Genomic DNA, 57,671 nt, shown 5'->3' with positions numbered 1-57,671 from the left:
CGTGTCGGCGGGGAACGTGTCCCTCGCGGACGCCGAGGTAGCGTGCACCGACGAGCGGCTCGGCCTGCACGCCGCGTTCGAGGCGATCTCGGGGCTCGTCGACAAGTCGCTCCTGCGGCGAACCGAACCCGGCGGACGGACCCGGCTGCACATGCTGGAGACGGTCCGCCTGTACGGGCAGGAGCGGCTGGTCGCCTCGGGGCGTGAGCCGCACGCGCGACGCCTGCACCTCGACCACTATCTCGGCCTCGCCCGGCACGCGGAGGAGGCGTACGCCACGCCGGGGCAACAGGCCTGGCTCGAACGGCTCGGGGAGGAACACGCCAATCTCCGGCAGGCGTTCACGCACGCGCTGGCCGAGGAGCAGGCGTCCAGCGTCCTCTTCGAGGGGGCGTACGCGCTGTGGATGTACTGGATCGCGCGCGGGAAGGTCGGGGAGGCAGTCCACTGGATGCGCCGGATAACCGGCCTTCACCCCGAACCACCCGATGACGGTCTGGCCTCCGCCTGGTGCCGGACACTGTGGAGCGCCGCGTTCGTCCTGCTCCTGCACGGTGACGGTGACGGCGCCGAGGGCCTGCTCAATCGTGTCGAGCCCGTCATCCGGAACGAGAGCGAGGGCTTGCACGACATCCGCGCTGCCGTCCACCAGCTACGCGGACTGTCCAGACTGTTCATCGGTGACATCGACAGCTCGCAGGAGCAGTCGTGGGCGGCGCTGAGAACCGCCGGGCACCGCGCCGGCATGCTGACGGGCCAGCAGGCGCTGGCCCAGCTCGGGCTGGCGGCCTCGATACAAGGCGCCCATGAGGAGGCTGCCGGCTTCTTCCAGCAGGCGCTGGAGCTGTCGGAGTCCTGCGGCGAGATCTGGCATCGCTCCTATCTGTTCTGGACGCTGGCCATGGAGCATGCCCAGATCGGCCGGTCAGAGGAAGCCGTCGCTCTGCTGCGGCGCAGCCTGGAGCTCAAGCGGCGGCTCGGTGACCGGCTCGGGGTGGCCACCGTGAGCGAGACGCTCGCCTCGGTCCTGGCAGAGCTCGGAGAACCCCGGCCGGCGGCGCAGTTGCTCGGCGCCGCGCACAGCGTCTGGCAGCCGGCCGGAGCCCCCCAGCTGTGGGGGTTCTCGGCCCTGGTGCACAGCCGCGACCGCAGCATCGGCCGGATCCGGCAACTGCTCGGAGAGAAGGCCTTCCGTCAGGAGTACGCCGCCGGCGAGCGTCTGGGACTGACGCATGCCCTGGACACGCTGGTCGAGCACCGGCCGTAGCCACCACCGGTTCCGCATTTCCGCAGCGATTCCGCGGACTACACGGATTTCCCTGGCATCGGACCTCCCCTGCCTCGACACTGAATGGACCTGCGGACGAGAGCGCGACGATGGATGGTGGCCCGGTGTCCCCCGAAGACATGACACGAAGGACATTCGCGTTCTGGGGTGCCGTTTCACTGTGTTCCGTCATGGGACTCGCTGGCTGTCAGGCCGGCAATGGTTCAGACAAAGGCGATGAAGAATCTCACCGTTGCCCGTCTTTGCCGGATGCGGGCATAGCGGCCGGAAAGCCGGTCTGGCCGGTGCCGTTCTCGGGTTTGCGTGAATCACTGTCCCTCACCGGACCATGGCTGTTCGGAACCGGACCAGATCACGTCATCTGGTTGCGGGACGCGCGTAGCGGCCTCCTCAGGTGGCGTACTTCCACAGGAAGTGCCCCTAATTGGGACAATGGCGGGCAACCGCACTATCCGCAACTGCTCACGGCCGACGGCCTGGTTCTGTTCGGCGGCGGAAACGGTGATACGACGAGCGAGGTCCTGGCGCTCTGCGCCTCCGACGGGAAGACCATGTGGCGCCGAAAGGTTCCCGGGGGCCCGGTTTTCGAGATCGCCGGTTCCGGCGATCTCGTCGCAGCGGCCACTCAGAGCCACATATTCGGCCTGTCCATCACCACTGGGGAGATTCTCTGGAAGGCTGGGGCACAGCAGGGTCGGTGGATGAAGACGTGTGACGATACGCTGATCCTCGTCAATCAGCTCGGCAGGAAATTCGGAGCGACGGGACTCGATCGAAGAACCGGCGAAACCCTGTGGTCCGAAACCATCTCGGACACGAGCCACCTGGACTTCAGAGTGGACGGCGATCTGGTCCATGTGATCGGCTATCGAACAACCGAGCAGAAACAGGACGACGGCACCACGGTCATGGTCGGCATCCCCGGGAAAGTGCGCACGGTGTCCACCACGACGAACCAGGTCGTCTGGGCCCGGACATTGCCACCCCTGGCCGGGACGTCGCCCCTCGCGAGCAACGGGCTGCTCCACCTCACCGCCGGGGAACGACTGCTCGCCCTGCATGGCCGGAGCGGCAAGGAGGTCTGGTCCTTCCCTCTGCCTGTACCGGAGACGAACCCGCAGATGCTGCTTCACGACGATCTCCTGATCGCGAACTTCTCCGCCTTCGACGGCAGCAGCAGCTCCGTGCGCGGAATCGACCCGAAAACCGGAAAGGAGCATTGGAGGCAGGAGCTCGGCGGAATTTCAGGGATGCTCGCCGGGCCTTCGGGACTGGCGTTGATCAACACCGACGCGCGGAAGGTGACCGCCATCGACACCGCCGGAGGCGAGATCATCTGGTCGACCCCCATGAAGGGTTCGGTGCAGATAGTCGCCGGTGATCTGATATATGCCCACGACGGAGAAGAGATCTCCGTGTACGACGTCTCTACCGGCAATACTCTCTGAGAGATACTGCCGCGTCCCATTCTCACTCGACGATTTCCTGAAAAGGGAGTGACATTCCGTGCCATCGCAGGGAGTGAAACCGCCGGCACCGCCACCGTCGCCGCGAAGAGTTAACTCATCCGCCGACCGGACAGACGGGTGGCGCGCTCCCGGCACGGTGATCGCCATCGCAGCCGCGGCGATTTCTCTTGTGGCCCTCGCCGCCAGTTTGATCGCGCTGGTTCCCGCCTTCGACTCCGCGCGCAGCGGCGCAAGCCAAGCGGAAACCGCGAAGAAGGAGTCCGAGCGAAAAGGGCTCCTGGAAGTCACTGCGGTAAGCGCCCGCTTCACCAGCGAACTGAACGGGGTGGAGACAACCGACGGAACCACGAAGAAGGCGACGGGGCTCAACGGTCCGGCGGTCGACATCTCCGTCCGTAATCGCGGCAGCGGCTCCGCCGTCATCACGAAGGTGACCGCGTACGTGACACGATCCGAGCTTCTGGAGACCTGCGGGGGCACGGGCGGAGATCTGGGCATCGCAGCGCATTACGCCATCGAGATTCCCCTGTCCAGCAAGCCGCCCTTCACCAGAGCGACGACCGATGAAGTGCGATTCGATGTTAAATCAGGCGAGAACGACCGATTTTCGGTGACAATCGGCCCCGACCCCAAGGAAGCCGGGAAGGCGCCCTGGGTCGGAGTAGTCACGATTCGCCTTCACGACGCGGACGGCAGCGACATCGACATCGGCCCTATCGCGCTCGTGAGCGCGGGCGACGACGAATTCTTCTATCCGAGTCGATTCTCGTGGAAGATCGAGCCCGAGAGCTCAGGCTGCATGAAGGGCAACGCCACCTTGGTAAGCGAGGTCATGAGGATCCCCGGCATCACGGCTTCCAAGGAGTTCTCCGCCCTGCATCGGGCATTGCGCCCCTACCGCTGATCACACCGGTGACAGTCCACCGTGCGCGCGGCCACCCCGACCGGCGGGACGACCGCGAAGGAGAGGTGGCCGAACACCGCCGCCGCCCTCACGCCGACGGCTGCTCGCGCATGAGCCGCTGTGGATCAGTCGCGTGCTTTCGCGCGGCACGTAGGCGAAGGTGAGGCCGGCGGTGCGGGTCTGGTCCGGCCGAGGCAGGCCTCCCACCCGGACCAGCCCGTGTTGCCCCCGCACCGTCGTCAGCTTTGGCCGAAATGTCCGGGCCGCCAGCCATGACGCCGCGGTTACGCTCACCTTGCGCGAAGGCTCAAAGGGCGCCATGAGCTGCCAGTCCGTTTTCGTGTGCGTGTGCCCGGCCGGGCACCGCATCACTCGCACCGGCGACGGCACCACAACCGCGATAGCGTCCATGCCACCCTGTCTTGCTCGAAAGTACGGTCTCGTGCTGTGAACTGCGGTTTTGCTGCGCGTCCAGGGCAGCGACTGCGACCATCGCCAAGTGTTGTTGTCGCTGGTCTATCAATTGCTGAGGAACCTCTTCGGCGCTGACGATCCTGGTTCGCGCTGATCTGTCTAAGGACGTTGAGCTGCTGGTTCTTCGTCACGAAAACCAGGTGCTCCGCCGCCAACTCGACGGCCGGCCACAGTGGGACCACGCCGACCAGCTCTGGCTTGCAGCGCTATCGCAGCTGGTCTGCCGCCACCAGTGGACGAAAATCTTCCCGGTCACTCCAGCGACGATCCTGCGTTGGCATCGTCACCTGGTAGCCCGTACGTGGACCTTCACCGACAGGCGGTGCCCGGGACGGCCCCGCACCCGTCAACCCGTCAACCCGTCAACCCGTCAACCCGTCAACCCGTCAACCCGTCAAGAGACTGATCGTTCGGATGGCGCGGGAGAACCCGACCTGGGGGCACCGGAGAATCCAAGGCGAGTTGGCGCGCCTGGGCTATCCGATCGCGACCTCCACGGTGTGGGAGATCCTGCACACAGCCGGTATAGATCCGGCACCCCGCCGGGCCGGGCCGACCTGGCGACAGTTCCTGACCGCACAAGCCCACGCGATCGTTGCCTGCGACTTCCTCGTGGTCGAGACGATGATGGTCAAACGCCTGTACGTGCTGGTCTTCATCGAGCACGGCACCCGGAGACTGCACCTGGCCGGAGTAGCCGCGCACCCAACCGGGGCATGGACAGTGCAGCAGGCCCGCCATCTCATGATGGATCTTGGTGATCGCATCTCAGGGCTGCGGTTCGTGATCCACGATCGAGAGCCGCTCTTCACCTCCGCCTTCCGGGAGGTCTTCACATCTGAAGGGCTGCGGGACATCACCACGCTGCCGCGGACGCCGAGAATGAACGCCATCTGCGAGCGCGTCATCGGCACCCTGAGCCGCGAACTCCTCGACCGGATCCTGATCCTCAACGAACGCCACCTGACCCTTGTGCTTCAGGAGTACCTGATCCACTACAACGGGCACCGGCCGCACCAGTCCAGGCACCAACGTCCCCCGGACATCGCAACCCAACCCGCCCGCGACGTAACCGACCTCAACGACCAGGGATCGTCCGCCGAAAACCCGTCGCCACAGGCACGATCAACGAATACCACGCTGCATGACCTACAGGCACGGCAGGACCCCGGGACATCTCGGGGTCCTTTCGTCGTTTCCGAGCCTCGAAACCACCGCACCACCTGGGAAAACGGGCCTGCGAGCATTCCGCGTATGTTCCGCGACCAGTGGCACAGGGCTGCTCTCGGCCGCCTCACCCTGCCTACGAGCCAAGACCACCGATCATGCAAAAGACCAGGTCAACCCTCAGATTGCCTGGTCTCGGTTGCGCGCCCTGCAGGATTCGAACCTGCGACCGTCGGATTAGAAGCAAGATCTTTTAGTGCCGCCCCGTGCCAGCTGGTGACGGTTACTCCCATTTCAACCCGTTCTGCGTGTCACGCAGTGTCGGGTCCTGACGATGCGTGACGGGGCGTACGAGCACGCGCCGAGCACGGCAGCCATCCTGTTGGGTCATTGCATCCTGGCTCCCAGGAATGGATCCCGCTCTCCAGCCGTGCCAACACCATCGATAGAGGTCAGTCGCAGTGCTCGGCACGTGCTCTAACCCGTGGACGCCACCCGGCCCGGATATCCGGGAGCGGTGCGACTATTCGGTCCGGCGCAGGTCCATGCCGTCGGATCCGTCCCACCGGTTGTTCGCGGCCGCCTGGCGGGCTCGCTCTGCCAGTTCACCTGTCAGGCCGGTGCATTCGATGCACCATTCGACCCACTGTGGCAGCGGATCGAGGACGGCCTCGGCGTACTTCTCGACGTATCCGTCTGCGACTAAGATCACGGCGTGCTCGATCCGATACGGGGAGCAGGCATAGTAGCCGGGTCCGGAGAGGTGGGACCAGGTGTCGGCGAGCGTGGCGATGTCTTCTCGTTCGGGCCGGCGGCCATCTCGATCGCGTAGCCACGTGACGAAGTCCTCGATGATCGGGTTCAGGTCCTGCTGGGGCCTGGGCTCAGGAGCGACGGTGAACGACTCGCAGAGGGCACGGGCGCGCTGGCGTAGGCGGAAATGCTCGGCAAGGCCTTCGGGCAGGTTGCGCAAGCAGCCGAAGTCCACCAGCAAGGTGTAGCCGTCGCCGGTGCCGAGCTCGTGCAGGCGGATGACGTCGCCGTGGATGAAACATGGGGTCACGCCTGCGGCGGTGGCGTTACGGCGGGCGGTGGCCAGGGCCTTGGCCACCATGTCGATGGCAGTGACGTCCCAACCGTGGGTGGCCAGGTAGATGGTGCCGGTGCCGGTGCTGGTGCCGCAGCCGAGGTCCAGGGCCACGTCCGGGCGGCAGCAGCGAGGGCCCTTCGACGAGCGTGACCAGGTCGGCGGGCGGGGCGGGCCGCTGCCACACGGCCAGGCCCAGGTGGTAGGCGAGCCGGTAGACGACGCGGTACCAGCGCAGGCCGGCCGCGTTGCGGCGATGCCACAGCAGGCTGATGATCACGGTTCCCCCTCCTTGATGGGGAACCTGCGCCTGGCCAGATGATGAAACTGGACGATGCGGGCTGCCGGGCGCACTCCCAGATCCATGATCGGGAGGGGAAATCCCGGCGCTCATGAACGAGACCCTCGCCGAAGCCGACATCAAGACGGTACCCATCGGCATCCGAATGCCGCACATGAACTCGATCATGGAACGGTGGGTGCAGTCATGCCGTCACGAGCTTCTCGACCGCTGCCTGCTCTGGAACGAACGCCACCTGCGATATGCCCTGCGCGAGTACGAACACTTCTACAACCAGCGCCGCGCCTACCAGGGTCTGAACCAAGCCGCCCCGCTGCGCCCGTCCCGGACCCGATCAAAGACCTTGACCGCATCACCGACCTAAACATACGCCGGCAAAGACCAGCTCGACGGCGTCCTCCATGAGTACTCACATGCCTCTTGACCTGCATGGATGAAATTATGGGTAGGCGCAATTTCGAACAAGTCGATCCCGTCCGCCGAGGTTTCGCGCCACTGGCCGTGTTGGTCGGTGAAACGTCGGCGGACGTTCTTCCACATCCAGCGGTGCAGCACCATCAGCCTGAGCCAGCGACCGGACGGCCACCTGATAGGGGCCGTCGCCAATCCTCACATGCGTATCAGGACTTTCAGCGCCACGCGACTGTCCATCGCGGCATAGCCCTCGTGAATATCGGCCAGCGCGATTTCCTTGTCGAAGACGGCGGAGGGGTCCAGCCGTCGCTCTAGGACCTCCGGCAGCAGTTCAGGGATGTATTTGCGGGCCGGTGCCACGCCCCCGGCGAGGGTGATGTTGCGGTCGAACATCTGCCCAAGGTCGACGGCGTCGCCGCCGTAGGGCATGCCGACGAAGCCGACGGTCCCGCCGTCGCGGGTCAGGGCGAGCGCGGTACGCATGGACTCGGCCGTTCCCGCAGCCTCAAGGACGGCGTCGGCCATGTGGCCAGCGCTGATCTCCCGGACGGCCGTCACCGCCTGCGGGCCCCGCTCACTTACCACGTGCGTTGCGCCGAATCGCCGGGCGATCGTTGTACGCGCCGCATGTCTGCCCAGAATGATGATCTCTTCTGCGCCCAGCCGCCGGGCGGCGAGTACGGCGCACAGCCCGACCGCGCCGTCGCCGACCACGGCCACCCTCGATCCCGGTTTGACCCCGGCGGTGATGGCCGCGTGATGGCCGGTACTCATAACGTCGGACAAGGTGAGCAGGGCAGGCATCATCGCCTCGGGCACATTGCCTGGCAGTGGAACCAGGGTGGCATCGGCGAATGGCACCCGAACGAGCTCTCCCTGGGCGCCGTCCGCACCCGGCAGTCCCCAGACTCCTCCGTTGACGCACGAGGTCGGCAATCCGCTCAGGCAGAACTCGCAGGCGCCGTCCGCCCACGTGAACGGCGCCAAGACCCGCTGCCCCAGCCGTAGGCGTGACACATCGGCGCCGGTGTCTTCGACAAGCCCGATGAATTCGTGCCCCATGCGCTGGCCCGACCGGCGCTTGGACACGCCTTTGTAGGCCCACAGGTCGCTGCCGCAGATGCACGTATGTGTTACGCGGACGAGGGCATCGTGCCCGGCTTGGATATGGCTGTCCGGCACCTCCTCCACTTTCACGTCTTTGATGCCGCGAATCACTGTGGCCCACATCAGTTATGCCCTTCTTCAGCGAATCGGCTCATACATAGCCCTCGGCCCGCAGCTCGGAAAGGGACCCAGTCATCAAAACTTTGCCTCTTCTGACAAGCAGGAGTAGATCATTGTCGCAGAGCCGATCACTGTCTTGAGGGATGGCTAAGGCGGTGAGCGAACCCGTGAGCCGGGCCAGGAAGTCTGATGCCAACGACAGGTCAATGGAGAACTTATCGAAGAACCACTCATCTGTATGTCTGCGCCAGGACTCGATCCAGTCCTTGCGCGCGATCACATCGCTGTCGGCGAGCTTGTGTAGTGCCTCCCGGAAGACGGGCAGGGCCGCAGACTCGGAGAACACGTCCGCCAGACGCGCGCCGGTCAGATGCAGGGTCGCGAACCGAAGCCGGTTGTAGATGTACCAAGCCGTGTCGACATAGTACGGCGGGGCATCGCGGAAGTGATGGAGAACGACGACGTCGCTCTGCACGACACATCGATATCCGAAGAGCCACAGCCGCATGCAGAATTCGCTGTCTTCAAAACCGAGTCCCTGCATTCCGGCGTCGAACATGCCAACCTGCCGCCAGAGGTCGTTACGCACCCCGAGGAAGCCGCCGCCCAGCAGCGGAACATCGTATGCGCCCGTTCCCTTCTGCTCCATGAGCTGCGCTTTCAGCGTTGGGCGAGTGAATGTCGCACCGCACGCTGGAGCACGAGCGATGTCGGCGAGGTTTCCGAATCCGGGGCCCACCGCCCCGACTCCGGTGGTCTCCAGGGCTGCCCGGAACCCCTCCCACCAACCTGGCTGCACACGCACGTGCGCGTCGGAAAACACCAGGTAGGTGGCGTCTGTCGCTGATGCGCCGAAGTTGCGGGCCTTGGCGACGCCGAGCGTCGCGTCGGAGCGCATATATCGCACGTCCGCGTACGTGGCTCCGGTGAGGAAGGCACAACTGTCATCTGTCGACGCGTCGTCCACCACGATGATTTCCGAGTTCGTGGGCTGGACCTCGAGCATGCAGTCGACCGTTCTGCGCAGTTCTTCGCCCTCGTTCTTGGAGATGATGACGGTGGCTAGTTCACGCATGCGACCACGTTCTCCTCGGAATTCACGAAGCCGCGCCGAATAAGCTCGCCCATCAGCTTGACAGTGGCATCGTCGGCGGGATGCGGCTGCGGAAGGCCCTGCAGCGGGTCGCGCACGTCGCCGTCGGACTCGAGCCGCTTCCAGAGCAGGCAACCGGCCCGGTCGAGCGGGAAGACCTCTCCGGTCTGCCGCCGGACGAGCACGCCGCTGTCGCTGAACCACTGCTGGGAAAAGCTCACATCCACGCTCGGTATCAGTCGTATCGGCGTGCCTGGCATCAGCGACGGCTGTTCTCGGAGTAGGCCGGGCGCGATCAGCCTCTCGTACAACTTCGCATGCAATCCGCTCGCAGTGGCGCGGACCTCGTTGGGATAGCGGGCGGCCAAGAAAGGCCAGATGCGCTCGTTCAGGAATATCGGCTCGAAGCGCCAGCCGACGTCTTGCATGGTGCGGACCAACAGGGCGGAGATTTCGGGCCGGCCGCGCTCTTCGGTGACGGCCACGATCACGGCGGGACGCTCGGGCGGTGCGAAGACCAGGCAGGTTCCCAGATCGGGATGGGCGTAGCGGATGGAGACTTCCGCATCGGGGGTCAGGCCGAGGTCACGAGCCCATGCCGATTCGCTCAAGGCCTGATTGACGTGCGCATGCTCTGCTGCGGGGTGGACCGGCTGGGCATCTCGGGCGAGCGCCTCGGCGCCTGCTCTGAGCAGCATGCCCAGTGCCGCCGCTCTTCTGGCTGCTCCGCTGGGCAGTCGTAGCAGCGCGCGCTCGAGAGGAGGGCGCTCGCGTGCCTCCCAGTGCATGGAGTGCCCGAGGCTGTGCTGATGCAGGCGTTTGACAGCTGAGATGGTGCCGGTGGAGACGATCGTCGCGCCGCTTTCCAGCATGCGCATCCACAGATCCCAGTCTTCGCCTATGCCGAGGTCTGGCGAATATCCGGCCACCTGATCGAATTGTGTGCGGGAATGCAGGGTGAACGGCCCGGCGAAGTTCGCCAGGGCAAGGATCGCCAATTGATCTTTCGTCGGGACCTGTGGCACTAGCCCTCGCCAGTTGCCGGCGGCGGCTTCGTTCCAGGCCAGCCAGCCGGTCGTCACGAGGTGTCGGTCGTCGCGCCTATGGCGGTTCATCGTTTCCACGTGGTGCGGTAGCCAGTAATCGTCGGCGTCCAGGGACGCGACAAGCTCGGTCTCCAGTGTCTCAATGCCCACGTTGCGTGCCTGTCCAGGCGTCAAGGCATGGTCGATCGACACGACGGAAAGCGGCAACAGCGACCGCCAGCGCCGGGCCATGTCGGCTGTATCGTCCTGGGATCCGTTGTCTACCACTATCACCTGCGCCACGGGGAGCGTCTGCGCGGCGACCGAGGACAGCGCCTGTCCGATCCAGCGGGCCGCGTTCCTGGCCGGGATAACCAGGCCGATACTGGGTTTCTTCATGGGTCCTTACCTCTTGGCTATCCCAATGGATGCGGCAGCGGAGGGATCGTCGTACCGTCACGCCCCCAGGTGTGCAGTAGCTCGTCGACCACGTGATGGTCGAGCCTCCGTCCTTTTCCCGTGAGGGCGAAGGGCAGGGTGTCCCGGCTGAATGCCTGCACGCAGTGAGCGCCGTGTTTGGCCAGTGCCGGGATGTCGTAGGTGACGAGCCACATGTCGATTCCCGCCTCCAGCGCTGCCGAGCAGGCTGTGGGCTGGAGGCTGTCGGGATCGACGGCGGTGGCCGACGTGCCCAGTGCCAGCAGTTTGCTCACCACGGTGTCCGCGCCGGCAGGGGTAAGGAAGCGCACCAGGTCACCTGTAGGTGGGATGCCCGTTCTCTCGGCGAGCCGGAAGCCTTCGAGCGCCTGGACGATTTCCAGGGCGGCCTCTGTTGCGGCGTCCTCCTGATTCGTGGCGGCCTCGCCGCCACTCGCGGTGCCAAGGCCGATAATGCTGGCCATCGGGGCGCCTGCGGCATTGACTCTGGTCGCCACCGCGAGAGCGATCGGGTACGCGCAGAGCGAGGGCAGCAAGTAGGCGTGCAGCCGCCACTTGGCCCGCCGCAGCCACTCGGCGACGTGCTGCCACTCTGGAGTGCGGCAGGTCAGGGGGATGGCAGCCGTGAATCCGTACCACCAGCGCAGGAAGGCGTCGCGTTCCAGAAGTTCGGCGACCGCCCGTTCGGCCGTCGCCTCTTGTGTGCGTCCCACGGCGGCTCCGTTGCTGGTTGGCCGGTAGAAGCCCGCCTCGTGCCAGCCGGGGCGGTGGAGCCATCGTTGCTGGCCGGAGCCGAGTGATCGAGCGGCGAACCAGCCGACTTCGGCGCTGGTGTCGAAAGGGATGGTCTGGGCAGGACGTTCGTCCGGGTAGTCCAGACCGAACTCCATGGGAGAGATCGCTTGTGGCCCCAGCGCCCGCATGGGGCTGTATCTATGCGGCTTGGCCGAGACCAGGGCGAGGCGTTCCAGCCATTCGCCAGCCGCGGAGGCCTTTCTTCGGGACAGGCTGGCCCCTTTGCCTGTGGACTGGATTCCCGCCCCTTGCGCGACGATCACGTCCAGGCGGCGGAAGGTATCCTCCTCTGCGTCTGATTTCAGGCTGAGGAGCCGCATGTCTGTCATGAGTCGGCGCTGAGAACGCCCTGGTGCCAGCTGCTCACCGCCTGGATGGTCCGGGTGAGGCCGTTCAGCGCCTGCGCCAGTTCGTCTGGACTCAGAGATCGTCTGCGGGACAGCACCACTGCGGCCAGATCGCTATGCCCGGCCTCGAGGTTCTCCATCGAGTGCCACCAGAGCGGGCGTACAGAGGTGTGGCGGAAACCGTAATGCGCAACGAGGGCTCCATACAGCGGATCTTGATCGAGCGTGTCAACGGTGGGAGGCAGTTCAGCGAACATGAGAGCAGCGGCATAGGCTGCGATCGAGTTGGCGGCGCATGATCGGAGTGCTTCTATGAAGGCGTGTGTGGCCGGATGGACCGCGCACGCGTCCACGTCCTCGAAGCTCATGCCGAGTTCGCCGAGGATGGGGCGGTAAATTCGCCAGTGCCAGGACTCGTCTTTGAGGAAGCGCGTCCACAGGGCTCGTTCCTCTTCATCCATGGCGTGCCGGAACAGGGGCGAGATGTGGTGCGGGGCGCTCTTGGTGTAGTGGTAGTTCTGCACAATCCAGCGGGCCGCTGCCGATCGCGAGTACCCGCCTTGCGCGAACGAGCCAAAGGGATGGCCGGGCCCGAAGCTGCGGGTGCTCACCTCGTGCATGCGGTCGCGCAGCAGGCGGATGGCGTCGATGGCCGACACGGGGAACTCGGCGGTCACAGCTCGGGTGGCGTCCGACATGAGACCTTGCGCCGCGCATTTCTGCAAGAGCTGCCGCCACACCGGCGCCAGCCGCAAGGATTCGAAGTAGGCGCTGGGATCGGTGGCCCTTGTGATGAAGGCCATCCTCGCCGGGCCGGGAATCGTAATGGTCAGAATGACTTCGTTCCTGCTTATCCGTACGCCGTCGAGTGTTTGCTCGATAAGCGTGTCCGGCGCGAAACGCAGCCGCTCAGGAAGGACTAGCTGGAATCCTGGTTGCTGAGGGAGGGGAAGAGTAGTTCGCATCTCCGGCCTCAGTCGACCAGCGCGGGGGCCTCGGCAGCGGACTGCTTCTCCACCTGGCGCAGCCGCAGCTGATAGGCCTCGCCGAACAGCGCGGATTGGTGCCTCGGGCCGAAAGCAGCGAACATTGGTACCTGCACGGCCGAGCCGATGTAGTGCGGCGCGTTCGACCAGCGGCGCACCGCGGTCTCGTAAACCAGATAAGGCTCCTCCCTGCCATCGATGAGCAGAAGCAGGTCGGACGCCCACACTTCGACTCCCGCCGCGACCTCGTGCCGGATGTTGACATCGGTCACCGCTACGAACCGCAGCCAGCCCTGATCCAGGACGTAGTGGTGCGCGCGATCCCCGTTGAGCAACCGGAGCGCGATGGACGGCACAAGGGTATTGGTCGCGACGGCCGAAAGCTCGAACAGGCCCTTCATGAGTTCGGGGGCATATGCGTTCACCAACCGGCCGAACTTGTTCTCGACGAAACCGAGCACCCTGTTCAGTTCGTCGGCTTCCAAGCTCTTCCTGCGCGACCATGGACTGCCCTGCCTCAGCGGGGCGGTCCTGTCGTATTCGCGATCAACGCTCCGCTTTCTGGTCACGAAGGATGCCGTGAGCCCATCTGGGTCGGCTGGGCCCATCCCCAGCAGAGTTCCCGGCTGCGGCGCCTCCCACCTGATGTCGGGGTACATCTGTTCGAGTATGGGGAGCAGGCGGAGATGGGTGACGTTGAAGAATCGGTTGTTCAGCTCCGAATACTCAACCGGATAGCTCCACCCCTGCCCACTCAGTACCACCCGCCGCGGATGGAGAGTCTCGACGGCGTTGCTCATGTGGCGCACCATGCGGCCGACCGCCAGCGAGTCGACGTCTTTGACGCCCGTGAGTTCCGGAAGCTGCTCCATATAGTTGTTGGTCAGGTTGTCTATCGACCGGCTAGGACAATTCTCTTTGAGCCACCGCACGCTATTGGCGTGCGGTGCGCCGTCGACGCTGGTGAAGAAGCTGGTGCCGTCATCGCCTTGGGCCAGGAAGCCGTAGGCGTCTGGTTCGAGAGGGTCCCAGGCCAGCGGAAGGACAGTCATGTTCAAGCGGGGAAAAGACAGCCTCTGGTACGCACCGTAGCGGGAGACCTCGTAACCCATGGAGGTGAGCAGTTCCTGCACGGCCAAGCTGCTGCGGTCGGAGATGTGAATCGTCCCGCGCCACGGCATGCGATACAGCGTGTCGATGTCGAAGTGATCGGAATGCTCGTGGGAGAGCACGACGCCAGCTACCGGCCCGAGCCTGCCCGGGTCGATTTCGCGATCGGGCCAGATGGGGAGTTGGACTCCGGCGTTCCCGATCGTCCTGAAAACCGGATCCAGGAAGACCTGCCCCGCATGCGAGGCGAACGACCATCCTTGGTGACCGAGATAGGTAGTGATCATCGTGACTCCATCAACTTTTCGCCGACGGCGACCGCCGCCAGTGGCGCGCCGTACTTCTTGATCGTCGTCTTCAACTCCTGCAGGGGCGCGAGCACTGACCACAGCGGTTCGTCGAACACCGACCCCAGCACACACGCCCCGAGACCGGTCTGAGCGCACGACAGCGCGAGGCTATGCAACAGCTCCCCCGCTTCGAGCAGCCCGAGTTCGTAGGCGTTGTCGTAGTGCCTGTAACGTTCCAGATGCAGGCATAGCAGAACAAGAACTGCGGGATCTCGCACGTCGTAGGTGTCGACTGTCCTTGCGGCCTCAGCGAAGGGCATCTTCAGCTCGCAGTTGGCCAGGCGCCGGTCGGCGTCGATGGAGTAAACACCCTCAGGCAGGGATCGCCCGATGTCGTCCACGACCCTGTCGACGAGTAAGAGCGGCTCGACTGCGCGCACTCCGCCTGGCAGCGCATAGGCCGGCCGGCGTGCCGAAGTCATCATGGCCGTCCGCATGACGTGCAGCAATTCACCCAGCAGGACCGGTTGCGCGCCGAACAGCCGGTGCGAGCCACGCGCTGAGATGACTTCGGTGAACCCCGCCATCATCCGGCGTGTCGCGGCGGCCCCCTGGTAAGAGATGGCGGCAGGAGAGCCCGGGCTGAGTATCGGGCCTGCGCGTACCACTCGATGCAGCCGGATCTCCGCTTCCCTCCACCCGCACTCCCGCATGACATCGCGCAGGAACTCTTCGTGTTCCGACCGACCCATCGGATGTCCTCTCCACAGGCGCGAAGGGCCAAGGAGGACTGCGGTCGCCGCCCTTCCTCCTTGGCCCAGTAATACTCGCGGACTAGCTACATGCAGCGAGCGGTGGCGACCCAGAGGGTGACGGCGTCCACAGTGCTCTCGATGGAGACGGACTCAACGTCGAAGTCGAACTCTTCGGCCAGCATCGTGGTCTCAGACATGGTTAATCTCCTGACTTAGAAGGTGAATAGCAGGTGAATGAGCCGGTGCGCGTATGGGATTGCCGGCACGCCCATCGTCGACTCGCGGGAAACGTTCAACGAAATCCCGGCCGCAAAGCGGTCCCCCGAATCGAAGGAGTTCATCAGGCGAACTCTCGAACATGATCAACGTACACATGGTCTCGGCACGACACAAGCCCCATATGTCATCTCTTGACAGGTGTTGTGAGGTTATGAGCATGATTGCGCAGCATCGCCAGGGTGGCTCCTGCTGCGAGCCGCCCGCTGCTTGGCAGCCGGCTGCAGATTCGCACGCTCCTGCAGCTCGACAGAAGTGCACGCAGGAGGTGGAGTAGTGCCCCGTCAACGTGGTCGCGGTGCGTGAAGTCGGACCGGTTGACGACGGCGCACTCGGCATAGATGCCCCATCCGGACCGGGCGGTCTGTCACTGAAAGTGGCCGACCTGACACGCTCGCAACCGTCGACCTGCACAATCGAGGTTCTGCGGGCATGCCGCAACAGTCACGAAAGGAGGCCGTCATCGTCAGCGGCAACGAACTAGGGCAGCGGTTCTACCTGGCGCAGTTCAACATCGCATCGTCACGATGGCCCCTCGGCCATTCACAGATGACCGAGTTCACCGACCTGCTGGAACCGTTGAACCAGGTGGCGGAGGACGCGCCCGGATTCGTCTGGCGCCCCTACACTCTGGTGGATGGCGACATTGACTTCTGGCCTTATGGTCCCGACGTGGTCATCAACTACTCGGTCTGGGAATCTCTCGAACAATTGCGGGATTTCGTCTATCGCGGTCGGCATAGAGAAGTTTTCAAACGACGTGCGGAATGGTTTACCCAGCGCTCTGGGCATTGGTCGGCCCTGTGGTGGGTTAAGGCCGACAGCAAGCTTGGAACTGACGAATGCGTCAATCGGCTCGAACTGCTGAACCGAAACGGCCCCAGCCCGTGTGCCTTTACGTTCGCAAGAAGCTATCCCCGACCCTGCATATGCCATCCGAATTAATGGTCGGAAATCTGTGAGGCGGGCACTCGGATGACCAGTAGTTCCGCGCTCCATCGAGGCCTGGCCTGGGCCGCTGGCGAGCTTCGTTCACGCAACGTTAAATATTCTCATGCCCGGGTTCTTCCCTGGTCGGCCACGGCCCGCTTCACCGTCGGCTCGGACTCCTTCTGGATCAAGATCAGCCCGCTGTCCCAGAGCGCGGCCGAAGCGGCGATTCTCACCCGCGCGGCCACGCTGGGGTTACGATCGATGCCCAGGCTGATTGCGGCCTCGGAGGAACTCGGCGCCTGCGTTCTCGCTCATGTGGAGCAGACGGCGCAGCTGCGCGAGCACCACCAGGCTGAGGAGGCCGCCTCAGCGATTTCCGCCGACCTGGCGATGGCTGGAGCGGGCGCGCTCGCTGTTCCCGCCTTGTCCGTGGACACCTGCCTGGCAGGGATCTTGCGGGCATGCCGGGCAACCCCCTGGTGGCTCACTCCCCCAGTCGCCCGTGCCCTGGCCGAAACGATCAGCACCCGCCAAGACGACGTCACGGAGTTGGATCGGCGCCTGGACGGAACGCACACCGTTGTCCATGGAGATCTGCATCCGGGCAACGTGCTGCCGACCCGCGACGGCTTGGTCATCATCGACTGGGCAGATGCGGCGCTAGGCCATCAGCTCTGGGATCGGGCAACGTATCGCAGCGCAACCGGATATGAAGATCGCGCGGATGCCCTCAGCCCGCTCTACCCGGTTCTCTGCGCGCTCAAAGAGCTGTTCGACTATTCCCGCATGCCTGATCCCTGTCCGGGCGCTGGTTACTCCACCAACCTGCCCACCCTGGTTGCTTACGCCTCACGGCGCGCCTTGAGCCTTTTGCGGTCGCTGGCCGCCCAGCCGACTTGGAAGGAAGCCCTCTCATGACAGACGCCCCCGACGGGCACGTCGCCGTCTCGGATGCTCCGCACCCCGCAGGCCGGCAGGAGTGGTGGCGGCACGGGTACGGCCGATTCCTCACCGCGCACGGCCTTTCCGCGCTTGGCGATCGAGCCAGCATGATCATCGTGCCTTTCTGCCTGCTCGCCGTCGGGGTCTCGGCGGGCGGTGTGGCGGCCGTGCTTGGGGCCAGAGCGGTGGGCTATGCCCTGATGGTCCTGTACGGCGGCACGCTCGGCGACCGGCTGGACAGGCGGCACCTCATGATCGCCTCGGATCTGGTACGGTTCGGCACGCAGTCTGCCCTGGTGGTCTTGGTGCTGAGCAATGGCCAGGGCGTGGCGGTGTTCCTGGTGCTGCAGTTCGTCTACGGGCTCGCGGAGGGACTGTTCAGGCCCGCGGCTAGCGGGGTGATTCCCGCGCTCGTGCCCGACGCCCGACTGGAACGCGCCAATGGACTCTTGAGCGGCGTGGTGAACGGCGGCATGGTTCTCGGACCGGTACTTGGTGGGCTCTTCGTCCAGGCCGGACTCGCGGCCCTAGGTCTGGGGGTCGATGCGTTTACCTTCCTGCTGAGCGCGCTGCTGCTCAGAGGTCTGCCCGAAATGCCGCGCACCTCCAGGCCGCGACGCCGCTTCATCGCCGACCTTGTGGAGGGATGGCAGGTCATCGCCGCCCGAGGGTGGTTGCTGATGCTGATCGTCACCTCATCGTTGTTCCACCTCATCTCACTGTCCGCGGTGTTCAGCCTCGGCCCCGCGTGGGCGGATCAGGCTCTGGGCGGCGCGCAGGCGTGGGGAACCCTGGTGACCGCCTTCGGCGTCGGGGGCATCGTCGGCGGGTTCGCAGCCATCCGATTCGCTCCGACACGGCCTGGAGTGGTGTGCATCCTGCTCCTGACCGTGCTCTCAGCCCAGCCGCTGTTCCTGTCGTCCGGAGCGCCACTAGCGGTCATTGCGTTCTTGCAGTTGCTGGCCGGACTGTCGCTGAGCCTGTACGCCTCGACCTTCACCACGACGTACCAGCGCTTCACCCCTGACGACGCGGTCTCACGTGTGTCGGCTTTCGACTCGCTGGCCTCCACAGCACTGCTTCCCTTGGGGTATCTCCTGGTCGGCTGGCTAGCCGACCTGATGGGGATCGCTGCGGCCATGCGTGTGGTGGCAGCCGTCGGCATCCTCGTGTGCCTGGCCGGGCTGCTCAGTAAAAGCCTGCGCGCGCTGCGCCATGGCAGTGCCGCGGCCTCGGTCTGAGCGCGTCAGTTCCCACAACGTGGGTGACGGCGGACGGGATTGGGGGCGGCTCGTTCTCCGTGACTGGAGTGATCAAGCCACGAGAGCAAATCCGACCTGGTAGCCGGTCTGATGGACACGCTCGTGTTGCCGGACGACGTGGTATCTCCAGTACTCCTCCAGATGACCGTTGGCGATCAACGTATGCACATCCGCCTCTTGTGCGGTGCCAAAACTCGTCTATGGCATCTCGCCTGGCCTTCTATCCTCGGCACTCGTGTTTCTACGCCTGCTGTATCTGCTGATGGTCCAGCTGTTCGGCTGGTTTACGCTATTCTCGCGGGGCGACACCTCCAAGGACATGGAGATCTTGGTGCTACGTCATGAGGTCGCCGTCCTGCCTCGTCGGTCACGTCGTACATGACGACCACCGCGCGAGCCGCCCGATCGCGCAATGCCACCCAGATCACGCAACGCAGCCCGACGGCGACGATGACCAGGCCGAAGCGTCATGTCACCAGCCCCGCGACGAGCAGGGCGGCCAGGGCGAACGGCCAGTACGGCCAGCGTTTGGCAGCCTTCTGCAACTGTCGGACGACGTCGCTCGGCTGAGCCGGAACCAGGCTGACGACACCATGCATGACCACATCACGGTCGGGCGCGGTGGTGCGGTAAGAGATCACGCCGCGTCCCATGCGCACGACGTCGCGGCGAGGGCTCATCCCGGCCCGAAGGCCCGGGATTCCGGCCGAGACTCCCAGCCCGGCCTGGCTGAGCGTGAAGCGGAACGGTCCAGCCCTGAGCCTTGTACGCACATAGAAACCCACGATGAGGAATCCTTTCGACCCGGGCGCCCGTTACCGCGGCCGAAATCCGACCCGATAGCATTCTCGCACGCAGGGGACACAGCTGCGATCGACGACTGGCATACCGAGGTCCTGGAGATTGACCACCACGCCACCACCCGCGCCCGACTAAAGGGGATGCCAGCCCCGCGCGCCCTACGCTTGCCGGAACTTCCTGTGCGGTGCCAAAACTCGTCCATGGCATCTCGCCTGGCCTTCTATCCTCGGCACTCGTGTTTCTACGCCTGCTGTATCTGCTGATGGTCCGATTGTTCGGCTGGTTGACGCTTCTCACGCGGGGCGACACTTCCAAGGACGCAGAGATCTTGGTGCTACGCCATGAGGTCGCCGTCCTGCGTCGTCAGGTCTCCCGGCCACGACCAGACTGGGCCGCACGAGCGCTGCTGGCCGCGCTGGCGCGACTACTGCCCACGCGGCTTCGCCTCCATCGGATCGTGACGCCGGGCACCTTGCTGGCCTGGCACCGCCAGCTGGTCAGCCAACGCTCGACCTACCCGAACGCGACCGGGCGTCCGCCGATCCCGGATGAACTGCGTGATCTGGTGATCCAGCTGGCCAGAGAGAACCCACAATGGGGGCACCGGCGGATCCGGGGCGAACTGCTCGGCCTTGGCCATCAGATCGGGGAAGGCGCCATCCGCCGCATCCTCACCGCGGCTGGCCTCGGCCCAGCGCCACGCCAAATATCGCCAACCTGGCGACAGTTCCTCACCTCGCAAGCCTCCGGCATCCTGGCCTGCGACTTCCTGCACGTCGACACTGTCTTCCTCAAACGCCTGTATGTCCTGTTCGTCATGGAGATCGAGACACGCCGCATCCACCTGCTGGGCGTCACCTCCAACCCAACGGGCGCATGGACCACCCAGCAAGCCCGGAACCTGCTGATGGACCTGGGTGAACGCACCGGCGCCTTCAGGTTTCTCATCCGGGACCGTGACAGCAAGTTCTCCTACTTGTTCGATGAGGTGTTCGCCGCCGCTGGCGTGCGAGTCATCAAGACGCCCGTCCGGTCACCACGAGCGAACGCGTTCGCCGAACGATTCGTGGGAACGCTACGCCGCGAGTGCCTCGATCACCTGCTCATCCATGGTGAGCGGCACCTGCGCAAGGTCCTGACCGAGTACGAACCCCATTTCAACCATCATCGCCCGCATCAAGGCCGTTCCCTCCTCCCTCCCTTGCACGACCCCGGCCAGATGATCGACATGACCTCCCGGATCCAGCGTCGAAGGACCGTCACAGGACTGATCAACGAGTACCGCAGAGCAGCCTGATCGTCCTGAAAACGCCCAGCTCAGCAGCAGTATGCGCGTTTTGGCACCGCACATGCCCGCTGGGCGGCCAAGGGCAGCGAACTGCTGTGGAACGGCTACAAGGTGCACATCAGCGAAACCTGCCACCCCGCCGCCGACACCCGCAGCACCGACCCCGCCATGAGAGCGCCGAACCTGATCACGAACGTGGCCACCACCGACGCCACCGTGCCCGACACGGCGATGACCGAGGTCATTCACCAGCATCTGGCCCGCCGTGGGCTCCTGCCCGCAGAGCACTACCTGGATGCCGGTTACTCCTCCGCCGAACTGATCGCCCAAGCCCGTGAGCTGCATCAGATGGCGCTTATCACCCCGTTGCGCAGCGACAACTCCGTCCAGGCCCGCACCCGCAACGGCTACGACCGCACCGCCTTCACCATCGACTGGGAACGTCGGCAGGTCACCTGCCCGCAAGGACAGACCAGCACCTCCTGGACACCCTGCCGGCAGAAGGAGCAGCCGATGATCGTGGCCGCCTTCCCGCTCAGCACCTGCCGCCCCTGCCCGGTGCGGGCCTTATGCACCAGTGCCCAGCGCAGCGGCCGCCATCTCACCCTGCATCCCCGAGCGATCCAGGAATCCCTCGACGCCGCCCGCGCCGAACAAACCACGCCCGCCTGGCACGACCGATACGCCCTCCGGTGCGGCATTGAAGCGACCATCCACCAAGCCGTCACCGTCACCGGCCTGCGCCGCGCCCGATACCGCGGCATCAAGAAGGTCCGTCTCGAACACATCGTCTGCGCCATTGCGGTCAATCTGATCCGCCTGGACGCCTGGTGGAACGGCCACCCCCTGGAACGGAAACGGACCAGCCACCTGGCCCAACTTGAACCGACCCTGACCGCCTGAAACGAGTTAACCAGCAGAGTCGCACACGGCTGGAAATCGCCGCCAGCATCAATATGCGCGGGCAGCCATTCGTCTACTGTCGGTAAGATCGACGGCGAAGTCAAGCCCCCGGTGAAGGTGATTACGTCCAGCGACCGCTTGGGCGACGGAATGTACCGGCGCAGATTCGGGCGAGACAAAAGCGAGCGGGGTTTGCTTGTGTATCCAAAGACTGGCTGATACGTTGCGACTAGATCGAGAGTTGTGGCCGGGAAAGGGGTCCCGGTCCTCGTCCTCATCTAACGGGGAGAGTTCTTGTTTTTGTAAGCCTAAGTCGGCGGTCGGGCGTGTCACGTTTCAGGTAACTCGTCAAGTGTTCCTGGCGTTCGGCTCGACATTGCCGCAAGCAGAGGGCTAGCGCTTCGATTCGACTGCTGATCGTCGCCTGCCAGAGCGCGATTTTTCGGCCTCGATAGCGCTGTGAACTGCCGTGATTCCATGGATGCTCGATGGCCGCGAGTCCGTGGCGCCATGCTTCGCCGCTCCTTCTCAATCAGTAAAGCGGTGCTCGCGTAATACACGTAGCACTTTCTTTCGCGTGCCGTCAGATCAACTCTTGAAGCCGTGCCTGATTGCCTCGGAAAGTGAGCAATGGACGAAAAATACCTGGTAGTCGTCAACCACGAAGAGCAGTACTCCATTTGGAAATCTGGCTGGCCCTTGCCCGCCGGATGGCGAGGCGAGGGGTTCTCCGGCACGAAGGAGGATTGCCTCGGCCACATCGCCGAGGTGTGGGTGGACATGCGCCCCCTAAGCCTCCGGACAAGCGCCTCATGAAGGCTTCGCCGGCAGAGTCGTGCCTGCATCAGCTCATCGAGGAACAGGCCGTTCGCACGCCGGACGCCATCGCGCTCACCATCGCCGGATCGAATGTCTCCTATCGCGAATTGGTGCGGCGCGCCGACCATCTGGCCCACGAACTCCACCGCCGCGGGGCCGGCCCGGAAACGCTTGTCGGCCTGCCCGCCGACCGTTCGGCCGACACCCTGATCGCGATGCTCGGCGTCCTGAAGGCAGGAGCCGCCTACGTCCCCTTCGCGGCAAATCTGCCCGCGGAACGGATCCGGCGGATCACGTCCGACGCCGGCATCGGCATCTTCGCTGGTTCGGCCCAGGCGCTTGAAGGCGTCCCGTCCGAGACCCTGGTGCCGGTGACCGAGCGGACCGCCGAGGCGCCGCCGCCCTCCGGCATCACCCCGGACCACACGGCCTACGTCATCTACACCTCTGGTTCGACCGGCATGCCCAAGGGCGTCGTTACCCCGCACCGGCAGATCGTCAGCTCGACGCGGGCCCGGTTCACCGTCTTCCCGATGCCGTGCGCCTCCTACGTCATGCTCGCGCCGTTCACCTTCGACGCCGCCGCGGCCGGCGTGTACGTCACCCTCAGCACGGGCGGGCGTCTGGTCGTGCCGACCGACGAGGAGATCCTCGATCCGGCGCTTCTGGCCAAGCTCGTCATCGACGAATGCGCCACGCACGTCGACGGCGTCCCCACCCAGTACGCAACGCTTCTCACCTTTCATCCCGAGGCGTTGCGTGACGTCCACTGCACCGTGCTCGCGGGCGAGGCGCTGCCCGTGCCGCTGGCCCGGCGGCATTTCGCTGTCGCGCCCGGCGCCGCGCTGTTCAACGAGTACGGCCCCACCGAGGGCACCGTATGGAGCACGGTGCACCGGTGCGCCCCCCACGACGACGGCGACACTATGCCCATCGGCCGGCCGATCGACGGCGTACGCGTGCGCCTGCTCGACGAGAACCTTGACGAAGCGCCGCCGGGCACGATCGGCGAGATTCACATCGCCGGAGCCGGAGTGGCCCGGGGATATCTCGGCAGACCCGCCCTGACCGCCGATCGCTTCCTGCCGGACCCGTACGCGCGGAACCCCGGCGAGCGCATGTACCGCACCGGCGACCTGGGCAGGCTAAACAAGCGCGGCGACCTGGTCTTCTGCGGCCGGGCCGACGACCAGGTCAAGGTGCGCGGCTTTCGCGTCGAGCCGGGCGAGGTCGAGTCGCGGCTGCTGGCCCACCCCATGGTCGCCGCTGCGGCCGTCGTCGCCTACAACAGCGAGACGGGCACCCGGCTCGCCGGGTTCGTCGTCCCCGCCGACGACGGACCGCCCTCTGGCGGCGAGCTGACGTCCTTTCTGGCCGCATCGCTGCCTGACTACATGATCCCCGGCCGTTGGGATGTTCTCCGCGGACTGCCGCTTACGCCCCATGGCAAGGTCGACCGCCGGGCCCTCGCGGCCTCGGTGCGCGCGGCCGCGCCGAACCCTCCATGAAAAACCGCCGACGAAACCACCAGCGAAGCCGATGATGCGAAGGGTCTTGACGCCGTTGATCTCGTACGAAGGTCCCAGCCAGCCCATGGATGTCGCGGACAGCCTGACCCGGCACGAGTGGGCCGGCTTGATGAACAGGCACAATCTCGCCGACGGGCACGCCAGGCAAGCTCAGACCGCGAAGATGTCACACCTGCTGACCCGACTGCCTGAGCTGTACGAACTGTCGGAATCGACGCCCCAGCTGGCGGTGCAGCGCCGCTTCGAGGAGGCGTTCTACCGCCGGGCCGGGCAGCCCAGCGTGGCCGCGCGGAAGGTGGCCCCGCTGCACCACTACTCCTCGTCACTATCGATCGAGATCGTCGCCAACTACCTGCGCGAGCAGGGCCTCCAGGTCGGTTTGCTCGACCCGACGTTCGACAATATCCCGGCGATCTTACGCCGGCATGGCGTCCCGCTCCGGCCGGTCGGCGAGGACATCTTCGCCGACCCCGCGGACCCCTCCTTCTACGCCGGCCACGATGCAATCTTCCTGATCACTCCCAACAACCCCACGGGCATCGACCCCTCACCGGACGTGCTCAGGACCATCGCGAAGCAGTGCCGCGACCGCGATCTGCTGCTGATCGTCGACTTCAGCTTCCGCTTCTTCAGCGAGCACCTGGCGACCTGGGACCAGTATGCCTTCTTCGAGTCCATCGGCGTGCGCTACATCGGCATCGAGGACACCGGCAAGACCTGGCCGACGCTGGACCTGAAGATCGGTTCGTTGGTGGCGGACGCCAGGCCGCACGCGCGCCTGCAGGAGATCACCGACGACCTGCTGCTCAACGTCTCCCCCTTCATCTTCACGCTGATCAGCGAGTACGTCGACGCCGACAAGGAGTCGAGCTCCCGGCACGTGGCCCGCGCCAACCGCGCGCACCTGGAGCGCCTCATGGAGGGCGGCCCGGTGACGGTCACGCCGGCCGAGGGCCCGATGAGCGTGGCCTGGTTGCGGCTTCCCGGCGGCTGGCAGGCCGGCGAGCTGTGTGACTGGCTGATCGGCCAGGGCATCTCCGTGCTGCCCGGCTCGCCCTTCCACTGGTCGGACGGCTCTCGCGGAGAGGGTCACGTCCGGATCGCGCTGATGCGGCCGGAGCCGGTCTTCGAGGAGGGGGCCAAAGCGCTGGCCGCCGCGTTCGACCAGTACCAGCGGCTCCAGGAGGGCGTGGCCGTCCAGCCGGCCGACGTTGGCGCGGTGGTGCTGAGGGCGGCGGCCGAACTGCTCGACAGACCGGACGCCACGCTCGCCGACGACTTCTTCGCCTTGGGCGGCGACTCCATGAGCGCGATGCACCTCGTGGGCCGCGTCGCCCAGGAGACCGGCGTGCCTCAGCGGGTCAGGACCTTGTTCGAGGGTCCGGTCCTCGGCGACTTCGCCGCCCGGGTCGCCGAGGCCTGTGAGCGTCACACGGGCGGCGACGCCGAGGAGATCACCGACCCCCTGGCTCTCCTGCGTCGCTCCTTCGGCGCCCAGCAGGCCGCCGGCCAGGAGGCATGACAGGTGCGGTTCTCGGTTGACGACGACACTCGAGCGCTGCTCTCCGAGGTCGACGGCGTGCTGGCCAGCGCGGGCGACGTCGGCTCGCGGGAGCTGTTCGGGCTGCTCGGCGCACGGCGCCTGGTCGCCGCACACTATCCGCGGGAGTACGGCGGACGCGGCCTGACCCTGGCCCACCACGTGTCCGTCTCCGAGCGTCTCGGCCTCGCCGGGCTGCCCGACGAGGTGCACCTCGTGACGGTGCAGGGCGTGGGCTGCTCGCTGCTCGTCTCGGGCCAGGAGAGCCAGCGCCGCCGGTGGCTGCCGGAAATCGCCGCCGGGCGCGCCTTCGCCAGCCTGCTCCTCACCGAGGCGGGTGCGGGAAGCGACCTGACCGCCATCGAGAGCCGGGCCGAGGCGGACGGCGACGGCTACCGGGTGACGGGACAGAAGACCTGGAACCTGTACGCGGACTGGTCCTCCTTCGGCATCTGCTCGGTCCGCACGCGCAGGGGCGAGGACCGCTACGACGGGATCAGCTTCTTGCTCATCCCCTTCGACGCGCCCGGGGTCTCAGTAGAACCGGTCCCCCGGCTGCTCGGCGAGCCCTACTTCACCGTCACCTTCGACGGCGTACGCGTCGGTCAGGACGCGCTCATCGGCCCGGAGCACCGAGGGTGGCCGCTGTTGATCCAGGCCATCGGCTTCGAGCGGGCCGGGTTCGACTACCTCAGCAGGGCGCGGCGCTGGCTGCGCACCGCCGAGGAGGTGGTGTCGGACGTCCGGGGCCCGGACCGGCTGAACCTGCGCGCCGAGTTGCTGCGTCACGAGCGTGCCGTGGCCAACGCTCGCGCGCTGGCCTTCCGCGCGGCCGGGCAGGCCCAGAGGTTCGAGATGGACGAGGTGGCCTCGGCGTACTCGAAGTACGCGTGCGGTGAGGCCGCCCAGCGGCTGGCCCGCTGGATGGGCCTGGAGCTCGGCGCCGCCGTTCGGGAGCGGGGCGCGGAGCGCCGGGCGGAGGCGCTGCGCCGCGCCCTCGCCGAGGCCCCGGAGTTGTCGATCTCCGGCGGCGCCCGCGAGCTACAGCTCGACCTGATTGCCATGGACCAGAACGCCGGGACGGGATGATGGACGTCACCCTCAGTGATGCTCAGCGCGTGCTGAGCCGCTTCATCGGCAACACGGTCGCCGGTGCGACGGCGGCCGACCCGCACGACGTTTGGAAGAGGCTCTCCGCCGCGGGCTTCGACGAGTTCGTCCGGTCCGTGGACGCGGGCGGGCTCGGGCTCGGCCCGCTGGAATTCTGTCTCGTCTTCGAGGAACTCGGCGCGCGGCTGTGCGACCCCCATCACGTCCGCGGCGCGCTGCTTGCCGCCGGGCTCCGAGACGACGGGCGGCCGGGGGAGGCGTCGGAGGTGTTCAGGACGCCGCAGCCCGCGACCGAGCCGGGGACGCCCCTGCCCGTCCTCGTGCCCTCGCCGGGTTTCGAGCTCGGCACGAGCACGGACGAGGTCGCCCGCGCCTTCGACCGGGATCGCCTGATGGTGGCGGCCTACCTCGCGGGCGTCGCCCGCCGGGCCCTCGGCCTCGCCCGGGCGCGGGGGGCGGACCGGCTGCTCGGTGGGCGGCCGCTGCTGGAGCGACAGTCGGTCGCCCACAACGTGGCCAGGGCCGCGGTGACGGCCGAGACCGCCCGGTTGGAGGTGTGGGAGGCGGCCGACCGCGGCGAGGCGTACCTCGTCCTCACGGCGCTTGCGTCGGCGCTGGAGGCGGCGGTCGCCAACGCCCACCTCGCGGTCCAGCTGCACGGAGCGGCCGGCACCTCGTGCCCCCAGGTCATCGACGTTTACGGCACCGCGTACGCCGCCGCCGCGACTTGGGGACCGCCCTCGTCCTTATGGCGCGAGGCTGCACGCCGACGTTATCCAGAGGAAGGGACCGCTTGATGAACGGTCAGACGTGGAAGGTCATCCGCGCCGGCGCCGGACGAACACGGATCAGGGTCTTGCGGGCGGGTGCCGGCGCCGGACCCTATCTGTGGCCGTCGGTGGGCGAGTATCCCGTGTACGACGACTACCTCTACCACGCGATGCTGGAGGACGAGGCGCGCAACCGACTCTTCCGGGACGCGATCGCCCGTGAAGCCGCCCGGAAGACCGTCGTTGAGCTGGGCTGCGGGCCCGACTTGCTGTGGAGCGGCTTCGCGGCGGAGTCGGGAGCGGCCCGCGTCTACGCGGTCGAGAGCGACCCGGACAGCGCCCGCAGGGCGGCCGAAGCGGCCGACTCCCAGCCGTACGACATCCAGGTGTTGGCGGGCGAGGCCTCCTCGGTCACCCTGCCCGAACGGGCGGACCTGTGCGTCGCCGAGCTGGTGGGCAACATCGGCGGCGCCGAGGGCATGGCGGCCGTCATGGCCGACGCCCGCTCCAGGCACCTGAAGCCGGGCGGCCGCGTCATCCCCTCCTACGTGAGCACCCGGGTAGCGGCGATCTCCCTGACCGACCTGCTGGACGGCCGGTTCTCCGTGCGCTCGGAGTACTGCGACTACGTCGAAGACGTGCTGCGCGCCGCCGGATGCTTGTTCGACCTGCGGTTCTGCGTGGGGGGTCTGGGCCGGGACGCGCTGCGGACGACGGACGCCGTGATCGAGGAGCTCCGCTTCGACGAGGGCGCCACCACCTTCCCCCGGGCGCGGCTGGAGGTACTCTCCCCTGGCCGGGTCGACGGCCTGCTGCTGTGGCTCGGCATGCGCTGCGCCGACGGGCAGCCGCTGCTGGACAGCCTCGACACGGTGACGAACTGGCTGCCCGTCTACGTGCCCTTCGCCAGCGGCGACCCGATCGAGGTGGAGGCTGGCGACGTCATCGAGGTCGAGTGCCTCACCAAGCCCGCGCTGGACGGTGTGCATCCGGACTACTGGTTCACCGGCGAGCTGTCGCGGGCGGGCCGCGCGGTGCGGCCGCTGAGCGCTGAGTCGCGGTACGCGGGCGGCCCGTTCCGCGCCTCCTTCCTACACCAGGCCCTGTTCGAGGCCCCTCCCGTCGCCAACCCGAAGGAGGCGTGACGTGCCGATCGCCCCATCTCCCGCCGACGAGGTGCTCGACGTCGCCGGATGCGGATTCGGCCCGGCGAACCTCGCCCTCGCGATCGCCCTGGAGGAACATGGCCTACGGGCCGCCCGACAGCGCTTCTTCGAGCGGCAGGACACGCTGGGCTGGCACCGCGGGATGCTGCTGGAGGGCGCGACGTTGCAGGTCTCCTTCCTCAAGGACCTCGTCACGATGCGCAACCCGACCAGCGGCTACAGCTTCGTGGCGTACCTGCACGCGGTGGGTCGGCTGCCGGATTTCATCAACGGCAAGACGTTGTACCCGCTCCGAATGGAGTACCACGACTACCTGATGTGGGCCGCCGAGCGGCTCAGGGCGCCGGTGGCGTACGGGGTCGAGGTCACGGCGATCCGGCCGGTGGTCGTGGACGGCCTCGTGGAGTACCTAGACGTCACGGCCCGGACGGCTGGCGGGGTGTCCGCGCACCGGGCGCGGAACGTGGTCATCGGCACGGGACTTACTCCGTACCTGCCGCAGGGGGTGCGCGAGTCCCGGCGGATCCTGCACAGCGAGCGGCTGCTCGACCACACTCCCGCGATCGAGGCGGGCCGGCCGCGCAGACTCGTGGTGGTCGGCGCGGGCCAGAGCGCCGCCGAGGCCGTCGAGCACCTGCACCAGCGGTTCCCCGGCGCCGAGGTGTGCGCGGTCTTCTCCCGGTACGGCTACAGCGCCGCCGACGACACGCCCTTCACCAACCGCATCTTCGACCCCGAGGCTGTGGACACCATCTACGGCGCGCCGGAGGAGGTGCGCGAGTCGTTGTTGTCCTACCACCGCAACACGAACTACTCCGTCGTCGACGGCGATCTCGCGCGTGACCTGCACCGGCGCTTCTACCAGGAGAAGGTCCTGGGCCGCAGCCGGCTGCGCATCCTCAACGCGGCCCGCGTCACGCACGCCGACGAGCACGAGGGCGGCGTCCGGCTGTCGGTGGAACACCTCGCCACGACCGAGACCGAGATCCTGGACGCGGACGCCGTCGTCTACGCCACCGGTTACCGCCCGGCGGACGTAACGCCCCTGTTGGGCGAGCTCATCGCCGACTGCAAGTGGGACGCGCATGGCAGGCCGCGGCTGGAGCGCGACTACCGGCTGGTGACCTCCGACACCGTGCGCTGCGGCATCTACCTGCATGGGGCGGGAGCCGAGCACACGCACGGCATCGGAGCTGGCCTGCTGTCCAACACGGCGATCCGCGCGGGCGAGATCGCCAGGTCCCTCATCGGCCGGCTGACCTGACCCGGAGGCGTGACATGTTTGTACCGAAGATCTACCGAGACGACGAAGGCACGCGGACCCGCGCCCTCCTGCGCGGCTACCCGCTCGCGACCCTCATGACCGCTGGGCCCCGGTTCCCGCAGGCGACGCATGTGCCGATCATCATGGCGCCGGGCTCGCCAGCTGACGGCGAACTGGCCGGGACCACGCTGCTTGGGCACATGAACCGGGCCAACCCCCACTGGCGATGGCTGGAGGACGGGGTCCCCGCCAAGCTGGTGTTCACCGGCCCGCACGGCTACGTGAGCCCCACCGCGTACCGGACCACCCCGGCCGCGCCCACCTGGAACTTCCTGACCGTGCACGTCGAGGGGACGCTGCGGCCCGTCTATGACATCGAGTGCACCCTGGAGATCGTCCGCCAGACCGCGCACGCCTATGAGCGCGAGTTCGGCGCGGGCTGGGACCCGGAGTTCTCGCTGGACTACTTCCGCTCCATCGTCAAGGGCGTCGGCGCCTTCGCGGTCGAGATCGAGCGCGTGGATACCATGTTCAAGCTGAGCCAGGAGAAGAGCCCGGAGGTCCAGGACCAGGTGATCGCCTGGTTCGATGCGGCCGAGTCCGGCACCGGTCGGGACCTGGGTAGGGCCATGCGGACCTTCGGCGCGGGCACCAGGGCCGCCGGTCACCGGTGGCTGTCGTTGTGGGGTGGCCCGGCCGGTCCTCCCTGCCTGCTGGAGTCCGTCACCGAGAGCGCCGTCCGGCGGCCCGGCGCGATCGCCGTCGTGGACGAGCGCCGCGAACTCACCTACGCCGCGCTGCTGGCCTGGGCCGGGGACATCGCGGCGCTGCTGGCCTCCCACGACGTCGGCGAAGGCGACCGGGTCGCGGTCGCAGGCGACCGCAGCAGCAAGGTGGTCGCCGCCATGCTCGCCGTCGTGAGCCTGGGGGCCACCTACATCCCGCTGGACAACGAGTATCCGCGGCGCCGCTTGGAGCACATGCTGAAGGACAGTGCGCCCAAGGTCCTGCTGCACGCCGGGCCGGTGCCGGAACTCGACACGACGGCGGCCGTGGTGCCCGTCGCTGAGCCGGGACCTGCGCCCATGGCGGACGGGCTGGGGCGCTGGAGCCCCGTCCCATGTCAGGCGGACCTGCCCGTCTACGTCATCTACACCTCCGGTTCGACGGGCTGGCCGAAGGGCGTGGCGATCCAGCACAGATGTCTAGACAACATGGTGGAGTGGCAGCGGTCGCACTCGGTGCGCCCAGACCTGAGGACCGCCCAGTTCGCGCCCTTGAACTTCGACGTGTGCTTCCAGGAGATCCTCGGCACGCTGGCGGGCGGCGGGACGTTGTGCGTCGTACCCGAGCGGATGCGCTCGGACTCCTTCGAGCTGCTTGACTGGCTGGTGGCCCAGCACGTCGAGCGGCTGTTCCTGCCGTATCTCGCGCTGCACATGCTGGCGGTGGCGGCGACCGCAGGCAGCCCGCAGGCCGGTCTCGCGCTGGTGGAGATCAATACCGCCGGTGAGCAGATCGTGTGCTCGCCGCCGATCCGCGAGTTCTTCGCCCGGTTCGCGTCGTGCCGACTGAACAACCACTACGGGCAGAGCGAGTCGGCCATGGTCACCGCGCACACCCTCTCGGGCCCGAGCTCGGACTGGCCCGCGCAGCCGCCGATCGGCGTGCCGCTGCCGGGGTGTGAAGTCCTCGTGGACCCCGTCGACCCCGCCGAGCCGGAAGTGGGCGAGCTGCTCGTCGCCGGCCTGCCGGTCTCGCTCGGGTACCTGAACCAGCCCGACCTCAACGCCCGGCGGTACGTCGACATCGACCGCACGCCGCAGGGGCATATCAGGGCCTTCCGGACAGGGGACCTCGTCCGGCTCGACGGCGGCGTCATCCAGTTTCTGAACCGGGTCGACAACGACGTCAAGATCCGCGGCGTCCGGGTGAACCTGATGGAGGTCGACGCGGCGCTGCTGGAGCAACCCGGGGTGGCCGAGGCCATGTGCGTGGTGGTCGAGGGCGAAGACGGCACCCGCCGGCTGCATGCTGCTCTCACGGGAGTGGCCGGTATGCCGCCGCCCGACCGCGGCGCCCTGACGGCCACACTGCGTGAGGTGTTGCCCGCGGTGTCGGTCCCGCTCTCGCTGCACGTGCTGCCCGCCCTGCCGGTGGGCGCGAGCGGGAAGATCGACCGCGCCGCGGTGACCAGGAAGATCACCCAGCGTCTCAAGCAGCGCCCGGGCCACGGGGGTCACCTTGGCTGAGCTCACCTCCCCCGTCACCTTCGGCCAGCAGGGCCTGTGGTTCATCGAGGAGTTCGACGGCGGAACGGGCGCCTACAACGACGGCGAGGCGTTCCGGCTCGCGGGCCCGCTCGACATCCCCGCCTTGGTACGAGCGATCGACGCCCTCGTCGTCCGGCACGCCGCCCTGCGCACCCGCTTCGCCACCGTGGACGGCCTCCCCCGGCAGGTCGTGGACGAGCGGTGGACGGGACGGGTCGTGACCACCGCCCCAACCGAGCCGGTCGGTCCCGCCGGCCGTGACGGGGCCGCCGCGGCCTTCGCCCAGGGGGTGCTCGCCCGCCGGTTCGACTTGGTGGGCGGGCCGCTGTTCCGGGTCGAGGTCATGAGCTTCGACGCGGCGGACCATGTGCTGGTGCTCGCGATGCACCACATCATCGGCGACGGCGCGTCCATCTCGATCCTGCTGCGGGAACTGGCCGGGTGCTACGAGGCGGCCCTGACCGGGCGTGCGGCCACGCTGCCCGCGCTGCCCGTTAACTACACGGACTACGCGGTGTGGCAGCGCGAGGTCCAGCACGGCGAGGAGCTCGGGCGGCAACTGGCCTACTGGCTCGACCAGGTCGCCGAGGCGCCACACATGCTGCCCGCGCTGCGCGGGACGCGTTCGGGGCGGGAGCCGAGCGCGGGCGTGGCGGAGTTCCGGCTCGACGCGACGGTGACTGCCGCCGTACGGGAGCTGTCGCGCTCGTGCGGAGCCACCGTCTTCATGACCCTGCTCGCGGTCTACGAGAGTCTGCTGTCCAGAGTCACGGGTGCCGCCGACCTGCTCGTCGGCGCACCCGTGCTCGGTCGTACGCTCCGGGAGGTCGAGGGGGTCGTCGGCCTGTTCGCCAACACCCTTGCCCTGCGGGCCGACCTGCGCGACGACCCAACGTTCCGCGACCTGCTCGCGCGGGCGCGCCTGGTGGCCCTCGGCGGGTACGCCCACCAGGACCTGCCCTTCGACCGGCTGGTCGAGCACCTCAACCCGGTCCGGGTGAGCGGGGTGCCGCCCCTGATCCAGGTCATCTTCCAGCTCTTCGACCAGCCCTTCGCGCCCCGGCTCGAGCTGTCCGGCCTGCGGGCGACGCCGCTGGACACGCTGGGTCGTGAGCTGCCCTTCGCCCTCGCGTTGGACTGCTTCCAGGACGGCGACACGCTCCACGGGCGGCTGTACGTCGACCGGGCGGTATTCGGGGAGCGCTTCGCCGAGGACTTCGCCGCCGCCTTCACAGCGCTGGTCGGGCAGATCCTGGCGGACCCGGAGCAGCGGGTGTCGCGGCTGCGCGTGCCGGCGGACCTGGTCATGGCGGCCGGGCCCGACACAGCCGGCGACACGGGGGAAGGGCGCTTCGCGCCGCCCAGGCCCGGGGTGGAGCAGATCGTTGCCGAGGCGATGGCCGATGTGCTCGGCCTGGATGGGATCGGCAGGAACGACGACTTCTTCGCGCTCGGGGGGCACTCCCTGCCCGCGGTCAAGCTGATCTCCCGCGTCCGGGAGCTGTTCGGGACGGCCGTGTCGGTGCGGAGCCTGTTCGAGAACCCGACCGTGGCCGCGTTCGCGGCGATGCTGGCTGCCGAGACCCGGCCGGCGTCGGCGGAGATCGCCCGGCTCGCCGACGACGGTCCGGCCGCCATGTCGTTCGCGCAGCAACGTATGTGGTTCATCCAGGAGCTGGATCCCAGCAACACTGCCTATCACCTGGGCGAGGCGTTCCGGCTGTCCGGGCCGCTCTCCCTCGACGCGCTGACCGCGGCGGTGGACCGGCTGGCCGCCAGGCACGAGGCGTTGCGCACCTGCTTCTCCGTACGGGACGGACGGCCCCTCCAGACGGTCGACGCCCACTGGCGAGGCCGGGTCGGCGTGACCCGGGCAGCCGACGACGGGGCCGACCGGGCGCGGGCCGCGCGGTCGTTCGCTCGCGAGGTCGTGGGCCGGGAGTTCGACCTGGTGGGCGGGCCCCTGTTCCGCGCCGAGGTGCTGCGCTTCGACGACGCCGACCATGTGCTGGTGCTAGCGATGCACCACATCGTCGCCGACGGTTGGTCGCTGGAGGTCCTCCTCGGCGAGCTCGCCCTACTGTACCGGGGCGTCGAGCCTGGGGGTCCCGCGCTGCGCTACCGCGACTTCGCGGCCTGGCAGCGGGAGGTGTTCCGCGATGAGATCCGCAGACGGCAGCTCGACTACTGGCTCGACCACGTGGACGGAGCCCCGCTGGTGCTGGACGTGCTGCGGCCGAGGGCGCAGGACGACGGCGTGGGCGTGGAGGGCGCCGTCGAGTTCGAGCTGTCCGCCGACGTCGTGGCGGGGCTGCGGGCGCTGTCGCGGGAATCGGGCGGCACCCTGTTCATGACCCTGCTCGCCGTCTTCGGGACGCTTGTCTCCCGCGTCACCGGGGAGCGTGACCTGCTGGTCGGGGTGCCGTCCACCTGGCGTGGCGTGCCCGAGCTCGAACGCGTCGTCGGGTTCTTCGTGAACATGATGGCGATCCGGGCCGACCTGCGCGGCGACCCGACGTTCTCCGGCCTGCTCGCCCGGGTCCGCGAGGCGGTGCTGGGCGGCTTCACCCACCAGGAGCTCCCCTTCGAGGACCTGGTGGAGGCGCTCAACCCGGAGCGGACCATCGGCCTGCCGCCGGTGGTGCAGGTGGCGTTCCAGGTGTTCGAGACCGATGTGGCCAGCGATCTCGAACTTGGCCTGGCACGGGGGACGCCGATCAGCGACATTCGTGAAGGACTGCACGCCGATCTCCCGCTAGCCATGGACCTCTACCGCCACGGCGACGGACTGCAGGGCCTACTGACCTACAACCGCTCGATCCTGTCGGCCGAGGAGGCCGAGCAGATGGTCGCGACGTTCCGCAACATCGTCCACGAGGTGTTGCGGGACCCGGATCGGCCGGTCGGCGAGCTGCCGCTGCTATCAGGACCGGCGGCCGGGACCGTGCTCGGCCTCGGAGTCGGCCCCAAGACGGGCGGCGGCGGGGCGTCGCTGGCTGAGGAGTTCGAGCGCACGGTGGCCGCCTCCCCCAGCGCCGTCGCCGTGACGGACAGCGAGGGGAGCTGGACCTTCGCCGAGCTGGGGCGCGCGGTGGACGCTGTCTCCCACGCCCTGGCCGGGGCCGGGGACTTCGTCGCGGTCGCCGGCGCCCGTTCCAAGAACATGGTCGCGGCGCTGCTCGGGGTGCTGAAGTCCGGCGCCGCCGTGGTGCCGCTGGACCTGTCCCATCCCGTCGAGCGGATCCGCGCGATGGTGGCGAGCACCGGCGCGGGCGTGCTGCTCTGCGACGAGGCTGGCGCGCGGGCGCTGACGGCGCTCGGCCTCCGGCACATACCGATCGAGCAGGCCGTCCGCGCCACGAGTGACCGGCCGCGGCGCCCGGTCGGACCGTCCGACGTGGCCGTCGTCATGTTCACCTCGGGCTCCACCGGCGGCCCCAAGGGCGTGCTGCTGGAGCACGGCGCGCTGACCAACTTGCTCAGCGCGCACCGGCGCGCCCACTTCGGGGACTCGGGCGTCCGCAGGGTGGCACTGACCGCGTCCATCGCTTTCGACGCCGCGTGGGACCAGTTGTTGTGGCTGGTCGGAGGGCACGAACTGCACGTTGCGGACGAGGAGACCCGGCGCGACACGGACAAGCTGCTACGGTTCGTCCGCGAGCGCAGGATCGACGTCCTCGACGTCCCCCAGGCGCAGCTCGGCCACCTGCTCGACCTCGGCCTGCTCCGCGGCGACCATCGTCCGGGCACGCTGATCATGGGCGGCGAGGCGGTGCCGCCACCGCTCTGGCGACGCCTCGCCGCCGAACCGGACGTGCGGGCGTGGAACTTCTACGGCCCCACCGAGTGCACCATCGACGCTCTGACCTGGCGGGTCCACGACAGCGCCCGGCCCCTGATCGGCCTGCCGCTGGACAACACGGGCGTGCGCATTCTCGACGACGCCGGCAACCTTCTCCCGCCCGGCTTCGCCGGCGAGATCTTCCTCGCTGGCGCACACCTGGCGCGCGGCTACCTGAACCTGCCTGCGCTGACAGCCGAGCGGTTCGTGCCCGACCCGTTCGGCACCGAGCCGGGCATGCGCATGTACCGCACCGGCGACCTGGGACGCCTCACCCCGGGCGGAGCGGTGGAGTTCCTCGGGCGCGTGGATGAGCAGGTGAAGATCCGCGGCCAGCGGGTGGAGCCGGCCGAGATCGAGTCGGTTCTCACCGCGTGTCCCGAGGTTGCCGAAGCCGTGGTGGCGGCCCGCAGGTCCGCGACCGGCGACGACGAGCTGGTTGCCTATGTCCTGCCGAGGGCGGGCGACCGGCTCACCCCCGGCGCGCTGCGTTCCATGGCCGCGGACCGGCTGCCCGAGTACATGCTGCCCAGAATCGTCATCACGACCTCCATCCCCAGGCTGGTCAGCGGGAAGATCGACCTCCGCGCGCTGCACGCCGCTGACCCGGCGGGCGCGTCCGCGACAGACGGCTTCGCGGCGCCGCGCACGAGCGCCGAGCACGCGATTGCCACCGTCATGGCGGGGGTGCTCGGCCTCGAGAGGGTCGGTCGCACCGACGACTTCTTCCAGCTCGGCGGGCATTCCCTCAGCGCCGGGAAGATCGTGGCCCGAGTGCGCGAGCTGTTCGGCGTGGCGGTGTCGATCCGGTCCCTGTTCGAGAACCCGACGCTGGAGCGGTTCGCCGCCACCGTGAGCGAGGCGGCGAGCCTGACGCCGCGGCCGATCCGGCGCGCCCAGACCGGCGGCCGCTACCCCATGTCGTCCGCGCAGCAGCAGTTGTGGCTGATCCACCAGCTCGACCCGGAGTCCACCGCCTACAACATGGGTGAGGTGTTCCGGTTGCGTGGCCCGCTCGACCTGGCCGCGCTGACCGGGGCCGTCGAGGAGCTCGTCGATCGGCACGAGATCCTCAGGAGCCGCTTCACGGTGATGGACGGCAAGCCCGTGCAGGTCGTTGACGCGGATCGGCGGGCGACCGTCGAGGTGCGCGACGGCTCCGGCCGGGCCGAGACACTGGCCGAGATCAGCGTACGGGCCATGTCCCGGCTCTACGACCTGGCGACGGGACCGCTCTTCCGCGTCGAGGTCGTCAGGCTGAGCGAGCACGATCACGTGTTGTGCCTGCTGATGCATCACATCGTCGCCGACGGCTGGTCGGTCGAGGTCCTGCTCGGCGAACTCTCCCTCGCCTACCGGGCTCGCGTCACCGGGGTCGCGGCGCCGCCGGAACCGCTTCCGGTGCAGTACGGCGACTTCGCTGTCTGGCAGCTCGAACAGCTCGGCGACGCCACGCGGGACCGCCAGCAGCGCTACTGGCTCGACCACGTCTCCGGCGCGCCCACCATGCTGGACTTCCCGCTGGCTGGCGGCCCGGCGACTGGCGACGGATCCGTCACTGTGGAGTTCACGCTGTCGGCCGAGGTGACCGCCGGCCTGCGCGAGTTGGCCCGGGACGTGGGCGGCACCCTGTTCATGACCCTGCTGGCCCTGTTCGAGTGCCTGATCGCCCGCCTCAGCGGGAAGCGGGACTTCCTGGTCGGCGTGCCGGTGGCCGGCCGGACGAGACCGGAGCTCGAAGGGCTGGTCGGGTTCTTCGTGAACCTGCTGGCGCTGCGCGCGGACCTGCGCGACGATCCGCCCTTCGAAGACCTGCTGAGCAGGGTGCGTGACGTCGTCCTGGGCGGCTTCGCGAACCAGGACCTGCCGTTCGAGCACCTGGTCACGGCGGTGAACCCGAGGCGGGTGGCGGACCGGTCGCCGCTGGTGCAGGTTGCCTTCCAGCTCTTCGAGGAGCCCGTCGACGGCGCCTTCGCCCTTCAGGGGTTGGAGGTGACCGCGCTCGACTCCAGCACCGAGGCCACCCGGTTCGACCTCAGCCTCGACCTGTTCCTGGACGGCGACGGCCTGCGGGGCTGGATCTCCTGCGCGGAGTCGGCGCTGACCGCCGCGCAGGCGCGGCTCCTCGCCGGCTGGTTCGTGGAGCTGGCGGAGACAGCCGTACGCGATCCGCTGTGCCCGGTGTCCAAGCTGTCCACGGAACCGTTGGAAGGTGGGCGATGACCCCCGCGACTCCAGCCCAGAAACGGTTCTGGCTGCTGCACGACATGGCTGGCCACCCCGGCTCGTGGACGGTCTCGCTGGCCTTCACCCTGCGCGGCGAGGTGGACGTCGAGCGGCTGCGCGCGGCGATCGCCGGGATATCGCTCAGGCACGAGCCGTTGCGGACCGTGTTCGAGCACCGTGACGGCACGTTGTGGCAGCGGGTCCTCGACGACGGCTGCGACCTCGACCACGCCGACGTGCGCGCGGCACGGCCGGGCGAGGAACTGGTGGAGGCGCTGCTCCGGCACAACGAGCGGCGGCATTTCGACCTGCGCAGCGGGCGGCCGATGTCGGCCAGGCTGGTGCGGCTGGCCGACCGCCGCTGGTTGTTCCTGCTGGCTGTGCACCACATCGCGATCGACGCCTGGTCGCTGGGCGTCGTGCTGCGGGAGCTAGGCGACCTGTACTCCGGCGGGCGGGACGTCCCCGGGCCTCGGCAGTACCGCGAGGTGATGGCGGAGGAGTCGGCCTGGCAGGCGAGTCCCGCCGCCGACGCGGAACTCGCCCATTGGACCGACCGCCTCTCCGGCGCACCGCATGTGATGCCGCTGCCAGGAGCACCCCCGCGCCCGCTCCAGCGGGCCTACGCCGTCGGCGAGGTGCCTTTGCCGATCACTGCCGAACTGGCCGAGGCACTGGACGCCGCGGCCACCCGGATGCGGGCCACCAGGTTCATGATCCTCACGGCGGCGGTGGCCGGGCTGTGGCGGCGGTCCACTGGCGCCGGCGACGTGCTGATCGGCACGCCCGCGGGACGGCGGCTCAACTGGCGTGAGGAGGACGTGGTCGGCCCGATGCTCAACACCGTGCTCCTGAGACTGCGGGTCCCGGAGGCGGCGACCTTCGCGTCCCTCGTTGAGGATGCCAGGGACGTCACCCTGTCGGCGCTAGAGCACGACCGCCTGCCGTTCGACAGGGTGGTGTCCGCGATCGGGCCCGCCCGCGACGGCTCCCACGCCCCGCTGTGCCAGGTGATGCTGATCACCCAGGACCGGGCCGGCGACCTGTTCCACCTCGACGGCGTCGAGGTGGAACAGGTCGCGCGGCCCGCTCAGCGGACGTCCGACCTCGACCTCACCTTCGTGGTGAGCCCGGCGCCCGGCGGCCGGACGGGCACCCTGGAGTACGCCGCCGACCTGTACTCAAGGGAAGAGGCCGAGCGGCTCGCCGAGGCGTTCTCGGCGGTGCTCGCCGAGGGGCTGGCCCGTCCGGACGCGCCCTTGGACGGCCGCCGCGCCGAGGACGGCGTCCAGCTCCTGGACAGGGGGGAGGGCCTGCGCACCGACGGGCCGCCGGGCACGACCGCGGATATGTTCGAACGCCAGGTCCGCGCGGATCCCGACGCCCCGGCGGTCTGCGACGACCGGGTCACCCTGTCGTACGGCGAGCTGAACGCCCACGCCAACCGGCTCGCCCACCACCTCATCGACTGCGGCGTCGGCCCGGAGGACCTGGTCGCCGTGGCCCTGCCGAGAAGCGTCGCGCTGCCCGCCGCGCTGCTCGCGGTGCTGAAGGCGGGCGCCGCGTACGTGCCGCTCGACCTCGAGTACCCGCGGGACCGGCTGGCCACCATCATCGGGGACGCCCGCCCGTCGGCCGTGCTGAGCGTGCGGCGCATGCGCGACCGCCTGCCTCCGGACGTGCCGATCCTGTGCCTGGACGACGACGAGACGGCGCGCCGCATCGGTGCCCGCCCCGCCCACGACCCGCGCGCGGAGGAGCGCCGCCGACCGCTGACACCGGACACGGCCGCCTACGCGATCTACACCTCCGGTTCCACGGGGGCACCGAAGGGTGTCGTCATGCCCGTCCGCGGCCTGGTGAACCTGCTCACCTGGCACCGGCGGGCCATGCCCGGCGGAGCGGGCAGCCGCACCGCGCAACTGACCGCCATCGGGTTCGACTTCTCCGTGCAGGAGATCCTCGCTCCCCTGGTGATGGGCGGAACGTTGCTCATCCCGGAAGACCACATGCGGGCCGACCTCGACGCCCTCGCCCGGTGGATCGAACACCACGGGGTGACCGAGATCTACGGGGCGACCTCGTTCATCGACGCCCTGCTGGAGTCCGCCGCGTCGCAGGGGCTCGGGCTGGACAGCGTCGCCGCGGTGCTCCAGGGCGGGGAAGCGTTCATGCTCGGGCGGCGGATCAGGGCGTTCTTCCTGGCCCGCGCGGACCGCAGGGCCTATAACGTGTATGGCCCGGCCGAGACGCACGCCGTCACCGTCGGCGCACTCCCCGGCGATCCCGGCGCCTGGCCGGGCAGCGCGCCGCTCGGCGCGGTGCTCGACAACGTGCGGCTCTACGTCCTGGACGACCGGCTGGAGCCGGTGACCACCGGGGTCGTGGGCGAGTTGTACGTCGCGGGCGCCGGGGTGGCACGCGGTTACCTGCGGCGTCCGGGGCTGACCGCGCAACGTTTCCTGCCCGACCCGTTCGGCCCCCCGGGCGGCCGCATGTACCGGACCGGCGACCTGGTGCGGTGGCAGCCGGACGGCGAACTGGAGTTCGTCGGCCGGGCCGACGAACAGGTGAAGGTCCGGGGCTTCCGGGTGGAGCCCGCCGAGGTGGAGGAGACGCTCGCCCAGTGCCCCGGCGTGCGGCAGGCCGTGGTGGTCGCCGGAGCAGACCCGGGCGGCGGCCGCCGGCTGATCGCGCACGTCGTGCCCATGAACGGGGCCGAACTCGACATGCTGGAGATCCGGGAGTTCGCCGCGCGACGGCTGCCCGGCTACATGGTGCCCGCCGGGATCTCCGTGCTGCGGTCGCTGCCGCTCACCGTGAATGGCAAGGTGGACCGCCGGGCGCTACCCACGTCCTCCGTCGCGGTGACGGTGACGCGGCCCCCGCGAGATCCTTGGGAGCGGCTTCTGTGCGGGCTGTTCGCCGAGTCGCTGGGGCTGCCCCTGGTGGGCGTCGACGACGACTTCATCGAGCTCGGCGGCCACTCGCTGCTGGCGACCCGGCTCGTCGGGCGGATCCGGGCGGTGGTCGGCGGCGACCTCGGCGTGCGCGCCCTGTTCGACGCCCCCACCGTCGCCCGCCTGGCGCCGGTGCTCGCCGCCGTCGCCTCGGCCGATCTCGCGCTCGGGCCGCTCCTCGCCCTGCGCGCGCAGGGCACCGGGGACCCGCTGTTCGCCGTCCATCCCGAGGCGGGCACGGCTTGGTGCTACGCGGCGCTGGCCGGCACCCTGGACCGCTCGGTTCCCCTGTACGGCGTGCAGGCCCGCGGGCTGCGCGGACGGGAGCCGGTCGCCCAGGACATGGCGGAGCTGGCCGGGGACTGCGCGGACCAGATCAGGGGTGTGCAGCCGGATGGCCCGTACCGGCTGCTGGGCGGCGCCTCGGGTGCCCTGATCGCGCACGCGACCGCCGTCGAACTGCGGCGCCGCAGTTGCGAGGTGTCGCTGCTGGCCGTGACGAACGCCCGCGCCGGCGTGAGCGACGAGATCGACGGCTTCGGTGGGACCGGCGAGGGCGGCGAACTTGTCGAGATCGGCGCGGCCGGCGGATTCGGCGGGTTCGGGCGAGAGGTCGCGGAGGCGGTCGCGCGGGTGCGCCGGAACAACCACCGCATCCTGCTCGATCACCACGCCAGCCGGTTTGACGGCGACATCGTGCTCTTTACCGCGCAGGACGACGACGGACGATCGGCTGCGCGCTGGGGTCCGCGCGCGGGCGGCACCGTACAAGTGCGCCGCGTCGGCGGGCCAGCCGCGGAGGGCGCCCGGCCGGAGTTGCTCAGCGACGTCGGCTCCGCGCTCAACGCACTGCTGTGACCCTCACGCTTCCGAACTGAGACCAACGCAGGAGGTAAGGACAATGCCGGGAACACTGATCCTTGGTCAGGGGCACCTTGCGACGATCATGGAGACCTACGGCCGCGACCATGTGATGGACCTGCTCACCCGGCGTCTGGCCGAGGCCTTCGCGGGCATGTCCGCTGCGCCGGGCGAGACACCGCCGCGTGCCGGATTCGTGCGCTGCGCGCAGGACAGCGGGGTCCTGGAGTGGATGCCGCACCGGGAGGCGGGCAACGCGGTGACGATCAAAACCGTCGCCTACTCCCCGGCCAATCCGGCGTCGTACGGACTGCCGACCATCTTGGGCGCGGTGTGCCGCTTCGACGACGTCACCGGCCGTTTCCTGGCGTTGTGCGACGGCGTGCTGCTCACCGCCCTGCGCACTGGAGCGGCCTCCGCCGTCGCCACCCGGCTGCTGGCCCGTCCGGGCAGCACCGTCCTCGGCCTGGTGGGAGCGGGTGCGCAGGCCGTCACCCAGGTGCACGCGATCAGCCGGGTGCTGCCGCTGCGGCAGGTCCTCGTGACGGACGTCGACCGGCTCCGCGCGGCCGACCTAGCCCGCAGGGTGGCCTTCACCGGCCTGGACGTCCGTGTCGCCGGGATCGCCGCGATCGAGGCGGCCGCCGACGTGATCTGCACCGTGACCTCGGTCCCCGTCGGTGCCGGTCCGGTGCTGGAGGGGCGGCGGCTCAAGCCGTACGCGCACGTCAACGCGGTCGGCTCCGACCTGCCTGGCAAGACCGAGTTGCCGCTAGACGTGCTGCGCGCCGCCGCCGTATTCCCCGATCACCTGGCGCAGGCCCGCCACGAGGGGGAGTGCCAACGGCTCGGCGCGGACCAGATCGGCCCGGAGTTGGCCGAGTTGTGCGCCGCGCCGGAGCTGGCCGAGCCGTACACGGGACGGCTCACCGTCTTCGACTCCACCGGGTTCGCGCTGGAGGATCACGTCGCGCTCGACGTCTTCCTGGAGCTGGCGGCGGCCTGCGGGGTGGGGTCGGAGGTGCAGATCGAGCACCTGCCGGGCGACGCCGTGGACCCTTACGCGTTCTCGGGCAACCGGATGGCCGCCGGCGTGACGGGGAGCCGCAAGTGAGCCTTTCACGTCCGGCGCCGGACGCCGTCGACCTCGATTACTGGACAAGGGCCCTGAACGGGCTGGCGGCGCTCGAACTGCCTACCGACTTCCCCCGTCCCGCCACCCCGTCGTACCGGGAGGCGGCGGTGGCGTTCGCTGTCAATCCCGATGTCGCCGCCGGGCTCCGGCGGCACTCCGCACACGGTGATGCGACGCTTGCCATAACACTGAACGCCGCGTTCTGCGCGCTGCTGTCGAGGCTGACCGGGCAGACCGACGTGGCGGTCGGCTGGCTCTTTGCCGGTGACGCGGATCCGGCCGGCGCCCGCGCGAACACCCTCGTCCTGCGCACCGACCTGCGGGGGGACCCGGCGTTCAGCGAGGTCACGGCCAGGGTGCGGGAGGTGACGATCGCCGGGCTCGACCATCGGGACCCTCCCTTGGAACGTCTCGTGGACGAGCTTCGGCCGAACCGCATCCCCGGCCGCCACCCGCTGATCCAGACGGCCTTCCGGCTGAGCGACTACGCGCCCCTGAACACGGGTGATGTCGGCCCGGGCAGTGGACCGGGCGGCGATGGCGCTGTTCCCAGCAGCGGGGCGAGCCTGGAGCCGGACATGGCCCTGGACCTGTGGCTGGACATAGCCGACGAGCCCGGGGGGCAGCTGTCGGGCCGGGTCGTCTACGACGCGGCCCTGTTCGGTGCGGACACCGTGCGAGCCTTCGCCGCGCGCTTCCTCAGAGTGCTGGACGCGGTGGCCGCTGACCCCGGCACCAGGCTCAGCGAGCTGCCCGTCCTGGACGTGTCCGAGCGGCACCGGCTGCTCACGGCCTTCGTTCCCCCGGCCGTGGAGGTCGAGCCGCTCTGCGCGCACGAGTTGTTCGAGCGGGAGGTACGCCGCCGCCCCGACGCGGTCGCGCTGGTGTGCGGCGAGGTTTCCCTGACTTTCCGCGAGCTGAACGCCGACGCCAACCGCCTGGCTCGCGCGCTGCGGGCCAGGGGTGTCGGCCCGGACACCCGCGTGGCGTTGTGCGCCGGACGGGAGGCCGGCACGGTGGTCGCGATCCTAGCGGTGTGGAAAGCCGGCGGCGCCTACGTGCCCCTCGACCCGGCCCACCCCGTGGAACGGTGGCGGCTGCTGCTGGCCGACGTCGAACCGGCGCTGCTGCTCGCCAGATCCGGCCAGCTCGCCCGGCTCGACTCGGACGTCCCGGCGCTCGCGCTCGACGAGCCGTGGGGTGAGCGGGACGGGCACAACCTCGGCCTGCCGTCCGATCCGTCTCGGCTCGCGTATCTCATCCACACCTCGGGCTCGACCGGTACGCCCAAGGGGGTCCTGGTCGAGCACCGCAACATCGTCAACCTGGTCACGGTCATGCGCCCGGAGTTCCGAATCGAGGCGGCTGGCCCGGACGCTCCGGCGAGACGGGCGGCACACACCGCCTCGTTCGGCTTCGACGCCTCGATCGACCAGCTCTCCTGGATGATCTACGGCGGCCACGAACTGCACCTGGTCCCGGACGAGGTGCGGCGGGACACCCACGAACTGGCCGCGTACGTGCGCGACCGGCGCATCGACATCCTCAACGTTACGCCGTCGCAACTGGAGCTGCTGCTGTCCCTGGGGCTGTTCGACGGCAGGAGCCCGGCGCCCGGCCTGGTCATGGTGGGCGGCGAGGCGGCCGACCGGTCGTTGTGGTCGGCGATGCGGCGGGTGCCGGGGACCCGCTTCGTCAACCTGTACGGCCCGACCGAGTGCACCGTCGACGCGACCGTGTGCCATGTAGACGGCACGGACGAGCCCTCGATCGGCAGGCCCGTCGGGAACGCCTATGCCTACGTCGTCGACCACGCCGGCAAGCTCGCCCCGATCGGCGTTGAAGGCGAGATCTGGATCGGTGGCGCGGGCGTGGCCCGCGGCTACTGGAACCGCCCCGAGCTGACGGCGCGTCGGTTCGTGGCCGACCCGTTCAGGACCGGCCGCGTCGTCTACCGGACCGGCGACCTCGGACGGTGGCGCGCGGACGGGACGCTGGAGTTCCGCGGGAGGCTGGACGACCAGCTCAAGATCCGCGGATTCCGGGTCGAACCAGGCGAGGTCGCCGCCACCCTGACCCGGCACCCAGGCGTACGGGAGAGCGCGGTCGTCGGGCACGCCGCCCCACAGGGCCAGACCGCCCTTGTGGCCTACGTGGTCGCGGATTCCGGCGTCGGCGGCCGTGCCGAGCGCGAGCAGGTGGACAAGTGGCACTCGATCTTCCAGGAGACCAACGCCGAACGGGCGCGCGTGGATCCGACGTTCGACATCTCCGGCTGGATCAGCAGTTTCACCGGTCTCCCACTGTCCGCCGAGGAGATGCGCGAATGGCTGCGGAACACCGTCGGCCGTGTCCGCGAGCTGCGGCCCCGCCGGGTGCTGGAGATCGGCGTCGGCACCGGCCTGCTCCTGTGGAACCTGGCCCCAGACTGCGAGCGCTACGTGGGGACGGACTTCTCGGCGAGCGTGCTGGCGACCCTGGGCGCCCGGCTGCGCGAGCGTCCGATCGACGGCGTCACGCTCCTGCACCGGGAGGCCGACGAGTTCGACGACTTCGCGCCCGGCGACTTCGACTGCGTGCTGATCAACTCGGTCGCACAGTACTTCCCGAGCGCCGACTACTTCCGCAACGTGCTGAGCGGCGCGCTCAAGGTGCTGCAGCCGGGCGGTCACGTCTTCGCCGGGGACGTACGCGACCTTACCCTCTTGGACGCCTACCACTACGACGTCGCGCGCGCCCGGGTCGGTGACGCCTCGCCCGAGGCGTTGCGGGCCGAGTTCCAGCGGCAGCGGCAACGGGAGAACGAGCTGGTGTTGTCGCCTGGGTGGTTCGAGCGGTTCGCCCGCGATCACTCGCTCGGCGGCGTGGCCGTCGCGCCGAAGGCGGGGACGTACGACAACGAGCTCACCCGCTACCGCTACGACGTGGTCCTCTCGGCGGCCGCCCCCGCCCGGCCGCCGGTCGTGACCGGCTGGCGCGACTGCTCGCTGGAGCCGATCACCCTGTCCGAGGCCGCGGCGTCCCTGACGCACGAAGGCCGGCTGCTGCTCTCCCGTGTCCCGAACCGCTTGGTACGCGCCTCGGCCCTGTCCGCCGCCCACCTCACCGCCACCATAGGAGCCTCCACCTCACAAGCCGACGCGACGGACGGCACGGTTGACGGCGCGGGCGGTGCCGACGGCGGCGCGGCCGCCGGAGCTGTGTCGGTCGCCGAGTTCGCCGCGCTGGCGGCCGAATGTGGTCTGCCGGTCGTGTTCAGCCGACTGCAGGGGCATACCGAGGGCGCGTTCGACATCGCGATCGGCGAGTTCGCGTACCGTGACATGTTCCCGCCGCCGGTCACACCGCCCGGCGACCGGGCGACGGCGAACACGCCGACGTCGGCCAGAGCGTCCGACCTGCTCGTGCACGAGCTGAGGGAGTACCTGTCGGACCGGTTGCCCGACCACCTCGTGCCACGGACGATCCTGCTCGTCCCGGCGATTCCGTTGACGGTCAGCGGAAAGCTCGACGTCGCCGCGTTGCCGTCGCCCGGCGTGCCGGACGCCGCGGACACCCTCGGACCGCGCACCGAGGCGGAACGGCTGCTGGCCAGCGTCTGGGCGGAGGTGCTCAACGTGCCCGGCGCGGGCGTGCGGGACAACTTCTTCGACCTCGGCGGCAACTCCCTCATGGCCACCCTCGTCATCGCCCGCGCCGCCGAGGCCGGACTGCGCCTCAGCCTGAGAGACCTGTTCCAGAACCAGACCATCGAGGAACTCGCCGAGTTGTGCACCACCCGAACCCGCGGAAAGGACAGCTGACCATGTCGCACGCCAGGGGAGACAGCGACGGGATCCTGCGGATCCGCTTGGCCGAGCCGGACCTCGGCCACCTCGACGAGTTGCTGACGGAGATGGAGCGGCGAGCGGGAAGCGGCTCGGCGGAACAGCTCGTGGAGATCGCCCATGACTTGGCCAGGCGGCTGCCGCCCGCCCTCCAGGGCCCGCTCGACTCGATGAGACTGTGGGAGTCGCCGGTCGGCCTGGTGATGTCCGGCTACCAGGTAGACGACCGCGGCATCGGCCCGACGCCGACGAGTTGGCACCACGCCGCCGCCCAGCCGCGTGAGGAACTGCTGCTCCTGCTGCTCACCGCGCCGCTTGGGCAGCCGTACGCGTGGCGGACGCAGCAGGGCGGCCAGCTGGTGCACGACATCCTTCCGACGCAGGGCGACGAACATGTGCAACTGGGTTCGAGCAGCACCACTGAGCTGTTGTGGCACACCGAGGACGCCTTCCACGAGTCACGCTGCGACTATCTCGGCCTGCTGTGCCTGCGCAACGACGACGGCGTCAGCACCACGGTGTCCGTGCCGGACGTCACCCTGCTGCCGCCGCGTATCCGCGCGGTGCTCGCCGAGCCCCTCTTCCACATCCTTCCTGACGACTCCCACCTGAGCACCCGCAACCCGGACAGCTCGGACGACGCCGAACGAGCCGGGCATTTCACGGACATCCAGCGGCGGGTCACCGATCCGCCGCCCACCCCTGTGCTCTTTGGGCCCGAGGAGCGGCCGTACCTGCGCATAGATCCCGCGTACATGACGCCGATGCCCGGCTCCGCGAGCGCCACCGAGGCGCTGCGGGAGGTGTGCGCACTCATCGACGGCAGCCTGCGGGAGGTCGTGCTCGGCGCGGGCGACGTGCTCGTGCTGGACAACTTCCGGGCGGTCCACGGGCGTCGGCCCTTCCACGCGCGCTACGACGGGCGGGACCGCTGGCTCAAGCGCGTGAGCGTGACCAGGGACCTGCGGCGGCAGCGGATGGCCGCGCGGACGGTAACCGGCCTGGCGGTGTGAGCATGACGTACACGACGTTCGGACGGCCGCTCACCCGGCCCCACCGGCTGATCTGCTTCCCCTACGCGGGCGGCGCCGCGAGCGACTACCGAGACTGGGCCGGACGCCTGCCCGGCGTGGACGTCGTCGCCGCCTGTCTGCCGGGCCGAGCGGGACGGTACCAGGAACGGGCCACCACCGCGTTCGCCCCGCTCCTGGAGGAGCTTGCTGCCGGGATCGAGCCGTATCTCGGAGCGCGGGTGACGCTGTTCGGCCACAGCATGGGCGGCCTGCTCGCCTTCGAGGTCGCACGGCGACTGGAGGCGCAGGGCCGTCCCGTCGCGCTCGTCATCGCCTCGGGCACTGAGGCGCCGGGCACCATCGCGGCCCTGCCGCCCTACGAGGACGTCCCGGACGAGACCCTGCTCGCCGAACTGGCGGACGACGGCGTCGTCCCGGCCGAGGCGCTGGGCAACGACGAGCTCATGAGCCTGATGTTGCCCGTCCTGCGAGCGGACTACGAGGTCATCGCCGACTACCGCCACCACCCGGCTGGGCCGCCCCTCAGCACGCCCATGCTGGTCTACTACGGGATCGACGAGGTTCCCGATCCCGACCGGCTGCGCAGGCAGTGGGCGGCGGCCGTGGCCGGGCCGCTCGGCCTGCGCGGTTTCCCCGGCGGCCATTTCTTCGTCCACGACGCGCGCGAGCACGTCATTGCCCGGCTCGTCGAGGACGTCGACGGCACGGTGGCGGCATGAAGATCGCCAATGCGCCCCGGCTGTGCTAATCCTGGCGAGCGATCGACTCACAATCCCGACCCGAGGAATGGACATGAATCAGCAGCAGACCCCGGCCCCGCCCACCTACGCCACGGTCTTACGCCTTCCCGGCGTCGCTCGCGCGTTCACGGCGGCGGTCTTGGGTCGGCTCTCCTACGCGATGCTTCCTTTGATCCTGTTGTTCGGCGTGGAGGAGGCCACCGGGTCGTTCGCAGTCGCCGGAAGCGCCCTCGGGGCATACTCGTTGGCCAGCCTGTCGGCGCCGGTGAAGTCGCGGTTCGTGGACCGGCTCGGCCAGCGCAGGGTGCTGATCCCCTTGGCTCTAGCCTGCACCGTGGTGCTCTTCGTGTTCGCCTGGGCGATGTCCGGCACCTCCTCGGCCCTCGTGCACATCGCGCTGAGCGTCCTCACTGGAGTCTGCGCGCCGCCGCTCGGACCGGCAATGCGCGCTGTTTGGGCCGCCCTCACCCCTGACACCGATGCCCGCCATCGGGCCTTCAGCCTGGACACCGTCGCGGAAGAGGCCCTGTTCGCCCTCGGACCTGTCGTCGCCGGCGCGCTGATCGGCGTCGCCGGTGCCGGCGTCTCCACCGTCACGATGGGCTTGCTGCTCTTGGCCGGCACCGCGGGTCTGGCCGCCTCGCCCGCCGCCCGCCAGACCTTCGTCGCCAAGGAGGACGAGGGCCGGCGGGTCAGCAGCCTGCTTGGGCCGTTCTCCTCCGGCGGCTTCATCCTGCTCGTGCTGGTCGTGCTGGGGATCGGGGCCGGCCTGGGCCCGGTCGACGTGGTCGTTGTCGCGCGGGCCGACGCCGCGGGCAACCCCGTGGCCGCGGGCGTCCTGCTGGCGGTGCTGGCCGCTGGCAGCGGCTTGGGCGGCCTGGTGTGGGGACGTCTCCGTCACACCGCGCGGCTGTCCACCCAGATGGCGGGGCTGCTGGCGGTCACTGCGGCCACGACGGCGCTCACCGGTCTGGTCTCCGACCTCGTCCCGCTCGGCCTGTGCCTGGCGCTGATGGGCGCAGCAATCGCCCCCGCCCTCATCGTGGTGTACGTGGCGGTGGACGACAGCGTTTCCGACGCCAACCGTACCGAGGCCACGACCTGGGTGAACACCGCCAACAATGTGGGCGTGGCGATCGGCGCGGCGGCGGCAGGGGTCATCATCGAGAAGGCGACGCCCGGACTCGCCCTCCTGGCCGGCGCGGCCCTCGTGATACTCCTCCTCGCTGCCCTCTTGGCCTTCAGACGCCTGGTGGACGCGAAGGCGTCCTGAGCCGCTCCTTCACGCCGCGTCGCCTTCCCGACGCACCCTGTCGTATCCCGGGCGCGAGGCCGTCGTCCACTCTGAGTGAAAATCAGGTGACATTTCACAGCTCTTGCCGAAATGTTGATGGGTCGATGAGTTTGTCAGTGGTGACGGTGGTCTGTGCATGACCTGTGCGGCGCCAAAACGCGAATACTGTTGCTGAGCTGGGCGTTCGTAGAGCGATCAAGCTGCTCTGCGGTACTCGTTGATCAGTCCTGTGACGGTCCTTCGGCGGTGAATCCGGGAGGTCATGTCGATCACCTGGCCGGGGTCGTGCAAGGGAGGGAGGAGGGAACGGTCTTGATCTCGAGTTTGGCCGTTATCCCATCGCGTAAGTCCAGGTCAGTTCGTCGGGCTGATTCTCGCGGGGTCGTGTCCCGCTCGAAAACACGGTTTCGTGCTGTGAGCTGGGATTTTGCTGCGCAACCAGGGCCGTGGCTGTAACCATCGCAAGGTGTTGTTAACCCTTGTCTACCGGTTGGTGAGATGCCTGTTCGGCCTGCTGGCAGTGCTGGTCCGTTCTGAACTGTCCAAGGACGCGGAGCTGCTGGTGCTCCGTCACGAGAACCAGGTGCTCCGTCGTCAGCTCGGCGGCCGGTCGCAGTGGGGTCACGCCGACAGGCTCTGGCTGGCGGCGTTGTCGCGGCTGATCCCCCGCCGCCGGTGGGCGGAGGTGTTCCCGGTCACCCCGGCGACGATCCTGCGTTGGCACCGTAGCCTCGTGGCGCGTAAGTGGACCTTCACTGACAGGCGGCGCCCGGGACGGCCCGGCACCCGCCAGCCGGTCAAGGCACTGATTACTCGGATGGCGCGGGAGAACCCGACCTGGGGACATCGGAGAATTCAAGGCGAATTGGCTCGGCTGGGCTACCGGATCGCGGCCTCCACGGTGTGGGAGATCCTCCACGCCGCAGGTATCGATCCGGCGCCCCGCCGGGCCGGGCCGACCTGGCGGCAATTCCTGACCGCCCAAGCCCACGCGATCATCGCCTGCGACTTCCTGGTGGTCGAGACGATGCTGCTCAAGCGGCTGTATGTGCTGGTCTTTATCGAGCACGGCACCCGGAAAGTGCACCTGGCCGGAGTAACCGCGCACCCGACCGGAGCATGGGTGATGCAGCAAGCCCGCAACCTGGCGATGGAGCTGGGCAATCGCATCGCCGAACTCCGGTTTTTGATCCACGATCGCGATCCACTCTTCACCGCCGCCTTCAGCGCGGTCTTCACAGCTGAAGGACTGCAGGTCATCACCACGCTGCCCAGGACTCCTCGGATGAACGCCGTCTGCGAGCGGGTCATCGGCACCCTGCGCCGCGAACTCCTGGACCGCATCCTGATCCTCGATGACCGCCACCTGGCTCTCATGCTCCAGGAGTATCTGATTCATTACAATGGGCACCGGCCGCACCAGTCACGGCAACAGCGTCCTCCGGACATCGCAACACAGCCCTCCCCCGAGGTGATCGACCTCAACGACCTTCGATCCATCCGCCGAAAACCCGTCGCTACAGGCACGATCAACGAATACCACCGCGCCGCGTAACCGCAGCTCAAGCCGCGAAACTCAATATTCGAGCGGCACACCTTGCTGGAGCCGCCTTTGCGGAGTTGGCGCAGGTCAGGGATGTGGTTGTACAGCGTCCCCGGCGATACGCCGAGCAGTTTGGCGATCGAGGTGATCGAGTTGGCCGGGTTGGGCAGCATGTCGCGGGCTGCGCGCAGCAGCTCGGGGGTGATGACGGTGGGGCGGCCGCCGGTGCGGCCGCGGGCACGCGCGGCGGCCAGGCCGTCGCGGGTGCCGGCGACGATGAGCTCGCGGATGAACTCGGCCAGGGCGGCGAAGACGTGGAAAATGAGCCGGCCGCCAGGGGTGGTGGTGTCGAGGTTCTCGTGCAGCGAGGTGAAGCCAATCTCGCGGCGGCGCAGTTCGCCGACCATGGTGATGAGGTCGGCCAGGGAACGGCCGTAGCGGTCGAGGCTCGGGACGACCAGGGTGTCGCCTTCGGTCAGGCACGCGTGGCAGGCCGCGAGCTCGGGCCGTTCGGCGGTCTTGCCTGATTTCTTGTCGGCGAACACGCGCCGGCAGCCGGCGGCTTTGAGGGCGTCGAGCTGTCGTTCGAGGTTCTGGCCGGCGGTGGAGACGCGGGCGTAGCCGATGCGGATCTCGCTGCGGTGGGCGGGGAAGGCGGCCAGCGGGTCGGCGGGCAGTTGCAGGGCGTCGGTCACGCCCGCCATCTTGTCAACAAACGGTGTTTGAGGGTTGTTGAATCGCCGAGGTTGTTGAACGAGTTTTTGAAGACTTCCGGGGACTTCTGAAGGCGGGTCTGGCCCACCCTTCAAAAAACGATCGTTAAATGAAGAATTCAACCACCACTCGACCCAGCATCACCTGCCTGCTCAGTCCAGAAGGCGAGCAAACCTTTGGCATTCGGGATGTGGGGGTGTTCGGCGCCGAGCACGCGCTCTTGGAGCGGTAGCAGGGCGGTGAGCTGGTCGCGGGCGGCGGCGGCGTCGCCCGCCTGTCCTGTCCAGTTGGCGAGCAGATGCCGGGTGATCAGGATGTGGGGGTGTTCGGCGCCGAGCACGCGCTCTTGGAGCGGTAGCAGGGCGGCGAGTTGGTCGCGGGCGGCGGCGGCGTCGCCCGCCTGTCCTATCCAGTTGGCGAGCATATTTCTGGCGTTCAGGGTGTGGGGGTGTTCAGCGCCGTCAACGCGTTCGTGGATGGGGAGCAGGGCGGCGAGTTGGTCGCGGGCGGCGGCCGCGTCGCCCGCCTGTCCTGTCCAATCGGCAAGGTAGTGCCGGGTGATCAGGGTGTGGGGGTGTTCGGCGCCGAGCACGCGTTCGCGAACGGGGAGCAGGGCGGCGAGTTGATCGCGGGCGGCGGCCGCGTCGCCCGCCTGTCCTGTCCAGTTGGCGAGCATATTTCTGGCGTTCAGGGTGTGGGGGTGTTCAGCGCCATCGACGCGTTCGTGGATGGGGAGCAGGGCGGCGAGTTGGTCGCGGGCGGCGGCCGCGTCGCCCGCCTTTCCCGTCCAGTCGGCAAGGAAGTGCCGAGCCATCAAGATGAGGTAGTGCTGGGGGATCTGGACGTGGGGGTGTTCGGCGCAGTTGACGCGTTCGTGGATGGGGAGCAGGGCGGCGAGTTGGTCGCGGGCGGCGGCGGCGTCGCCTGCCTGTCCTGTCCAGTCGGCAAGGTAGTGCCGGGTGATCAGGGTGTGGGGGTGTTCGGCGCCGAGCACGCGTTCGCGAACGGGGAGCAGGGCGGCGAGTTGGTCGCGGGCGGCCGCGGCGTCGCCTGCCTGTCCTGTCCAGTCGGCAAGGTAGTGCCGGGTGCTCAAGGTGTGGGGGTGTTCGGCACCGAGCACGCGTTCGCGAACGGGGAGCAGAGCGGCGAGTTGGTCACGGGCGGCAGCGGCATCGCCCGCCTGCCCTGTGCAGGAGGCGAGGTTGTGCCGGGCGGCCAGGGTATGGGGGTGGTCAACCCCCAACGTGCTGGTCGCATGAGTGTGGATCTGCTGCTGGAGGTGTACAGCGGCGGTGTAGTCGCCGCTGGCGCTGAGGTAGTCGACCACCTGGCGCAGCCCTGCTGAATCGAGCGGCAGGACAATTCGAGCGTGCGGCAGGAGAGAGCGATAGACAGACCAGTTGCTTGGATTGCCCGGATCCTCGCGAAGAACAGCCAGCAGGAGGTCGGCTGCGTTGTGACGGACGCTGTCGCGCTGGGTCGGGGTGAGCTGGGACAGGGTGACGGCCTGGATGAGCCGGTGCACGCTGACCAAGTCCTCACTGTGGGCAGGTGTGAGGCCTTGTCCCAGGCTGGTGGTGAGGGTGATCAGGCTGTAGGAGGCCAGCAGTGCCAGCGCCTCGTCGACCTGCAGTTCGTCGGCGTCATGGAAGCCGGTCAGGACGGTGCAGGGCAGATTGTCGGGGGCGAAGCAGGCCAGCACATTCAGTAGGTTGCCGGCCAGCGGGCTGACTGCATGGATACGAGCCTGGCTGAGCATCCAAACCCGAGCCACCACCCGCTCGACATCGCCGCCGGCCGGAGCAGCCGCGTACATCCGGGCAGGGCTGGTTTTCAGCAGGTCTAGGTATCTGGTCAGGGACATCCGGGGGGTGCGGGTGATGTAGGCGCCGGCCTGCGTCAGCGCCAGGGGCAGGTCCCCCAGCCATTCGGCCAGCTCACCCAGCCCGGAAGCGTTGGCGTTGCCTGGTGGACCGATCAGGTCGGACAGCAGAGTGATGGAGGCGGGGCGGGGCAGCAGATCTAGGCGTAGCGGTGTGGTGTGAAGCTGTTGCCAGCCGACGTCACGGCGGGTGGTGATCAGTACGTGGCCGTGGGTCAGGCGGGCCAGATAGGGCTCGATGTCGGCGACCTCTTCGACGTTGTCGAAGATGATCAGCCAGCCTGCCTGGGTGCTGAGCCAGCTCAGCGCCCAGGCGGAGGCTTCCTCTGCGGTGGCCTGCTCGGCGGCCACCGAGTCGATGCCGCAGGTCAACGCTCGGGCCAGGGCCACCAGCCCGGCCCGGATCAGGTCGGGGCCGTCGGCGTCGATCCACCACACCAGCCGGTACTCCTGGCGATGATGGTAGGCGTATTGCAGGGCTAGTTCGCTCTTGCCGACGCCGCCCAGTCCGACCACGGCCTGACTGATCACACCGGTCCCCGTCGTGTCCCGCAGTGTCTGGCGTAGGGCGGTCAGGGCTGCGTCCCGGCCGATGAAGGCCGCTGCAGGGCGGCGCGGCAGGCCCGACAGCCCAGGGGGGACCTGCACAGCGTCGACCTGGGGCAGTGGCCGCTGTGTGCCCTGCTGGATGATCTGGGTGATGGTCTGGTCGTGAGCGGCCTGATAGACGCTGCCCTGCTCACGAGCGGCACCATCCATCTGGACGTCCGGCGGCTTTTGGGGATTGTCTGGGCGGGTGGTCATCGTTCGTTGATGGTCTGGTCGCCGCCTGCCTGGTACACCCGGCCTTCCCCGGAGGCATCGGCTCGCATCTGTACATTTCGCGCGCCGTCACCGGTCGAGATGATGCCGGAGTTGTCGCCGCCGAGTGCGACCGCCCGCTCGCCAGAAGCCGATACTGCAGGTGGTGTACTAAGCCCGCCCCCTGTCGGTGTGTGTTCGGCGCGCAGTTGCGCCCGCAACGCCACCACGGCGACCACCAGGGCGGCCGCCCCTAGCGCCATGCCGGTGAACATGCCGACCACGCTGGCTCGCTGATCCAGCACCTGGAGTACCTGGTCGGGCAGGTGTAGCGGGTCGGCGAAGAACCACAGCACTCCGGCCGCCAGACAGGCTCCCAGCAAGACGACCGCGGCGATCGCCACGACCCGCCACAACCGCGAACCCGACGCAGGTCCCGCCTCAGGCGGCGTCTTCGACATGTCTCCAGGGTGCCCCCGACCCGGCGGTTTGGGGAGCTGAAGTAGCGAAGGCGTTACCGGTTCTCTCAGCCTCTGCGAATCGGTCGTTTGCGGGACGGTCGGCAGGGCCAGGCTCGTGATCGTGTTCCGCAGGAACGGGCGTCCCGAAACTCATCCCGGAAACCTGGTCGGCAAGGTTGAGTTTCGGGACCGTCAACCCGCTGCCCCTGGGCCTGGCTCGCTCCCTGCCGCGCCTGCCTCCTCCGCCAGCTCGCCCGGCACCGGGTCGGACGCCAGACGCAGCCCCTGCCACCCGTCCGCGTCCGCCTCCACCCGCCAGTCCGGCGGCCATACCCGCTCGACGTCCCTGGCCACCGGCGCCACCCGCACACAGCTCAGGCGCGCCATCTCCAGTCCCGCCGCTTCGTAGAACAGTGCGTCGCCGGTGAACGTCGCGAAGTCGAACCAGGTGTCGCCGGTGAACGTCGCGAAGTCGAACCGGGCGTCGCCGGTGAACGTCGCGAAGTCGAACCAGGCGTTGCCGGTGAAGGTCGCTCCGCCGAACCCGGCGTCGCCGGTGAAGGTCGCCTTGCTGAAGCCGGCGTCGCGGGTGAAGGTCGCCTTGCTGAAGCCGGCGTCGCGGGTGAAGGTCGCTCCGCCGAACCAGGCGTCGCGAGTGAAGGTCGCTCCGCCGAACTGGGCGTTGCCGGTGAAAGTCGCCTCACCGAACCGGGCGTTGCCGGTGAAGGTCGCGTTGCGGAAATCGGCATCGCCGAGGCGGCAAGCGCGGAGATCGAAGTCGATGAGGACGGCCCTGGCGAGGTCGAGACGAATGTCGGGCCAGTGGCGCGTGTTGCGGTCCAGATGGCGGGCCGGCCACCAGTGGTGGAGAGCCGGGGAGTCGTCGTAGCGCAGATGGGCCAGGAGAATGCGTTGCGCCGTGAGGCGGACCTGGCGTTCCTCCTGCGGATCACGGCCGCCGTTGGTGCCCGCTCGGGTCGGCCTGCCGGCGCGGGCTGCGCGCTGCGGTGCTCGGATCTTCTCTTCGCGGTCCTCGCGTGGCGGCGTGTACGGCATGCGCAGGTAGGAGCAGATCACTTCCGCGATCGTCTGGCGCAGCGCGGGAGTGTCCTGGGCCAGGCGCTCCAGCGCGTACAGGCCGGCCAGGCGGACCGGAGCCTGGTCGTTGCCGAGTTGCTCGGCGGCCTTGGTGTAGAGCTCGGTGACCCTGCGCTCGGCAGCGTCGTGCGTGGTGTGCGCGGTGGCCAGCTCCTGATGCCGCTGGCGGCGCATGGCCAGCAGCAGCGTCACCGCAGCGCCGACCCCGGCCGCGGCGGCCAGTGCGGTACGGGCGGCCTCAATTCGGGCCGACACCCGCTCGGCGAGAGTGGGCAGCTTGTCCAGGTCCTGCAGCAGCCAGGCGCTGACACCCCAGGCCGCCGCACCGACTAGCAGCGCCGCAGGAAGTGCCCACCACCACATCGAACGCGGCGGACGCAGGTCGGGCGGACGCGCAGTCGGCAGAGGTGAGCGCCGGAGAAGACCCATACACCCGATTCCACCTCCTGCCACGCAGAGCATCCAGCCGAAGCGCTCAACTCGTATGGGCGGCCGGACAGCCCTCACGCGCGGTCGGGTTTGTGGAACCCCCGCGGCCTGCGCCTGAGGGCCGTCCCCGAAATGGTCGTTTGCGAGACAGTGCGGCTGGGCTAAGCCCATGATCGCGTTCCCGCAGGAACGATCGTCCCGAAACCCGTCCCGAAAGCCTGCGCGGCCTGAATGCCGCCGAGGACGACTGCCGGTTTCCGAAGGCTGCACGGATGCGTGAAGCGGTCTGTACGTCCGCCTCGGACGTACAGACCACGTGGGTGGCCCTCCGCTCGGGTCCGCGTCACCAGCCGCAAAGTAGCTGAGAGTGACGTTGGAACTACGATAGAACGGGACAGCAGTCCCGATCTACCAGTCGGTGGGTGCGGGAACTTGAGGTGCCGGGAGTCCGGAGCCCCTCTTCGACCAAGGCTCCGACCTGCCCCTACTCGCTACTTTGCACTTGGTCGCACGGACCCGAGCAGCGGGCGATGTGGGTGCGATCAGTGGGTCCGCACGCTCGGGCGCCTCGCAAGGGTGGTGATGAAGGCGGCGATCTCGTCGGGGTTCTCTTCGGCCATGAAGTGCCCGGATGCGGTCGGCTGGTAGGTCAGGTCCGGTGCCCAGGCCCGCCACAGCGATGCGGCGTCGAAGCCGAGCTGGGAGCCCCAGTCCTGTGAGATGACGCCGACCGGCATCGCGAGCTGCGCGCCATGCTCACGGTTGGCTCGATCCATCTC

The 57,671-nt window shown here is 68.5% G+C and carries 38 protein-coding genes and 2 pseudogenes (1 of these 40 running past the window's edge); 26 read left to right on the top strand and 14 right to left on the bottom strand.

All coding sequences use genetic code 11. The annotated features are described in order from the left end of the window. From AB0J46_RS42105 to AB0J46_RS42090, 4 genes are all read left to right on the top strand, one after another. On the top strand, nucleotides 1-1,267 hold the 3' portion of the coding sequence (locus tag AB0J46_RS42105; RefSeq protein WP_364340601.1) for a tetratricopeptide repeat protein. The gene continues 1,244 nt to the left of window position 1, outside the view; the window shows 1,267 of its 2,511 coding nt (coding positions 1,245-2,511); its start codon lies off the left edge, out of view; it ends in the stop codon at nucleotides 1,265-1,267. A 125-nt stretch (nucleotides 1,268-1,392) separates the two neighbouring features. Beyond that, on the top strand, nucleotides 1,393-2,736 hold the full coding sequence (locus AB0J46_RS42100) for a PQQ-binding-like beta-propeller repeat protein (protein ID WP_364340599.1): 1,344 nt from the start codon (nucleotides 1,393-1,395) through the stop codon (nucleotides 2,734-2,736). A 157-nt stretch (nucleotides 2,737-2,893) separates the two neighbouring features. Further along, a complete protein-coding gene (locus AB0J46_RS42095; RefSeq protein ID WP_364340597.1) occupies nucleotides 2,894-3,661 on the top strand; it encodes a hypothetical protein in 768 nt (255 codons plus the stop codon). Between the two features lie 888 nt (nucleotides 3,662-4,549). Continuing rightward, entirely contained in the window at nucleotides 4,550-5,644 is a 1,095-nt protein-coding gene (locus AB0J46_RS42090) for an integrase core domain-containing protein (protein ID WP_364340595.1), read from the top strand. 181 nt (nucleotides 5,645-5,825) lie between these two features. Here the strand turns inward: AB0J46_RS42090 and AB0J46_RS42085 are convergent, their stop codons facing one another. Next, nucleotides 5,826-6,503 carry a methyltransferase domain-containing protein gene (locus tag AB0J46_RS42085; protein WP_364340593.1) on the bottom strand — a complete coding sequence of 226 codons (678 nt, stop codon included), beginning with the start codon at nucleotides 6,501-6,503 and terminating at the stop codon, nucleotides 5,826-5,828. A 278-nt stretch (nucleotides 6,504-6,781) separates the two neighbouring features. Here AB0J46_RS42085 and AB0J46_RS42080 point away from each other — a divergent pair, with 278 nt between their 5' ends. Continuing rightward, nucleotides 6,782-7,054 carry an integrase core domain-containing protein gene (locus AB0J46_RS42080; protein ID WP_364340591.1) on the top strand — a complete coding sequence of 91 codons (273 nt, stop codon included), beginning with the start codon at nucleotides 6,782-6,784 and terminating at the stop codon, nucleotides 7,052-7,054. A gap of 245 nt (nucleotides 7,055-7,299) precedes the next feature. Here AB0J46_RS42080 and AB0J46_RS42075 read toward each other — a convergent pair whose 3' ends face one another. From AB0J46_RS42075 to AB0J46_RS42045, 7 genes are read right to left on the bottom strand one after another with little or no spacing between them, the layout of a single operon-like run. Next, on the bottom strand, nucleotides 7,300-8,334 hold the full coding sequence (locus AB0J46_RS42075) for an alcohol dehydrogenase catalytic domain-containing protein (RefSeq protein ID WP_364340589.1): 1,035 nt from the start codon (nucleotides 8,332-8,334) through the stop codon (nucleotides 7,300-7,302). 28 nt (nucleotides 8,335-8,362) lie between these two features. Then, nucleotides 8,363-9,406 (bottom strand): glycosyltransferase, encoded by a 1,044-nt coding sequence (locus AB0J46_RS42070; RefSeq protein WP_364340587.1) that lies wholly within the window; start codon nucleotides 9,404-9,406, stop codon nucleotides 8,363-8,365. After that, complete coding sequence (locus AB0J46_RS42065) at nucleotides 9,394-10,848, bottom strand: glycosyltransferase (RefSeq protein ID WP_364340585.1); 1,455 nt, start codon at nucleotides 10,846-10,848, stop codon at nucleotides 9,394-9,396. Before AB0J46_RS42065 ends, AB0J46_RS42070 begins: the two co-directional genes overlap by 13 nt. 17 nt (nucleotides 10,849-10,865) lie before the next feature. Then, nucleotides 10,866-12,002 (bottom strand): YcaO-like family protein, encoded by a 1,137-nt coding sequence (locus tag AB0J46_RS42060; RefSeq protein ID WP_364340583.1) that lies wholly within the window; start codon nucleotides 12,000-12,002, stop codon nucleotides 10,866-10,868. Nucleotides 12,003-12,007: 5 nt separating this feature from the next. Further along, the gene (locus tag AB0J46_RS42055) at nucleotides 12,008-12,994 is read right to left on the bottom strand and encodes a hypothetical protein (RefSeq protein WP_364340581.1); all 987 of its coding nucleotides are present in this window, start codon (nucleotides 12,992-12,994) and stop codon (nucleotides 12,008-12,010) included. An 8-nt stretch (nucleotides 12,995-13,002) separates the two neighbouring features. Next, nucleotides 13,003-14,412: a hypothetical protein gene (locus AB0J46_RS42050; protein WP_364340579.1), complete on the bottom strand. Its 1,410-nt coding sequence runs from the start codon at nucleotides 14,410-14,412 to the stop codon at nucleotides 13,003-13,005. Continuing rightward, entirely contained in the window at nucleotides 14,409-15,167 is a 759-nt protein-coding gene (locus AB0J46_RS42045; protein WP_364340577.1) for a hypothetical protein, read from the bottom strand. The genes AB0J46_RS42050 and AB0J46_RS42045 overlap by 4 nt, the downstream gene beginning before the upstream one ends. Nucleotides 15,168-15,878: 711 nt before the next feature. Here AB0J46_RS42045 and AB0J46_RS42040 point away from each other — a divergent pair. Genes AB0J46_RS42040 through AB0J46_RS42030 form a run of 3 tightly spaced genes read left to right on the top strand, consistent with a single transcriptional unit; the run spans nucleotide 15,879 to nucleotide 18,562 of the window. Continuing rightward, on the top strand, nucleotides 15,879-16,391 hold the full coding sequence (locus AB0J46_RS42040) for a DUF3291 domain-containing protein (protein ID WP_364340575.1): 513 nt from the start codon (nucleotides 15,879-15,881) through the stop codon (nucleotides 16,389-16,391). A gap of 30 nt (nucleotides 16,392-16,421) precedes the next feature. Then, nucleotides 16,422-17,297: a phosphotransferase gene (locus AB0J46_RS42035; RefSeq protein WP_364340572.1), complete on the top strand. Its 876-nt coding sequence runs from the start codon at nucleotides 16,422-16,424 to the stop codon at nucleotides 17,295-17,297. Further along, the gene (locus tag AB0J46_RS42030; RefSeq protein ID WP_364340570.1) at nucleotides 17,294-18,562 is read left to right on the top strand and encodes an MFS transporter; all 1,269 of its coding nucleotides are present in this window, start codon (nucleotides 17,294-17,296) and stop codon (nucleotides 18,560-18,562) included. Before AB0J46_RS42035 ends, AB0J46_RS42030 begins: the two co-directional genes overlap by 4 nt. Before the next feature lie 488 nt (nucleotides 18,563-19,050). Here AB0J46_RS42030 and AB0J46_RS42025 read toward each other — a convergent pair whose 3' ends face one another. Continuing rightward, a complete protein-coding gene (locus tag AB0J46_RS42025; protein WP_364340568.1) occupies nucleotides 19,051-19,368 on the bottom strand; it encodes a DUF4236 domain-containing protein in 318 nt (105 codons plus the stop codon). Between the two features lie 251 nt (nucleotides 19,369-19,619). On the opposite strand from AB0J46_RS42025, the gene AB0J46_RS42020 reads away from it, so the two are divergent. The 18 genes and pseudogenes from AB0J46_RS42020 to AB0J46_RS41935 form a co-directional block, all read left to right on the top strand. After that, nucleotides 19,620-20,681 (top strand): integrase core domain-containing protein, encoded by a 1,062-nt coding sequence (locus AB0J46_RS42020; RefSeq protein WP_364340566.1) that lies wholly within the window; start codon nucleotides 19,620-19,622, stop codon nucleotides 20,679-20,681. 102 nt (nucleotides 20,682-20,783) lie between these two features. Continuing rightward, on the top strand, nucleotides 20,784-21,575 hold the full coding sequence (locus AB0J46_RS42015) for a transposase (protein ID WP_364340564.1): 792 nt from the start codon (nucleotides 20,784-20,786) through the stop codon (nucleotides 21,573-21,575). 630 nt (nucleotides 21,576-22,205) lie between these two features. Further along, on the top strand, nucleotides 22,206-22,391 hold the full coding sequence (locus AB0J46_RS42010; RefSeq protein WP_364340562.1) for an MbtH family NRPS accessory protein: 186 nt from the start codon (nucleotides 22,206-22,208) through the stop codon (nucleotides 22,389-22,391). Then, a complete protein-coding gene (locus AB0J46_RS42005; RefSeq protein WP_364340560.1) occupies nucleotides 22,388-23,902 on the top strand; it encodes an amino acid adenylation domain-containing protein in 1,515 nt (504 codons plus the stop codon). The genes AB0J46_RS42010 and AB0J46_RS42005 overlap by 4 nt, the downstream gene beginning before the upstream one ends. 85 nt (nucleotides 23,903-23,987) lie before the next feature. Next, complete coding sequence (locus AB0J46_RS42000; protein ID WP_364340559.1) at nucleotides 23,988-25,445, top strand: aminotransferase class I/II-fold pyridoxal phosphate-dependent enzyme; 1,458 nt, start codon at nucleotides 23,988-23,990, stop codon at nucleotides 25,443-25,445. A gap of 3 nt (nucleotides 25,446-25,448) precedes the next feature. Then, nucleotides 25,449-26,552, top strand: coding sequence for an acyl-CoA dehydrogenase family protein (locus tag AB0J46_RS41995; RefSeq protein WP_364340557.1), 1,104 nt, complete (start codon nucleotides 25,449-25,451; stop codon nucleotides 26,550-26,552). Nucleotides 26,553-26,581: 29 nt separating this feature from the next. Further along, nucleotides 26,582-27,370 carry an acyl-CoA dehydrogenase family protein gene (locus AB0J46_RS41990; RefSeq protein WP_364340555.1) on the top strand — a complete coding sequence of 263 codons (789 nt, stop codon included), beginning with the start codon at nucleotides 26,582-26,584 and terminating at the stop codon, nucleotides 27,368-27,370. After that, nucleotides 27,370-28,488, top strand: coding sequence for a class I SAM-dependent methyltransferase (locus tag AB0J46_RS41985; RefSeq protein ID WP_364340553.1), 1,119 nt, complete (start codon nucleotides 27,370-27,372; stop codon nucleotides 28,486-28,488). Before AB0J46_RS41990 ends, AB0J46_RS41985 begins: the two co-directional genes overlap by 1 nt. A gap of 1 nt (nucleotide 28,489) precedes the next feature. Continuing rightward, a complete protein-coding gene (locus AB0J46_RS41980; protein WP_364340551.1) occupies nucleotides 28,490-29,773 on the top strand; it encodes a SidA/IucD/PvdA family monooxygenase in 1,284 nt (427 codons plus the stop codon). A 14-nt stretch (nucleotides 29,774-29,787) separates the two neighbouring features. Continuing rightward, nucleotides 29,788-32,025: an AMP-binding protein gene (locus tag AB0J46_RS41975; protein WP_364340548.1), complete on the top strand. Its 2,238-nt coding sequence runs from the start codon at nucleotides 29,788-29,790 to the stop codon at nucleotides 32,023-32,025. Then, on the top strand, nucleotides 32,018-38,110 hold the full coding sequence (locus tag AB0J46_RS41970) for an amino acid adenylation domain-containing protein (protein ID WP_364340546.1): 6,093 nt from the start codon (nucleotides 32,018-32,020) through the stop codon (nucleotides 38,108-38,110). Before AB0J46_RS41975 ends, AB0J46_RS41970 begins: the two co-directional genes overlap by 8 nt. Then, complete coding sequence (locus tag AB0J46_RS41965; protein WP_364340543.1) at nucleotides 38,107-41,931, top strand: amino acid adenylation domain-containing protein; 3,825 nt, start codon at nucleotides 38,107-38,109, stop codon at nucleotides 41,929-41,931. Before AB0J46_RS41970 ends, AB0J46_RS41965 begins: the two co-directional genes overlap by 4 nt. An 88-nt stretch (nucleotides 41,932-42,019) precedes the next feature. Next, nucleotides 42,020-43,048, top strand: coding sequence for an ornithine cyclodeaminase family protein (locus AB0J46_RS41960; protein WP_364340541.1), 1,029 nt, complete (start codon nucleotides 42,020-42,022; stop codon nucleotides 43,046-43,048). Further along, nucleotides 43,045-46,872, top strand: coding sequence for an amino acid adenylation domain-containing protein (locus AB0J46_RS41955; RefSeq protein ID WP_364340539.1), 3,828 nt, complete (start codon nucleotides 43,045-43,047; stop codon nucleotides 46,870-46,872). The genes AB0J46_RS41960 and AB0J46_RS41955 overlap by 4 nt, the downstream gene beginning before the upstream one ends. A 2-nt stretch (nucleotides 46,873-46,874) precedes the next feature. After that, nucleotides 46,875-47,909 carry a guanitoxin biosynthesis L-enduracididine beta-hydroxylase GntD gene (gntD, locus tag AB0J46_RS41950; RefSeq protein ID WP_364340537.1) on the top strand — a complete coding sequence of 345 codons (1,035 nt, stop codon included), beginning with the start codon at nucleotides 46,875-46,877 and terminating at the stop codon, nucleotides 47,907-47,909. Between the two features lie 2 nt (nucleotides 47,910-47,911). Next, nucleotides 47,912-48,649 carry an alpha/beta fold hydrolase gene (locus tag AB0J46_RS41945; protein WP_364340535.1) on the top strand — a complete coding sequence of 246 codons (738 nt, stop codon included), beginning with the start codon at nucleotides 47,912-47,914 and terminating at the stop codon, nucleotides 48,647-48,649. Between the two features lie 73 nt (nucleotides 48,650-48,722). Then, nucleotides 48,723-49,943 (top strand): MFS transporter, encoded by a 1,221-nt coding sequence (locus AB0J46_RS41940; RefSeq protein ID WP_364340533.1) that lies wholly within the window; start codon nucleotides 48,723-48,725, stop codon nucleotides 49,941-49,943. Nucleotides 49,944-50,781: 838 nt separating this feature from the next. Beyond that, nucleotides 50,782-51,348: pseudogene (locus AB0J46_RS41935) on the top strand (hypothetical protein); the annotation flags it as partial. Nucleotides 51,349-51,362: 14 nt separating this feature from the next. Here the strand turns inward: AB0J46_RS41935 and AB0J46_RS41930 are convergent. The 5 genes and pseudogenes from AB0J46_RS41930 to AB0J46_RS41910 all read right to left on the bottom strand — a co-directional run. Next, nucleotides 51,363-52,202: a recombinase family protein gene (locus AB0J46_RS41930; RefSeq protein ID WP_364340531.1), complete on the bottom strand. Its 840-nt coding sequence runs from the start codon at nucleotides 52,200-52,202 to the stop codon at nucleotides 51,363-51,365. A gap of 137 nt (nucleotides 52,203-52,339) precedes the next feature. Next, entirely contained in the window at nucleotides 52,340-54,907 is a 2,568-nt protein-coding gene (locus tag AB0J46_RS41925) for a tetratricopeptide repeat protein (RefSeq protein ID WP_364340529.1), read from the bottom strand. Then, nucleotides 54,904-55,365, bottom strand: coding sequence for a hypothetical protein (locus AB0J46_RS41920; protein ID WP_364340527.1), 462 nt, complete (start codon nucleotides 55,363-55,365; stop codon nucleotides 54,904-54,906). Before AB0J46_RS41920 ends, AB0J46_RS41925 begins: the two co-directional genes overlap by 4 nt. Nucleotides 55,366-55,557: 192 nt before the next feature. Continuing rightward, the gene (locus AB0J46_RS41915) at nucleotides 55,558-56,892 is read right to left on the bottom strand and encodes a pentapeptide repeat-containing protein (RefSeq protein ID WP_364340525.1); all 1,335 of its coding nucleotides are present in this window, start codon (nucleotides 56,890-56,892) and stop codon (nucleotides 55,558-55,560) included. 542 nt (nucleotides 56,893-57,434) lie between these two features. After that, nucleotides 57,435-57,671: pseudogene (locus AB0J46_RS41910) on the bottom strand (alpha/beta hydrolase); the annotation flags it as partial.

The sequence above is a fragment of the Nonomuraea sp. NPDC049758 genome (assembly GCF_040674635.1).
Lineage (GTDB): Bacteria > Actinomycetota > Actinomycetes > Streptosporangiales > Streptosporangiaceae > Nonomuraea.
The sequence above is the reverse complement of the archived record's forward strand: the minus strand, read 5'-3'. Positions and strand labels throughout refer to the sequence as shown.

What these genes read in the sequence shown, in the direction of transcription:
- AB0J46_RS42000 (WP_364340559.1), top strand. Translation starts at nt 23,988, where the DNA reads ATGGATGTCGCGGACAGCCTGACCCGGCACGAGTGGGCCGGCTTGATG.
- AB0J46_RS42055 (WP_364340581.1), bottom strand. Translation starts at nt 12,994, where the DNA reads ATGCGAACTACTCTTCCCCTCCCTCAGCAACCAGGATTCCAGCTAGTC.
- AB0J46_RS42060 (WP_364340583.1), bottom strand. Translation starts at nt 12,002, where the DNA reads ATGCGGCTCCTCAGCCTGAAATCAGACGCAGAGGAGGATACCTTCCGC.
- AB0J46_RS42070 (WP_364340587.1), bottom strand. Translation starts at nt 9,406, where the DNA reads ATGCGTGAACTAGCCACCGTCATCATCTCCAAGAACGAGGGCGAAGAA.
- AB0J46_RS42010 (WP_364340562.1), top strand. Translation starts at nt 22,206, where the DNA reads ATGGACGAAAAATACCTGGTAGTCGTCAACCACGAAGAGCAGTACTCC.
- AB0J46_RS42080 (WP_364340591.1), top strand. Translation starts at nt 6,782, where the DNA reads ATGAACGAGACCCTCGCCGAAGCCGACATCAAGACGGTACCCATCGGC.
- AB0J46_RS42050 (WP_364340579.1), bottom strand. Translation starts at nt 14,412, where the DNA reads ATGATCACTACCTATCTCGGTCACCAAGGATGGTCGTTCGCCTCGCAT.
- AB0J46_RS42040 (WP_364340575.1), top strand. Translation starts at nt 15,879, where the DNA reads ATGCCGCAACAGTCACGAAAGGAGGCCGTCATCGTCAGCGGCAACGAA.
- AB0J46_RS42075 (WP_364340589.1), bottom strand. Translation starts at nt 8,334, where the DNA reads ATGTGGGCCACAGTGATTCGCGGCATCAAAGACGTGAAAGTGGAGGAG.
- AB0J46_RS41945 (WP_364340535.1), top strand. Translation starts at nt 47,912, where the DNA reads ATGACGTACACGACGTTCGGACGGCCGCTCACCCGGCCCCACCGGCTG.
- AB0J46_RS41985 (WP_364340553.1), top strand. Translation starts at nt 27,370, where the DNA reads ATGAACGGTCAGACGTGGAAGGTCATCCGCGCCGGCGCCGGACGAACA.
- AB0J46_RS41920 (WP_364340527.1), bottom strand. Translation starts at nt 55,365, where the DNA reads ATGTCGAAGACGCCGCCTGAGGCGGGACCTGCGTCGGGTTCGCGGTTG.
- AB0J46_RS41965 (WP_364340543.1), top strand. Translation starts at nt 38,107, where the DNA reads ATGACCCCCGCGACTCCAGCCCAGAAACGGTTCTGGCTGCTGCACGAC.
- AB0J46_RS42065 (WP_364340585.1), bottom strand. Translation starts at nt 10,848, where the DNA reads ATGAAGAAACCCAGTATCGGCCTGGTTATCCCGGCCAGGAACGCGGCC.
- AB0J46_RS41915 (WP_364340525.1), bottom strand. Translation starts at nt 56,892, where the DNA reads ATGGGTCTTCTCCGGCGCTCACCTCTGCCGACTGCGCGTCCGCCCGAC.
- AB0J46_RS42090 (WP_364340595.1), top strand. Translation starts at nt 4,550, where the DNA reads ATGGCGCGGGAGAACCCGACCTGGGGGCACCGGAGAATCCAAGGCGAG.
- AB0J46_RS42005 (WP_364340560.1), top strand. Translation starts at nt 22,388, where the DNA reads ATGAAGGCTTCGCCGGCAGAGTCGTGCCTGCATCAGCTCATCGAGGAA.
- AB0J46_RS42045 (WP_364340577.1), bottom strand. Translation starts at nt 15,167, where the DNA reads ATGGGTCGGTCGGAACACGAAGAGTTCCTGCGCGATGTCATGCGGGAG.
- AB0J46_RS41940 (WP_364340533.1), top strand. Translation starts at nt 48,723, where the DNA reads ATGAATCAGCAGCAGACCCCGGCCCCGCCCACCTACGCCACGGTCTTA.
- AB0J46_RS42030 (WP_364340570.1), top strand. Translation starts at nt 17,294, where the DNA reads ATGACAGACGCCCCCGACGGGCACGTCGCCGTCTCGGATGCTCCGCAC.
- AB0J46_RS42035 (WP_364340572.1), top strand. Translation starts at nt 16,422, where the DNA reads ATGACCAGTAGTTCCGCGCTCCATCGAGGCCTGGCCTGGGCCGCTGGC.
- gntD (WP_364340537.1), top strand. Translation starts at nt 46,875, where the DNA reads ATGTCGCACGCCAGGGGAGACAGCGACGGGATCCTGCGGATCCGCTTG.
- AB0J46_RS41960 (WP_364340541.1), top strand. Translation starts at nt 42,020, where the DNA reads ATGGAGACCTACGGCCGCGACCATGTGATGGACCTGCTCACCCGGCGT.
- AB0J46_RS41975 (WP_364340548.1), top strand. Translation starts at nt 29,788, where the DNA reads ATGTTTGTACCGAAGATCTACCGAGACGACGAAGGCACGCGGACCCGC.
- AB0J46_RS41925 (WP_364340529.1), bottom strand. Translation starts at nt 54,907, where the DNA reads ATGACCACCCGCCCAGACAATCCCCAAAAGCCGCCGGACGTCCAGATG.